This is a genomic window from Francisella philomiragia subsp. philomiragia ATCC 25015 (genome assembly GCF_000156715.1).
GTDB classification, from domain to species: domain Bacteria; phylum Pseudomonadota; class Gammaproteobacteria; order Francisellales; family Francisellaceae; genus Francisella; species Francisella philomiragia.
The window spans coordinates 230687-288357 of the sequence record NZ_DS999312.1; the positions used below are offsets into that span (position 1 = coordinate 230687).

A 57671-nucleotide genomic window follows, 5' to 3' on the forward strand; every position below is an offset into this window, starting at 1 on the left:
CTATAATACGGACAAAGTTGGTGCTGAAAACGTTCGTGATAGTATTCTTGATAAGGGTTTTCAAGCGGATATTATAAGTTTTGATATCTCTAACAATCAGCAGACAGAACAAGCTATTGGCGAGTATATCGAAAATCATGGTGCATTTTATGGAGTGATTAATAATGCCGGTCTTTGTAGAGATACTGCATTTCCAGCAATGACAAAAGATGATTGGTCAAGAGTTATAGATACTAATTTGGATGGTTTTTATAATGTTTTAAAGCCTTGTATTATGCCAATGATACAGCTTAGAAAAGGTGGTAGGATTATTACTATGGCTTCTGTATCTGGTATCGTGGGTAATAGAGGGCAGGTCAATTATAGTGCTGCAAAAGCTGGTATTATTGGAGCAACAAAAGCTTTGGCTGTAGAGTTAGCAAAAAGAAAAATTACAGTAAATTGTATAGCACCAGGTTTGATAGATACAGAAATGACGGATGATATCGAGCATTATGATGAGATTATCAAGCAAATACCAATGAAAAGGGCAGGTAGTGTAGAAGAGGTGGCAAGCTTAGCAGAGTATCTGATGTCGGATGCTGCAGCTTATATAACAAGACAGGTGATTTCTATTAATGGAGGACTTGCTTAATGCATAGAGTTGTTGTTACTGGTATGTCAGGCGTTACAGCTCTTGGTAGTGATGCTGATACTATTTTTGAATCACTATTAGCTGGAAAAGTCGCAACTAAGAGAATGCCTTGGGATGATATTCAAGGTCTTAATACTAAACTTGCTGCTCCTGTAACAGATTTTAAAATGCCAAATTATCCTCGTAAAAAAATACGTGGTATGGGTATGGTGTCAAAGTTAGCAACCGTAGCAACCTCGCAAGCATTAGCAGATGCTGATTTACTTGATAAGATAGATATATTAACTAGTGGTAGAACAGGTGTTGCTTATGGATCATGCTCTGGCAGCCCACAACCATTGTCTGATCTTTTGATGATTCTTACTGACAAAAAAATTGGCAATGTTAATGCAACAACTTATATCAAAGGTATGAGTCATACTTGTGCAGTTAATATAGCTTTATTCTTTGGGTTGACTGGTAGATTGATCCCGACATCTAGTGCATGTACCTCAAGTAGTCAAGCTATAGGATATGCTTATGAAGCTATTAAGTATGGTATGCAGGATGTGATGGTTGCTGGTGGAGCCGAAGAGCTTTGTGTAAGTCAGGTTGCAATATTTGACACATTATTCGCGACAAGTCAGATGAATGATACGCCAAGTCTTGCACCTAAACCTTTTGATAGAGATAGAGATGGTTTAGTTATAGGAGAGGGAAGTGCTACTTTGATATTAGAGTCATTAGAGCATGCTCAACAGCGTGGAGCAAAAATTTATGCGGAGGTTGTAGGTTATGGCACAAATTGTGATGCTGAGCACGTTACACAACCAACAGCCGAAAAAATGCAGATTGCTCTTAAACTTGCTTTAGAAGATGCACAGATAACACCAGATATGATAGGTTATGTTAATGCTCATGGTACATCGACAGAGGTTGGAGATATAGCTGAGAGTATTGCTACGCGTGAAGTTTTTGGTAGGGATATTAGCATCAGTTCATTAAAGGGCTATTTTGGTCATACACTAGGTGCTAGTGGCGCACTTGAAGCATGGCTAACTATAGAGATGATGAATAGAGGTGTATTTATCCCAAATGTGAATTTACAAAATGTAGATCAAAGGTGTGCTAGCTTAGACTATCTTGTAGATAAACAAAATATAGAGACTGAGTATGTGATGACTAATAACTTTGCTTTTGGCGGAGTTAATACATCTTTGATTTTTAAAAAATTTTAGAATAAAGATTATACTTTAGTCACAAAATTGATATGATATTTAACACAATTTTGTGAAAAGTTATAGGATACATAATATGAAAAAGATATTATTTTCATTGGTTGCTGCAGGCTGTTTTGTTTTGCCTTTATCTGTTTATGCTTCGGATGATATTCATGATGTGAGTATCAAGAATGCTATGGAAGTAATGCCTGAGAAAGTCAAAAATAAACTTGGCGATTTTAAGTTTTATTTTGGTAAAGATTCTAAGCCATTTGATTATTCAGCTGAAGGAACAATATATACTAGCAAAAGAACTAATGGTGCTTTTAAACATTATGAGAAATCTTGTAATTGGGTTTTTTATTCAGCATTAATTGATCTAAAAGAGCAATCACAAGCTGCAGGTGGCAAAGGGGTTGCAGATATCGAATCTAACTGGAAAAATAATCCTACATCAAGTAAAGATACTTATGTTTGTGGTGAGGGTCTCTTAATGTCTGGAGTTGCATTAAAAGGAGTTATTATCAAATAGTATTTTAACAGCATAACCTTGATAATGCTTTAATTCCTTGTCTAGGATTTCTTACAAAGGGGTTATTTTTATCCCAAGCATATCCCGCTAAGATTGATACAATTTGTTCTTTTATGTTTTTGGTGCTATTTTTATGAAATATTATATCCTGCAAGCTGCCTTCATACCAAGCGCTAACAAATTCTCTAAAAGTATTTATACCTATATATAACTCATCAACAAATTCCTTTTGCCAATCTACATCTATACCCTTTAGATGTCTATCAAGAGCATTTGCTGCTAAGGATGCTGATTTAACGGCAATGGTTATACCTGATGAAAATACAGGGTCTAAAAATTCAGCGGCATTACCAAGCAATGCAAATCTTTCGCCATAAAGTTTAGAAACATTTGATGAGTAACCTTTGATAGTTTGAACATCAGATCTAAGTATTGAGGCGGATGTTAAGTTTGCTAAATATGGCATTTGCTTTATAAAGCTATCTAGATTTTGTATATTGGTATTGTTATCAATGAAGTTCTCTGGCTTTGCAACTACTCCAATGGATGATGTTCCATCAGCAAAAGGTATTAGCCAGTACCAAATATCTCGATGTTCTGGATGAACGCTTATAAGAATTTTATTGCGATCAAAACTTTCATCGACAATATTATCATCTATATGACAGAAATATGATTGTCGCATTGGAAAGTTAGAAGGTTTCTCAAGATTAAGTAATTTTGGTAGCACTCTTCCAAAACCACTAGCATCAAGTACAAAATCAGCTTCTAATTTATATTGTTCTTGAGTTTCAAGATTTCTGATAGTCAGAGTAGTATAATCTCTTTCTTCAGCTACATGGGTAACTTCAGTATTATAGAATATTTTTGCACCTAGACCTTGAGCCTTATCAGCTAAAGCTTTGTCGAAAATCCCTCGTTTAACCTGAAAAGTATCACCATAACCTGTCGTGAATTTTTGATTAAAATTTATAGAAATAGAGTCTTTATTATTATTAAAAGTAGCGCCGTTTTTATGCTGAAATATTGCTTGTTGTTTAATTACATCAAGCATATCAGCTTCTTCAAAATACTGCATTGATTGAGGTAAGAGACTTTCACCTATTGAAAATCTTGGGAATATTTGTCTTTCAATGATAATTACATCATAGCCTTTTTTGACTAGTATTGCTGCTGCAACCGAGCCAGATGGACCAGCACCAATTATTGCAATAGTAGCCTTTAAATTATTATTGAGCATGCAAGCCTTAAACTTAGATTTACATCTGAATTTTAGCACTATTATGGATTATTAGATACTTCCATCGTTTACTTTTGCTTATAGTTTATGTATAAATGCTAAGAATAAAGTAGGTGTTTTTATTTTCTAACTTGGCAAGTTGAGCAACCAGTTAAATTTGCTACAAACTTGATTCTAGTTGAGAGATATCTCATTATAGCAATTACAATACCTAATCCAATTATGGCAATTGTACTATATATGATTGATTTGACTGGGGTATTGAATATATTACCAAGTTGATATACAACTACAGCAGAAGTGTAGGCTATAGTTGAACTCCATAATATAGATAATATTGCCCAACCTCGAGTAGATTCTCTGACTGTGGCACCAATCACCGAGATACATGGTATATATAGCAATACAAATAATAGATATGAAAATGCAGCTAGCCCAGAGCTAAATTTACTTGTCATATTACCCATAGCAGAGCTACTCATATTAGCATCTGCCTCATTACTTGTGATTGGGTTTAGATCCATGTTGAAAAGGTTATCCCAAGTTGTATAAATAGCATTTTTGAAGTTATCGGTAATGCTATAGCTATCAGGAATACCTTGACTATCATCTTGCGTATAAAGAGTATTTAAAGTACCTACGACAACTTCTTTTGCAAGTACCCCTGTCATTAAACCAACAGTAGCTTGCCAGTTATCATCACTAACTCCCATAGGTGCAAATATTGGGGTTATTTGTTTACCTGCATAGCTAAGAGCAGATTCATTCTTAGTGACATCAATACTATTTAGACTACCAATAATAATAGCTATTGGGACAATAACTTTACCAGCTTTAAGTAGGAATGATTTTAAACGATTCCAGCTATAAAGCATAATTGTACTAAAATGTGGTAAGTGATACTTTGGTATATCCAGTACAAAAGGAGTTGCTTCATTTTTTAGGAATGTAAATTTAATAACATATCCAGTTAAAATTGCAGCGATAATTCCTAGTAAATATAATAAAAATATTACAGATGCTCCGTGCTCTGGAAAAAATGCTGTTGCGAATACCGAGAAAATAGCAAGTCTAGCTCCACATGACATAAATGGCGACATCATAATAGTCATTAAACGATCTTCTCGAGTTTCTAATGTTCTAGATGCCATAATTGAAGCAACATTACACCCAAAACCAACAATCATGGGTACAAAAGCTTTGCCAGATAGTCCTATAGATTGCATAAATCTATCGATAACAAAAGCAGCTCTTGACATATATCCAGAGTCTTCAAGTAAAGATAGAAATATAAACAAGAATCCAATTTGTGGAATAAAAGCAAGAACAGTATTAATACCTGTACCTAAACCTTGAGAGAGTATCATAGTCAACTGTTCAGGTAGACCAATAGCATTTGAGTAGTATGCTACACCATCTATAAATACTGATGCTGTAAAGTCATCAAATAAGGGTTGAACAGCAGATCCAAATGTGATTGAGAAAAAGAACATTAGATACATCATCATAAGAAATATAGGTATACCTAAAAATCGATTCATACATACAGAATCTAATATTTGAGTTACATTTCTACGAGATTTTGAAGCTGTATAATTTACAGTTTTCTCAATAATATCATCAACAATACTATAACGAATTTCAGGTATCTTGTGTCCTGAGTTTGTAATTAGATTAGCATGTTCAGTAAGAAGTGAATCAGTATCAATATTTGGAGAGTCATGCTCTAACTGAATAGTTCTACCTTCATAGAGCTCTCCTGCTAACCATAAATTTGCTATATTAGATTGGCGTAGTTGTTGTAATTGATTATCTAATGCTAATATATCTTCGGAGTAGTGAGATCTTAAGTCATAGTGAGGAGTTAATTGTGGCTTTACAAGAGCATTTTTAAGCTCATTTATACCAACACCTTTTGATCCTATCACAGGAAAAACATTTATTCCTAAGAGTTTCGACAAGCCATCAAAGTTAATTACGACGCCATTTTTGTTAGCAACATCAACCATGTTGATAGCTAAAATCATAGGTACATTTAGCTCTAATAGCTGAATAGTCAGATACATGCTTCTTTCAAGATTAGATGCATCTAGCACATTTATGATAGCATCGGGCTTTTCTTGAATAACATAGTTAAAAGCTATTTGCTCATCTATAGAGCTATTATCTGATGCGGATAGACTGTATATGCCAGGAATATCAACAATCTCAACTTGTTGATTGTCAACTTTAAAATATCCTACTTTTTTATCTACTGTAACACCAGACCAGTTTCCAACTTTTTGGTTAAGTCCTGTAAGGACATTAAAAATTGTTGTCTTACCACAATTTGGATTACCTACTAAGGCATATCTCATGATTTGATCTCCTCTAGATCTAATAAATCTAGCTCTTTTATACGTATTGAAATATCAGCATTTCTCACGCTGACTTGGCATGGACCACCAAAAATAGCTTTGCGCTTAATCTCAAGAATTTTTCCAGGTAATAGTCCTAAGGATAAAAGTCTATTTCTGTATGCGACAGGACAATTATGGAGATATCCTCTAATTAAATATTGTGTTTTAGTCTTGTATTTTGACATTTACCAATTCCATAAATGATAATTATTATCAATAATTGTGTAGATTATAGTTTCTACATGCTCTTTTTTCAATAAATCTTTTCTTGGTTGTAACAATTAAATATTTTGGTAGTATTTGAGCAGTGTTTTAGCTATGAATAAGAGATATTTTTTTGTGGCACACCCAGAGGGACTCGAACCCCCGCATCCGCCTCCGGAGGGCGACGCTCTATCCAGTTAAGCTATGGGTGCTATATCTACTTATGTATAAAACCAAAGTAAATTTTATCAAAGATATAATTATACACAAAAGCATATACAAGATAAAAAATAACAAAGCCAATATCAACGATTATAGCTTCTATCAGTCCCATATCTAGCATATAAGCAACAAGTGGAATTGTTACAATCAAAAGTCCAGCTTCAAAAAGAATAGCATGTAATACTCTTATAATAACGCCTCTTTTTGAGCGACACATATCTGCTTTATGCTCGATGGCATCAAAAATATAGTTATAAATGAGATTCCATAACATAGCAATTATAGATACTATGATGGCTAGTCCTGCGATATGAAACATATCTTTATGCAAAACAAACATAGCAAATGGGGTAAATATTAATATACCAAAAAATTCAAAACCAATGGTATGAATTAATCGAGCAGTGAAGCTCATACTTTTCTTTAACAAAATAGACCAGCTTATAGAGAAATAATTTTTATGAAGCAATTCTAACAAAAAAAATACAAAAAAATCTTGAAAATGACTTTTTTGGCTCAATATGTAGTTTTGCAAGTACTTAGAATATGTAGATTTTCTAAGTTGCACAAAATTTAAAACATTTTTAAAGAAACAAAATAACAATAATTAACAAAGGAGTAAGATTGTTATGAACATTCGTCCATTACAAGACAGAGTATTAGTACGTCGTGCAGAAGAAGAAACAAAATCTGCAGGTGGAATTATCTTAACTGGTAGTGCTCAAGAAAAGCCAAGTCAAGGTGAGGTTGTAGCTGTTGGGAATGGTAAGAAATTAGACAACGGTTCCACTCAGCCAATGGATGTCAAAGTAGGCGATAAAGTACTATTTGGTAAATATTCAGGCAGTGAAGTAAAAGTAAATGATGAGACTCTTCTGATGATGAGAGAAGATGACATCATGGGTATTATCGGATAATCAAAAAATCTTACAAATTTCAAAGGAGAAATTAAATATGGCTGCAAAACAAGTTTTATTTTCAGATGAAGCTCGTGCAAAAATGCTAGATGGTGTGAATACTCTAGCTAATGCTGTAAAAGTTACTTTAGGTCCTAAAGGTCGTAATGTTGTTTTAGACAAAGCTTATGGTGCACCAACAATCACTAAAGATGGTGTATCTGTTGCTAAAGAGATCGAACTTGAAGATAAGTTTGAGAATATGGGCGCTCAAATAGTTAAAGAAGTAGCATCTAAAACTGCTGATGTAGCAGGTGATGGTACTACTACAGCTACTGTATTAGCTCAAGCGCTACTTACAGAAGGTCTAAAAGCAGTTGCTGCGGGTATGAACCCTATGGATCTAAAAAGAGGTATTGATAAGGCTGCTGCTAAATTAGTAGAAGAGCTAAAAGTACTTTCTAAGCCTTGTTCAGATACTAAATCTATCGAGCAGGTTGGTACAATCTCTGCTAACTCTGACTCTACTGTAGGTAAGCTTATCGCTGAAGCTATGGCAAAAGTTGGTAAAGAAGGTGTAATCACTGTAGAAGAAGGCAAAGGCTTTGAAGATGAGCTTGATGTGGTTGAAGGTATGCAATTTGATAGAGGTTATTTATCTCCATATTTTGCGACAAACCAAGAGAATATGACTACTGATCTAGAAAGCCCATATATATTACTAGTTGATAAGAAAATCTCTAATATCCGTGAATTACTTCCTGTATTAGAAGGTGTTTCTAAGTCTGGTAAAGCTTTACTAATAATTGCTGAAGATGTTGAGAGTGAAGCTTTAGCTACTTTAGTTGTTAACAATATGCGTGGTGTAGTGAAGGTATGTGCTGTCAAAGCTCCTGGTTTTGGTGATAGAAGAAAAGCAATGCTTGAAGATATCGCAATTTTAACAGGTGCTACAGTTATATCTGAAGATCTAGGTATGAAGCTAGAAGAAGCTAATATGGAGCATTTAGGTACAGCTAGTAGAGTACAAGTATCTAAAGATGACACTACTATTATTGATGGTGCTGGTAACAAAGATGCTATTGTTAATAGAGTTAATCAATTAAAAGCGAATGTTGCTGAAGCTACTTCTGATTATGATAAAGAGAAGCTACAAGAAAGATTAGCTAAGCTATCTGGTGGTGTTGCTGTAATTAGAGTTGGTGCTGTTACAGAAGCTGAGATGAAAGAGAAAAAAGATCGTGTAGATGATGCTCTTCATGCAACTCGTGCAGCTGTAGAAGAAGGTATCGTTGCTGGTGGTGGTGTTGCTCTTATCAGAGCTCAAAAAGCACTAGACGGCTTAACTGGTGATAATGATGACCAAAATCACGGTATCGCATTACTTAAAAAAGCAATCGAAGCACCATTAAGACAGATCGTATCAAATGCTGGCGGTGAGTCTTCTGTAGTTGTTAACGAAGTAAAAGCTAAAGAAGGTAACTATGGCTATAATGCTGCTAATGATACTTATGGTGATATGGTTGAGATGGGTATCTTAGATCCTACTAAAGTTACTCGTTCAGCTCTACAACATGCTGCATCAATCGCAGGTCTTATGATCACTACAGAAGCGATGGTTGCTGAAATCAAAGAAGATGCTCCTGCTATGCCTATGGGTGGCATGGGTGGTATGCCAGGCATGATGTAATATTTCTTCAAAATCTTTTTTAAAAATTCTATATATTTCTTTGTAATCTCATATAATAGCTTTTACAAATTATTAAAAAATAAGAGTTATTATATGAATGTTATGGAATATTTACGAAAACAAGTTATACAAGACTTGTTCGGATTAAGTTCATTTAAAAATAACTGGGATAATTCTTGGAAAGATGCGATTAATCAGAGAATAGCTGTAAATGGTGACTATATAACTTCAAATATTTTAGATTTGGGTGATGAGTTAAGAGAAGTGTTCCTTACTACCAATGCTGGAAGAAATCAGTCAGGTGTTAGTCAGGCAGGAACAACTTGGGAAGCTTTAGTTTGTTGGTATTTAAATCTTTGTCTTATTAATACGAATGTCGTTGTAATAAAACAAAAGAGAGCTAATGTTCCAACTCCGATTTCAGATGCTTTAACAGTTATGTATGGAGCCTCTCCATCAAATACTGAAGCTGATTTAATTGCAATTGTATTTCCATTTGAAGATGAGTATTCATCAGATATAAATGACTTACAAGATTATGAAATATTTGATAATAAAATATTATTTAGAAGAAATAAGTTCTTATATTTAGATGCATTAAATATATTAGTTGATAGAGATGCTAATAACATAGATGTTAATGTTATTCAATGTAAAACTAATTGGAATGATAATGCACAAATTCCAATGTTATGGGATATGGTATACAGTGCACAAGGCTTTCAAAATAACAATATAAGTGTTGGAGTTAATAATTATTCATTAGATAGTTTCAATAATTTTTCATACTCATTTGTAACTGTACCAACAACTGATCCTGAGGGTATAAATCAAGATTCTGTTTGTGTAAAGAGGGTTATTACATTATCAGGTGGAAATTACTGGGGTAAAGCAACTAGACACAATGTTGCAAGTTCATTAAAAGAGATATTTAATAGAAATATGTCCAACGGTATACAACCAAATGTGAGAACAAATTTAACAAACTCTCTTAATGAAATTAATACTACATTTTCATATTTTAATTTAACAGATTAAAGATAAGTTTTGCAATTTCTTTAGCCATTAATGGGGGTACTGCATTGCCAACCTGAGTATATTGAGGAACTTCTACTTTTCTCTTCTCTCCCCCTGTAGTTTCTTTAGACCTAAATTCAAAATAATCAGGAAAAGATTGAAATCTAGCTTGTTCTCTAACAGTCATTGCCCGAGGATATATAGGATGAATTACATCATCAGGAATAGAAACAACTGTTGGTGATGGTGCATTAAGTTTTAAAGGTCTTTGTGAATGTTTTTTAGTTGCTAATTCTAAAATTAATTCAAGTAATGTATTTTCATTGTTTGCAAGTAAATAATTATCAGGTGACTTTGCAGGATATTCACAACTTTCTAATAGTAATTTTATATCTTTTAATAATTTATCATCTTTTGTAGTGTTGTATTTAGCAGATAAATTAAATATTTTTGATGATACATTATTTCTTGAAAGATATTGATACATTCTAAATCTTAATGTGACTTTTTCTGTATGTTTTCGCTCAATTTGATTTAATATAGTATTTTCATTAAATTTTGTTTTAATGACATTCTTAAATCCACTCTTTTTATTTATTTTATTTAAATAACTAGTTTTTGCTCCATCAATTAAATCACTAAGTGCATCTTCTACATTATAATATTTATTTTGTTTAACTGTAGGGATAGGACATAACGGGCTTATTTCTTTATCTTCATAATAGTCTTCGCTTTTCCAAATATTATCGAGTGAAAATATATTTTTTGTTATGGCAATGTCTTCTCTTATGGCTAAAAGCATGACTCTTGGTCTGTGTTGTGCCACACCATAATGCATTGCATTTAATTGTAACTCTTGAACAATGTACTTAGCATCACATTCTTCTAAAAATTGTTTTATTTGTTTGAATGGGGATTTTTCATTATGTTTGTTAAAGTTCTGTCGCATACCTAAAACATTTTCCATTAAAACAGCTTTCGGTTTAAAGATATCTACATATTCTAAGTATTGCCAAGGCAATATGTTTCTATGGTCTTTTGGGTCTCTTTTTCCAGCAAGTGAAAAGCCTTGACAAGGAGGACCTCCAACTATTAAATCAAGCTCTCCTATTTTAGTTTTTAGTTTTTTAAGCAATTGAGGTTTTTCAAGTAAAGTTAATGTTTCTCCAACAAAAAGTTTTGAATCTAATTGCTCTTCAATAGATTTATTTAAATATTTACTCCATTCTATATTATCATTAATTTTTTCAATAAAATTGTGATAAAAAGTCTCTGCTGCCATGGGAGATTTTTCGACTGCAAAAAGTAAATCAAAACCTTCTGATTTAAATCCTAAAGATAATCCTCCACAGCCAGCAAATAAGTCGATATATTTCATCAAGCTCCCCTTTATATCTGTAAAATTGAATTATATAAAAACTAAATTGAAAAGTCCAGGAATTGTTATGCTAATTAGCATAAAATGAACAAATAATATTTATTCTTAATTATGATGTATATAATCATTCTATGAATTATTAACAAGTAATATATTTTATGGGTTCAATCTCAACAGATAATAAAGTTCTTGGATTAAAAGATGTCACTATAATGGCAGTCACTGCTAACTTTGGTATTCGTTGGATACCTGTTGCTGCGGGTTTAGGAGCATCAGCAATATTTTTTTGGATACTTGGTGCTTTGGTATTTTTCTTGCCATTAGTTGTTATAGCTACACAGTTGTCACGTAAGTATCCTGATGAGGGCGGTATGTATGCTTGGACTACTAGAGCTTTGGGTGAAAAATCAGGCTTTATGGTTGCATGGCTTTATTGGATTAATACGATATTTTACTATCCAGCAGTTCTAATATTCTTGGCTACAAATTTTGCTTACTTTATCAGTAAGCCTGAGTTGGTCGAGAATCATTATTATATTACTGTGGTGGTACTGATAGCTTTTTGGTTGATTACGGTAATTAGCTTTTATGGTCTAAAGGCAAATAAATATCTAGTAGATATTGGAGGTATTTTAGGCTCATTTATACCTGCTATTGTGATAATCGTCCTAGGGGTGGCAGCTTATCTAGCTGTAGGGCATAGTGCTACTGATTTTTCTGTGGCTAACATAGCTCCTCATGGTAGCTCGTGGGACAATCTTTCTACTTTGACTATTATTATGTTTGCTATGGCTGGTATTGAGATAATTCCTACTTTTGCCAACTCTGTTAGAGATGCTAAGAAAAACCTCTATTATGGCTTGATTCTATCTGCTTTTATACTACTTGGACTATATATACTAGGTACAGTAGCCTTGAATTTGGTAGCATCTCCAGATGATATTGGTAAGGCATCTGGATTGATGACTGCATTTGAGATTATAGGTCATCAATTTCATTGGGCATGGTTTCCTAAACTAATGGCATTTTTATTAACATTTGCTGAATTTGCCGCAGTTAGCATTTGGTTATTAGCACCTGTTATTATGTTTTTTAAATGTACTCCTAAAGGGATTTTGCCGGACTGGTTGCATAAGACTAACAGGCACGATTCTCCAAGAAATGCTTTGATATTTATGGGAGTGTTGGTTACCTTTATAGTTGTATTTACAAACTTGTTGCCATCAGTTGATGCGATGTATCAAATCTTGATCCTTATGGCTACTGTACTTTATTTTATCCCTTATTTATATCTTGTAATCGCTTATATCAAGCTTATGAATCATAAGATAAAATATCTGTTTGCAGTACTAGTTTTTGTATCGACATCATTAGGTATAATATTTAGCTTTCAACCACCAAGCGATATGAATGATGCTTATGAGATTGCAATATATGAATCAGAACTAATTTTAGGGCCAATGATTTTTATATTTGTAGGATGGTTTTTGTATAAGTTTAGAAAATAATGGTTAATACTTTCCTACAACCTTGTCGAAAGCTTTTGTTGTCAAAAATCTTTTGAGAGTTGTCATAATCCAAGTTGCTTTTGTTATAAAGTATCTAGGTCTTGGTTTTTTTGCTACAAGAATTTTTTCAACAACTTTAGCTACTTCAATTGCTGGTAGGTTAAAAGGGATAGGTTTGTGATTACCAAGCATTATTCTATAGTATTCTTTATTGTGAGGTGAATTTTCTACTTCAACATTATCGATAGTCTTTAGAGCATTCTCTCTAAATTTACTTGTTACAGGTCCAGTATTTAATAGGCTAATGAAAATATTAGTATCCCTAAGTTCAAGGCGCATAGTATCAGTCATACCTTCTAGTGCATATTTACTAGCCACGTATGATCCGCGAAACCTCATACCAATAAGCCCTAATATTGAACTATGCTGTATTATTTTCCCATAACCTTGTTTACGCATGATTTTTATAGCTTTGTTAGTTAGATTGTGTACCGCAAATACATTGGTTTCAAACTGCTTTTTGATAAATTGCGTATCGATATCTTCTAATGCGCCAACTTGTCCAAATCCAGCATTATTAAATACAGCATCTAATTTGCCACCAGTTTTAGCTAAAATAGCCTCTAAGGTCTGATCAACCTGCTGATAATTAGTGACATCTATCAAGTAAGTATCAAAGCCTTCAGCTTTGAGCTTATCTACATCTTCTTGCTTTCTAGCAGAAGCAAAAACTTGATATCCTTTATCTCGAAGATAGCTGGCTGTTGCGTAGCCAATGCCACCATGCGAGCAACCTGTTATTAGAATATTTTTTTTGTTATCCATATTTATAAAATCAAACTCACTTCATTGAGTTAGTTTATTTTAAGTCTACTAAATAGTCAAAATAAGAAAAAATTTAAATATTTAAGCTGCTGTAAAAATATTTAAAAAGAGTTGTTTTTATATAATGATATTGTAAACCATTTAAATAAATAATGGTTTACAATTTGTGAAATATAAAACTTAAGGACAGAAGATATGTTTAAAAAAATATTTTTAATAGGAGCTTCTTTGTATGCCTCAGCGTATGCAAACGATATTGAGCTAATTGTTAAATATAAAGATAATCAAAATAAAACTGGAGCTGTATTTAGTGCTAATTCTATAGGCACTAGTCAAGCCCAAAATTATCAAGTCCTTGAAGAGATTGATTCGAGAACAAAAATTGTAAAAGTAAACGATGGTCAGCCTTTACAGCCAACTACTACAAGTTTAAAGACTCAATCAAGTAGTGCGGCGCAAAAGGCATCAAACAGTAATGCTTATGCAGCTGCTAAAAGTTTTATGGATAGTAATCCAAATGTTGAATATGCTATCCCAAAAAATTCAAAAATGTATGCTTATGATTTAAACAACACACAAGCAGCTAATACAGTGGACTTTCAAAATGACATAATAAGTTGGGGACAACAGTGGGATATGCAGAGCCCTAAAGAAGTCACTGGTGGAATCGATGCATATGGTGCATGGGATTTGGTTTTAGATAGGTCAAAGAGAGTTGATGTTGCTGTAATTGATTCAGGATTAGCATATGCCGCTCCTGAAGATATATCAAAAAAAATAGATAGAGATTATAGTCATTATTATTTCTTTATGAAAAATAGAGAGCTAAGAGTATCTAGTAATATCTATGATAATGGTAGTTTTCATGGGACTCATGTAGCCGGAACAGTAGCTGCAAATGGTCCTAAAGTTAAAGGTGTAGCAGGGGCGATAGATGGTATTAAGATTTTGCCTATTAGAGCTCTAGGAGATGATGGTAGTGGTGATACATACGCTATATTAGAGTCTGTCAAATGGGCAGCTGGAGCACAGGTATATGCAAAAAATAGTAGTGGCCAATATCTAGAGAACAACAAAGCTCCGGTTAAAGTTATTAACTTAAGTCTTGGAATGTCTAGGATTGATCCATATACAGGACAGCCTATAGTCAGTCAAGATGAGTGGAGAGATAACTATATGGGTACACTATGCCCAGCATGGAAAGAAGCTATTCAGACTGCCCATGAAAGGGGTGTAACAGTAGTTATTGCTGCAGGTAATGATGGCAAAAACTTATTTAATGACATACCATCAGGTTGTAGAGATATAAATGCGATAGTTGTTGAATCTACAGGACCAAAAGGGTTGTTAGCACCTTACTCGACATACTATGCTCCTGATGGAATTCTAAAATGGAGAGTAAACAGTCTAGTTGTTAGAGCTCCTGGTGGAGATAGTTATAATTATGGCAAAACAGCACAGATTTACTCTACATTAAATAACTATGAGTATGGCTATATGCAAGGCACATCTATGGCTACACCTCATGTTGCTGGTATCATTGCGTTATTGTACGCGAACTTACAAGAGTCACAGTCTCCAGCTCAAGATATAAGTATAGTAAGAAAGGCTCTAGAAGATTCAAAGGATATTTATAGTCCAAATATTGTCAATGCTAAAAACTCATTGAAGAATTTAGGAAATACTAGCCAAAAACAAGCAGCTTAGATAATTATCTTAGAAGAAAAGAGTTATTTAAGATTCTTAAGAGCTTCTTTAAGCTCTAAATCTCTAATATTAGCATCAAAAATACATTCTGTTTTTTCTAGTATAAATTTTTGGATTTTCTCAGCATCATTAGCAAAATGAGTAACCAATTCTTTCACAGTTTCTTCTGATATATGATTTCTTTGCGCAAATTCTGCAATATTTTCTATAGTTTTTGACATTGTAACTCCCTTATTAAATAATTTTTTTAATTTTTCCAAATACCTTATTTAGAAACCCTTTTTTTGCTCGTAATTTATTAGCTTTTTTTATTTCATTGAGTCTTTGCATTTGTTCTACAGAATCTTGAATCGACTCTACAGTTGCTAAACTATTATCTTGCTGATGGCTTTCATCAGAAAAAGTTTCATTATCTACAGTTTCGATAGGTTGATTTTGTTCAGAATAAGTATTAGGGTCATTTAAATCAGCATATTTTAAATCAAGACTAGCAGTCTTCGGAGCTTCGGGTTTCATTGAAAATTTATTCTCGGTTATGACATACATATCATTTTCATTTTTTCTGATGAAACCTTGATCTCTAAGTACTCTACGATATTTGTATATTAGGCTTCTAGAGACTCCAAAACCATCTGCTAACTGAGCAACACTATAGCCTTGCTCAATAGCTTTTAGAATAGCTTTTTTTATAGCGAATTCTTTCTCGTTAGGTATTTTCATATTAAAATATTTGACCCGAAAAATATTTAGTTAATTATAGCTTAGCGATTAAATTTATACAACTTGTCCCGAGGCCCAACCAGAAGCCCAAGCCCACTGAAAATTATATCCACCTAGCCATCCGGTTACATCGATAACTTCACCGATAAAGTATAATCCTTTGACTTTATTGGCTTCTAAAGTCTTAGATGATAATTCATCACAGCTAACACCACCTAATGTAACTTCTGCGGTACGATAGCCTTCAGTTGTCTGAGGATATATTATCCATTGATGGAGCTGTTGGTCAATTTTATTTATCTGTTCCGCAGATAAATCACATATTTTTTTTTCAAGTAGAGAGTTCTCAAAAAATGCATTAATAAGATTTTTAGGCAGTAATTCTGATAGAGTGTTTTTTAGTGTGACTTTTGAGCCTTGCTCTTTTTTTGAAGTTAAAAAATCAGTAATATTTGCATTTGGAGAAAGGTCGATTTCAACACTCTCCCCTGAGTACCAATAAGATGATATTTGTAAAATGGCTGGACCACTTAATCCTTTATGTGTAAAAAGGATATTCTCATCAAAACTTGCTCGATTATTTGAAACTCTACAATAAGTTGATACACCACGGAGTTGTCCAAATTTTTGTTGATCTTCTGAGTTAAAAATAAAAGGTACTAGACCAGCTCTTTGAGGATTAACTTTTAAGCCAAATTTTTTGGCGATTTTATAACCAAATCCAGTTGCACCCATAGTAGGTATAGATAAACCGCCAGTAGCAATCACTAGTGATTGACATATATATTCACCAGCGCTGGTTGTTAGATAGAACATGTCTTCTTTTTTTGTAATGTTATCAATAGTTGTATGCAACTGTATCTTAGCTTGATATTTCTGGCATTCATCTAACAGCATATTAACGATATCTTTAGCTTTGTTATCACAAAAAAGTTGGCCTAGAGTCTTCTCATGATAAGGAATGTTGTACTCACTAACTAGACTGATAAAGTCCCATTGAGTATATCTTGATAGAGCAGATTTCATAAAGTGCTGATTATCAGCTAAGTATCTATCGGCTGCGATATTGTAATTTGTGAAATTACATCTTCCACCACCAGACATTAGAATCTTTTTGCCTATTTTATTAGCATGGTCTAATACTAGTACATCACGAGCTCTTTTGGCTGCTTCTATAGCACACATAAGCCCAGCCGCACCGGCACCGATTATTATTACATCATAATTTTTGATAGACATAAGATTTAAAGATCCTTTAGTTTATACCAGTATAACCCAACAATTATAAACATTAAAATCAAGTAAATACTTATAATGTTTGTAATATTATGAGCATGCACATAGCTCTGTAAAAATGATGTCAAACTAGTCATTGAGATATTCACAAAATACATAATTGCTGCTGCAGTTCCAGGGATATGGCGAAACATTGAGATACCTTTTCCCATCGATAATGGAAAGATTGATCCACATGTGAAGTAAACAGCCATGGTAGCAATAATAATCAAAGATATACTATTGTTTATTAGACTAATTATAAAGAAGATAGCAGTAAGGATTATGAATAAATGGATAACTACAAAAAATATTTTACCAACAGAGTAGTGATCTAATAATTTACGCCCAAGTATTGGTGCTGGTAGGAAAGCGCAGCCTAAAAATATAGCTAATTTACCAAAGTATGCAGCTGAATATCCCATTACATCTTGAATTAAAAAAGGGCCTAAGGTATTGAAACTAATGATAAGTGAATAGGCTATTCCCATTGCTATACAGAGAGTCATAAACTCTCTATTAGTTATCACTTCGGTTATATCTTGTTTGATTTTGGCTGTACTTAGTTTTGATTTTTTACTAAGTGTTTCTGGGATATAGATGAAAACTAATATTGTCAGCAAGGCTACTATGATACTGAAGAAGTAAAATCCAGATTTCCAACCAAAAGCATCTTGTAAGAAGCCTCCAATTATAGGTCCTGCAATAGGTCCTAATCCCCATAAAAATCCCATTGTTGGTCCAAGTTTTAGAAGCTTCTCAGGTGGCAGAATATCTGAAAAAATACCTCGAGTAACAACTCCCATGGATCCCATCAGAAATCCTTGACAAAATCGTGAGCCTAGCAATACATATTCATTTGGTATTAGAGTAGGTAGTAAGCTAACTATGACAAATAGTACACATGATGTTCTAAGTAGAACTTTACGACCTATACCATCAGTAATGATCCCTATTAGGAGATTGCCTATAGCATATCCTATCAGATATATTGATATCACCATTTTTGAAATAGAAGCAGTTGTATTAAGAGAAGTACTAATAGCAGGTAAAGATGGTGCAAATAAATCTATACTCATACCCATTAGTATTGGGAATGAAAGCAATACAAGCATTCTTATTTTATGCTGATAATTATTAGTCGTAAAATTATTTTGTTTAATCAATTTGTTTTTTAAGAAAGAACTTTGAGAGAATGATTTTAGCAGATTTTGCTAGTGATTGAATAGTCACTAGCAGTATATAAGTAATATATTCTTAGATATTAATATCTACCTTGTTGGATCATAGCATTAGCTACTTTTTCAAAACCTGCAAGGTTTGCACCAGCTACTAAGTTGTAGCCAAGACCATATTTCTCAGATGCGAATTTACAAGCATCAAAGATATTAGCCATAATTTGCTCTAACTTAGCTTCTACTTCTTCAGCAGTCCAAGCTATTCTAGCAGAGTTTTGACACATTTCTAAACCAGAAGTAGCAACACCACCGGCGTTAGCAGCTTTACCTGGAGCTAGAATTACACCTTTCTCCATTAAGAATTCGATAGCTTCATTAGTTGTAGGCATGTTAGATGCTTCAACAACATATTTAACACCAGCATCGATAAGCTTTTGAGCATCTTCAACATCGATCTCGTTTTGAGTAGCAGAAGGGATAGCGATATCTCCTTTAACTCCCCAAGGCTTTTGACCAGCATGGAAAGTAGCACCGAATTTCTCTGCATAATCTTGCATAGAAACTTTGCCTTCACGGATTTGTAATAAGAAATCAATTTTTTCTTCTGTTGTGATACCTGCTGGGTCATGTACAAAACCTTTTGAACCAGAGATAGTAACAACTTTACCACCTAATTGAGCAACTTTCTTACATACACCCCAAGATACGTTACCATAACCAGAAACTACAACAGTTTTACCTTGAAGAGTTTCGCCGTCATGTTTAAGCATATTTTGTAAGTAGAAAACTGCACCATAACCTGTAGCTTCAGGACGGATTAAGCTACCGCCTGACTCTAAAGATTTACCAGTTAATACACCGTTTTCAAAAGCACCACGGATTCTTCTGTATTGGCCATACATGTAGCCAATTTCTCTACCACCAACACCAATATCACCTGCAGGAACATCGATATCTGGACCGATATGGCGTTGTAATTCAGTCATGAAGCTTTGGCAGAAATTCATGATTTCTGCATCAGTTTTGCCTTTAGGATCGAAGTCAGAACCACCTTTACCACCACCCATAGGAAGTGTAGTTAAACTGTTTTTAAATATTTGCTCAAAACCTAAGAATTTGATGATTCCAGAATATACGCTAGGATGGAATCTAATACCACCTTTGTAAGGACCTATTGAACCATTAAATTGATATCTGTAACCTCTATTAACCTGAACATTACCATCTCTATCAATCCATGGAACTCTAAATGTAATTCCTCTTTCTGGCTCAACGATTCTTTCTAGAATATTTTCTTCGATGAACTTTGGATTTTTTTCTAATGCTGGCTTAAGAGTAGAAAAAACTTCTTTCACAGCTTGAATGAACTCTTTTTCATGTCCATCTCTTTTTTCTACTTTAGCGATTACGCTATCAATATATTTTTGAGCATCCATTTATGCATCTCCTTTGTGATTTGAAAATTTATTTAGAATATTTCTCATATACGAAGTCGACTCCCTCATGAATTTTCATGATGAATCATATAAGAGAATATCCTACATGTACAAGTTTGCATTTTACCAAATCAGTTTACAACGAACTTGGCTTAATTAACATGATTTTATAATAATATTTTATTAATAAAAATCAAATAATCTAATTTCATATATAAAAATATTTTACAAAAAATTGATTATTGTTTAGTCTAATGAGATAAATAATATTTTTCGTTAAATTAAACCAAAAGGAATAGAGCATGAGTATGTCATTTGGTTATAACTTTATGAGTCGTATTTGGAACCTCTAACAGCAGGAGAATAGTGTATGTATATTTCAAACTTTTATTTCAAAATAAATTATTCATTAATACCAAAAAACCATAAAACATACACTAAGCGAAAACCTCTTATTCTTTAAATTTATTTTATTGATTGAAGTTTAGGAGGACAAAATGGGTAGTCAAAATCTAAGTATACAAAAAATACCAAAGGCTAAGCAATTAATTGTAGTAACCACATCAAATTGGCAGAGTGTATCGGGGAAGCTTTGGTTTTTTGAAAAAGACAATCAAAATAATTGGTTGGCTAAGAAATTAGCGACTACTGTAGTAGTTGGTAAGAATGGCATAGCTTGGGCAGATAGCATATATCAAAGTCTAGCAGATGCAGACTTAAAAAAAGAAGGTGATAGTAAATCACCAGCAGGTATTTTCGATATTGGTAAAACTTTTGGATTTGCTAATATCTCGGCAGTTGAATATATACAGCTAAAAACTGGAATCGAATGTGTAGATGATAGTAATTCAAAATATTATAACCAAATAGTTAATAGTAATCTTATTGATGATAAAGATTGGCTATCAGCTGAAAATATGTCAGAGATTGCTATCTATAAATATGGTGTAGAGATTTTGTACAATACTAATCCAGCGATAGCCAAAAAAGGCTCTTGTATTTTTATGCATATCTGGAAGTCTCCGACGACAGGTACAGAAGGATGTACTGCTATGGCAGAGGATGATATTAGAGATATTCAATCTTATTTGGATATGAATAAAAATCCTATATTGGTGCAATTAACTCAAGATGTTTATAAACAAGTACAAGATGATTGGCATTTGCCGATTTTATATTAAAAAGGATAATTAAATGAGTAACTATATAGTTTTTGATAGAGCTAGACTGGCTAATTATATAAGAGAGCATAAACTCACGACACCATGTTATATATACGATAGTACACTTTTGGAAGATACATTTGCTAGTGCAAAAAAAGCATTAGATAAAAATTTCAAAAACGCTGAGATTCATTATGCAATTAAGGCAAATCATCATCCAAAGATAGTAAATATTGCTAAGAAAAATGGTATGGGGATTGATTGTGTAAGTGGAGGTGAGATTAGAAGAGCGCTTGAGCAGAATGTAGATCCTCAGCATATTGTTTTTGCAGGGGTAGGCAAAGCCGACTGGGAGATTGAGTTAGCTATTGATAATAATATTTTTGCTTTTAACAGTGAGTCTTTAGAAGAGATAGAGGTTATTAGCCAAATAGCATCCTTGAAGAATAAACAGGTAAATATTTGCTTACGTGTAAATCCAAATATAGATGCACAGACTCATCATTATATAAGTACGGGGCAGTTTGATGATAAGTTTGGTATTGCTTTTATTGATGTTCTTAAGTGGTTAAAAAATGATTTTCAAAACTTTGACAACATAAATATTATAGGATTGCATTATCATGTCGGTTCACAGATATTGAATTATCAGGTTTTTCAATCACTAGCTATAACGACAAATGAGCATATAAAACTTCTCAAGCAAAATGATATTAATATTGAGCATATTAATTTTGGTGGTGGTTTGGGGATTGATTATCAAAATCCACATCAGAATCCTATAGTAGATTTTGATAACTATTTTGCTAGATTTAGAGAGTTTTTTGAATATTGTGATGATGTTAAGCTACATTTTGAGCTTGGTAGATCATTAGTAGGGCAGTCAGGCGTGCTTGTATCACAGGTATTATTTAATAAAGTGACTCAAGATACTCATTTTGCGATTATAGATGCAGGTATGACAGAGCTTATTAGACCAGCATTGTATCAAGCGCAACACAAGATTGAGGCTTTGATTGATGAAAGTGTCGATGAAAAGCAACATTATCATATAGTTGGGCCTATCTGTGAATCTAGTGATGTATTTGCAAAATATTATCAGCTTCCTAAAATAAAGCGCGGTGACTTATTAGCTATATATTCAGCAGGAGCTTATGGTAAGGTTTTAGCTAGTGAATATAATCTAAGACCAACTGTTCAAGAGTATTTTATATAAGGTTTATTTAAATTATGCGCATATCTAACAAAAAAATTTCGACACTATCGCTAACAATGCTAAATATCTCAGCGATAATTAGTTTAAGTTCGATAGCTTATATGGCAACAATTGGTTTACAAAGTGTTTTCTTTTATCTAATTGCTGCAGTTACATTTTTGTTACCAACATCACTTATCTGTGCTGAGCTTAGTAGTATGATAACGCAAAATAATGGCGGTGTATTTAGCTGGGTCAAAGCAGGTCTTGGTGAAAAAGCCGGTGTACTTGCGATGTGGTTGGAGTGGTTTAACAATGTGGTAGGCTTCCCAAGTTCTGTGACAGCATTAATCGCTACATTCTCATATATTGGCTTTAGAGGTTTTGCTGAGAATACTCAAACAAGTGTTACTTTTTGGTTAATAATGGTTGCTGTATTTATCGCTATAAGTTTATTTAACTGCTTACCATTACGAAAAGTTGTTGTGCTAAATATTATTGGTGCAGTATTTGGTATGATAATTCCAGGAATACTATTAATTTCTGGTGCAGTATATTTCTTAGTTACTGGGCAAAGTAATTTGGAATATCATGGTTTTAGTGATCTTTTACCAGTGTTTTCTGTAGGTACTTATGCTCTTTTAGTTAAGACTTTATCTTCATACTCAGGTATTCAGTCAGTAGCTTTCCATATGACAAATATCGAGAATCCTCAGAAAAATATTCCCAAATCAATACTTATAGCTACTTTGATAATAGTATCATTAACTATTTTAACAACGGTTGGTTTAACTATTATTATTCCTGTACAAGATGTTAATGTTTTAAATGGTCTGATACAGGGTATCTCACAAGTATTAAACATAATAGGCTTAGGTAATGTTAAGCCTGTAGTTGTGATAATGATAAGTTTGGGTATGTTAGCGGCTCTTAGTACATGGGTGTTAGGGCCTGCTCGTGGTATGCAGACAGCAGCAGAACAGGAGCTTTTCCCAAAAATCATGGCAGGTAAAAATAGATTTGGTATGCCAGTAAATATGCTAGTTATTCAGATTTTGATAGTTTTGGTATTATCTTCGGTATTCTTAGTGATGCCATCAGTATATGCAGCATTCGCATTATTAATTGCTATTACATCACAGTTTACTGTAGTTATGTGGATAATGGTTTTTGCTGCAGCGATTAGACTTAGATTTACGCAGCCAGATACTCATCGAGTATTTCATGTAGGTAGGAGAAATTCTAATTGGCTACTTGTAACCATGTCTTTAGTTGCAATATTTATGTGTATGTTAGGCTTTATACTTGGGTTATTTCCACCAAGCTTCTCACATGTTAAGAATGTCTTCCAATATACAATGATTTTAGTTGTAGCGGATATTATAATTATAGCAATTCCATTGATATGGATTTGGTTACATAGAAAAAGAATTTTATAATAAAATCTTATATGTAAGAGTTGCTTCCAAGCGCTAATTACCTTCTAGATTTAACAAAAACTCTTTTTTATATAATCCACCAGTATAGCCACCAAGTTTACCGTTGGAGTTGATTACTCGATGACAAGGGATAATTATGGGCAATACATTCTTACCGTTAGCATTAGCAACGGCTCTAAAAGCAGTTGGTTTACCAATATTTGTAGCTTCTTTACGATAGCTGATAGTTTCTCCATAAGGGATCTTTATCAACTCATGCCAAACTTGTTTTTGAAAGTCAGTACCAGTTAGTCGTAAGGGGATAGAAAATGTTTTTAATTCTTTGTCAAAGTATTTATCAAGTTGATTTCTGGTTTGTTTGGTTATGTCATTTGTTTTGAATGATATTTTTGCATTATAAATTTTTAATAATTTTTCTATAGCGCAGATATTTGAATCATTAATAAAAAAGCAAGCATATAGGTAATTATCATCAGCAATAGCAATGAGATTACCAATAGGGGTTTTAATTTCTTCGGTATAAAATACTGTTTTATAATTTCCTTTGTTAATTACAGCTAAATAAATTTGATGAGTTTCTTTGAGCATAAGTATATTATGTAATTTAGATACATTAGATAATAGCGAAGTAATGGCAAATAGTAAATTTTATAAATTTTTTCCAATAGCAATACTAATCATTGGCATAATCTCTTTCTTTAGTTTTGGGGGACAGCAGTATTTATCTCTTGAAGCACTCAAAAATAACTATCAAACAATATTGGACTTTGCTAATCAGCATTTTTTAGCTTGTATGTTAGTGTTTTCGGTTGCATACATAGTTGTTGTAGCATTATCTATACCAGGGGCTACTATTATGACTTTGTTAGGTGGTTTACTATTTGGTTTGGTATTAGGTTCAATTATTGTTGTATTGGCTGCAACATTAGGAGCAAGTGTAGTTTTCATTGCTGTTAAAACAGCGTTGGGAGATTCGCTAAAAAACAAGGCTAAAGGCAGTATCGAAAAAATGCGACGAGGTTTTGAAAAAGATGTCTTTAATTATTTATTAATACTTAGATTGATACCTATATTTCCATTTTTTATTATAAATATCGCTGCTGGGATGTTTAGTGTGAAATTCAGAGACTTTTTCTGGGCAACACTATTGGGGATAATTCCTGGTAGTGTTGTTTATGTATGGGTTGGTACAAGCTTTGCTTATGTAATTCAGCAAGGAGCAGATATTAACTTAGGTATCATATTAGAGCCTCAATTTATTTTGCCATTAATAGCCTTGGCAGTACTGTCAATTGTTCCAGTAATTATTAAAAAGAGAAAGTAGCTATGATTAAAACAGATATTTGTATTATAGGTGGTGGTTCAGGTGGACTTTCTGTAGCAGCTGGTGCGGTACAAATGGGTGCAAGCGTAGTTCTTTGTGAAGGTGGTAAGATGGGAGGTGATTGTCTTAATTATGGTTGTGTGCCATCTAAGGCAATCATAGAAGCTTCAAGAGTTATTACAAAATTAAATAAGGCTAAAGACTTTGGTATAAATGTAGATAGCATAGATATTGATTACGCCAAGGTACAAGCACATATCAAAGCTACTATAGCAAAAATAGAGCCACATGACTCAGTCGAGCGTTTTGAGAAATTAGGCGTCAAAGTTATCCAAGAATATGCGGAGATAGTTGATCGATATACAGTCAAAGCTGGTGATAAAATTATCAAGGCTAAATATATTGTTATAGCTACTGGTTCAAGAGCAAGTATTCCTAATATTAAAGGTTTGGATACGATTGACTATCTAACCAATGAAACAATTTTTGAGCTTAAAGAAAAACCAGAACATTTGATGATTATCGGTGGTGGACCTATAGGTGTAGAGCTAGCACAGGCTTATGCTTTGCTTGGTAGCCAAGTTACAATTTTTGAAGCTTCAGATACTATCTTAGGTATGCTTGATAGTGAATGTCGCAAAGTTGTGATTAAGGAGTTTGATCGTCTAGGTATCAATATAATTACAAATGTAAATATCACAGAGATTGAACAGCAAAATCAACAGATAAATGTTTGGTGTGGCGATAAGTACTACGAAGGCTCGCATCTATTAGTTGCAGCTGGGAGACAGCCAAATTTAGCTAAGTTAAATCTAGATAATGTGGGTGTTAGATATACTTCTAGAGGTATAAATGTTGATAAGCGCTTGAGAACAAACTATAAAAATATCTATGCTATAGGCGATGTCACTGGAGGGTATCAGTTCACTCATGTGGCAGGCTATCATGCTGGTATAGTGATCCAAAATATCTTATTCAAGTTACCAGCAAAAGTTGATTATAGTAGCTTACCATGGTCTATATATACTAGCCCTGAAATCGCACATGTCGGTCAAGATATCTCACAGGCTCAAGATCAGGGTGCAAAAATTCTGAAATTGTCATATCAAAATAATGATAGAGCAGTCGCAAGTCTAGCAACTAATGGCTTAGTCAAAGTGGCTGTTAGCCGAAAAGGTTATATATTAGGGGTTACTATTGTTGGTGAAAGCGCTAGTGAGCTAATTGTACAATGGACTTTAGCAATTAAAAACAAATTAAAGATAAAAGATATAGCCTCTCATATTGTGGCATATCCAACTTTGAGTGAGCTAAACAAAAGAATTGCTGGAAGTTATTTCACACCGAAACTATATAGTAACAAAGTTAGACGCTTAGTTAGACTGTTAATGAAAGTATTTGGTAAAAGGTTATGATAGAACAAAAAATCAGACCAGTTTTTCAGAAAATCTTCGTTGATAATGTTGCTAAGCTTGTAGCGCCTATAATAGCTCCTAACGTGGTTACAATACTATCTTTAATCTGTGGTTTAGTTGCTGCAGTATCATTTTTTATGAATCAATACTTGTGTGTGTTTTTGTTATTGTTATCAGGATATCTAGATATTTTAGATGGCTCAGTTGCGCGTCTACAAAATAGCTCATCATCAATTGGAACTATGTTAGATATATTAAGTGATCGTTTTGTAGAGAGTTTTATTATTATCGTTATTTTTATCAATCAACTTGATATTGCATGGGTTGGTTTATTAATGATGATGTCTATTATTGTTTGTATTAGTAGTTTTTTGCTAGTAGGGATATTCAGTCAAAAAGAGTCTTCTAAAAGCTTTTACTATAGCCCAGGTTTGATTGAAAGAGCCGAAACATTTATCTTTTTTATAGTTATGATTTTATTACCGAGCACAGTATTTGTACTAGGCTTGATTTATACATTGTTAGTTTTATGGACTACGCTGTACCGTTGTTATGAATTTTACTGTTACGAAAAAATTAAGGAGCAATTATAATGAGAAATTTTTTAAACAAAACTTTTGTGGGCTTTATGGCGGGATTAATTAGTGCCTGTGTCTTATATTTTTTGTTTATTTTTATTCGTCAGCATGGAGTTGAGCTTAATGATGAATTTAAATATACGCTTTATCGCTTAATGGTGTGGGGTGGTGTTTGGGCTATATTATTTGCATTACCTATATCCAAAAATATTCTTATCAAAAGCATAGTTATTGGTTTAGCTGTTATATTGTTTAACTTTTTGGTTAAAATGCCATTAGCTGGTCAAGGTTTCTTTGCTATAAATGCTGGCACAGCAGTATTTGTTATGAATATTGTTTTTAATTCTTTATGGGCATTACTTGCTGGTGTTATTTATAGTATTGCGACAATTCAGCAATAGGGTTGGAGAAACTGTTATGAATAGTTTTAGAGATTTGTTGAGTAAAGTATTTACTGCCTATATGGCAGGATTAATCAGTGGATTGGTTATAGAGATTATTTGGATTTTGGTTACAACTCATAGTTTAAGCCTAAATGAAGATCTAAAGCTAGAGTTATACCGTATGATGATATGGGGAGGTGTATGGGCACTACTTCTTGTTTCACCATTTCCAAAGAATATTTGGATAAAAAGTGCTGCTATGGCTTTGATAGTTATACTCTTTAACTATATGATAAGAATGCCTTATTCCGGCGATGGTTTCTTCGCATCAAATACTGGAAATGATGTGTTTTACGCCAATCTTATATTTAATTGTCCATGGGCTTTGTTGGCTGGATTTATATATACACTTGCTAGTAATAAGTAATATATAAAACTTTTAATAATTTTTAGATAATTTAACCATATCACTTGTTTTTCGCTAATTAATCCCTATATCTAATAGCAGGAAATTTTATAACATTAACTATGTATCCATATTATCTATTTGTTGGATATGTTTGAAAGTATTTGGGAGTTTAAAATATGGCAGATTATTATTCTTTACTAGGAGTTAGTAGAGATGCTTCAGAAGCTGAGTTAAAAAAAGCATATAGAAGATTAGCAAAAAAATATCATCCGGATGTTAACAAAGAAAAAGGGGCTGAGGATAAATTTAAAGAAATTCAAACAGCCTATGATGTCTTGGGTGATAAAGAAAAGAGAAAACTATATGATGCGTATGGAGAAAACTGGGACAAAGTTCAGCAAGGCGGTTTTGGCGGAGCTGGAGGTGGTTTTGGTGGCTTCTCTCAAGGCGGAGGTTCTCAAAGCTTTAACTTCGAGGATTTAGGAGATATTTTTGGTGATCTTTTTGGTGGCGGAGCTGGTGCAAGAGGCTTTGGTGGAGGTCAACCAAGAGCTAGAAAGGGTGAGGATATAAATATCTCTTTACGTTTGAATGTTGAAGATGCTATCAAAGGTGGCTCTAGAACAGTTTCGTATAGCTATCAAGAAGTAGGTGCTAATGGTATGCCAACTATGCAACACAAAAGTGTAGATGTTAAAATACCACCAGCTATGGGTAATGGCAAAAAACTACGTGTCAAAGGTAAAGGTAGTGCAGGTGTTGGCACAAATGCTCCGGCTGGGGATTTGTATATCAAAGTTGAAGTAGTGGATCATAAAAACTATAAAGTTGATGGTAATGATATTTATGAGCATATTAATATAGCACCTTGGGAGGCGGCTCTTGGTACATCACTAGAAATAGATACTCCATATGGTAAGAAAAAAATGAAAGTACCAGAGGGTAGTCAGTCAGGTCGTAAAATGCGTATCAAAGGCAAAGGTCTTGGCGATGGAGATTTTTATATTGTTTATGATGTCAAATTACCACCTGCTGATACTGATGAGAAAAAAGAGTTCTATAAACAGATGCAAGAAAAAATGAATTTTGATCCAAGAGCTTAGGCTTGCCTTTTTCTATTTCCTATCTCAATTATAAAATAGCTCACAAGTATTAATGAGCCTCCAATAATCGTTGATAAATATATTTTTTCATCATTGATAAGCTTTCCAAAAATTGTCGCAAAAATAGGCTCAAAAGAGAAGATAACAGCAACTTGAGACATACTTAGGTGTTTTTGATAAGTGTTTTGTAAGTAGTAGCAAGTAATTGTTGAAATCGAGCAAAAAACTATAGCAATTACTAATATATAGTTAAAGTTAAGATACATAAACGATGATACATCTGTTATCAACGGCATAGGTATACCAAAAGCAACTTGCAGTATTATTAGTAGGCGCAAGTCTTTAAAAGCTTCGCTGCGATGATCTTTTCTGGTTTCATAGCTAAGATATACCACTGATACAGCATACATCAATGCACACAATACTGACCAAAGATAACCTATAGTAAAGTTATCAAAGCTTGCGCCAGATAGTGCATATATCCCTAATAATGAAACACCAGAAGCAACTATTCCATAAATTGTTAATCGATCTACCTTAAAAAGACTTCCTATGAAAGGAATCATAATTACACTCAAAGCTGTCAAAAATGCAGAAACACTTGATGAAACGGTGTATAGTCCTTGAGTCTGAAAATAAAAACTCATACCTTCAAGTGAGCCAAATATAGCCCCTACTTTTAGTAAGTATAGTTTATTATGAAACTTAGCTCTTAAAACTAAAGGTAAGAATAATAGGCATGATAATCCAAGTCTAAAAGCTACAAAAAGACCAGGCGATACATACTCAAGCGAGATCTTAACTAATGGGAATGTTGTTCCCCATAGGATGGTGACTATAAAAAGGGCAAATACGGCCTTTCTTTGTATACTCATGATAACTTACAATATGATGCTAAAATTTAGCAGTAAGTTTGTCTTTATCTGCTATTAAAATCAAGAAGATAATCTTGCAAAAATATTCTTATAATAAGTTATTAATTGCTGATTATTTACATTAAATTATCAATATTGGTATAATTTAATGTTTTTGAAAATAATTTTATCGAAAAAGGGTGCCTATGAAACAGGTTTCAAAAGTTAAACAATTTGGTGCTATAGCTATTATAGCTGGTACAGCGATAGGCGCTGGTATGCTTGGTATTCCATTTGCAGTTGCAGCAGTGGGCTTTAACTATGCATTAATGGCATTGTTTCTGGTTTGGATTATCATGTATGCGACAGCTCTATTAATTGTTGAGGCAAATGTTTCACAACCATTAGGTACAGATATGGATTCGATTGCTCATAATATACTAGGTAAGTCTGGTAGAGTGATGAATTTATTATTTTATTTACTATTATTATACTCACTCCTTACAGCTTATATCTTTATGGGTGGTCAGCTCTTTGAAACTTATGTTACTAGCTGGTTTAACTTTGGTAATGATAGCTTTGCAAAGTTTTTATTTACATTTGTCTTTGGCTTTTTTATCTACAAAGGAATTAGAGTTGTATTTAGAGTTAATGAGCTGTTTTTAAGTCTAAAAGTTTTAGCTTTTGTGTTGTTTATATCTTTTGTAGCTCCACAAATACGACCAGCTGTACTAGAGAGTAGAGCTCTAGGTGTTGAGTATGTTTGGTTCTCTATTCCAATACTTGTAACATCTTTTGGATTTCATATTGTGATTCCTGCGATTAGGAACTATTTTGAAAATGATATCGTATTTAAAAGAACAGTAGCTGCAGGGGCATTAGCACCACTAATTGTTTATTTAGTTTGGGTTATGGCAACTTTGGGTACTATAAATCTACATGGTGGTAATGGCTTTATTGATCTTAGTCATTCTGGTAAAACACTAGCAGAAGCTTATGTAAGTTTAGGACAGAGAGCACCATTGATATTTATTAGGCTTTTTGAAAACTTTGCAATTATTACATCTTTTCTTGGAGTTGCATTGGCGTTATTTTCATTTAATCAGGATTTATACGCTCTGAATTCTAGAAAGAAATTAATTACTTTAATTATAACCCTATTGCCGCCACTGTTTTTTGCAATATATTTTGTTAATAGTTTTATAGCTGCTTTGGGTTATGCGAGTATCTTTGTATCTGTACTTTTAATTGTACAACCAGCACTGATGGTTTGGGCTGTAAGAACTAAACAAGGTAATAATAGCATTCTCAGTAAGCTATATTTATCTTTGATATTATTCTGTGGTATGGGTATTATTGCATTGCAATTATTAGTAGCGTTTGGTAGATTACCACATATATGATTTCATTAACTTCTAAATCTTTTACATTTCTATGAAAAAACCTAGTTTTGATTTTAAAAAAAGACCACATGATAGTGGTAGTTATCAATTTGAAAATAACAATAATAACTCTAATATTGAGGAGTTTAATCTTGATAAACTTAAGCAGTTTCCAGATGAGTTGGTCGAGATATTTAATCTAATACAAGCTGTTCGTTATGATAGAATAATGCTACAAGAAGAATATAATAAGTGTAGACTAAAATTAAATAACGATAGAATGGATCTTGAGTTTGAAATTATAAAAATAAAAAAGCAGTATAATGCTAAGATATCTGCTTTGCAGGAAGAGTATAATTCGGTAAAATCTAATTATAATATTGAACTAGCAAAGATGAGAGAAAGCTAATAATACAAAGTTAGTCGGACAGTCGCACTTTTTATAAGTGAGGAAAGTCCGGGCTTTATAGAGCAAGATGCCAGATAACGTCTGGGAGGCGTGAGCCTACGGAAAGTGCAACAGAAAATAAACCGCCTTTTTTTTTACAAAAAGGTAAGGGTGAAAAGGTGTGGTAAGAGCACACCGCATTGGTGGTAACACTCAATGGCATTGTAAACCCCATCTAAAGCAAGACCAAATAGCGCTACGAAAATGTTGCTCGCATTGTAGCAGGGTAGGTCGCTTGAGCTTGTTGGTGACAACAGGCCTAGATAAATGACTGTCTATTACAGAACCCGGCTTATAGACTAACTTTGTATTTTTTTATAAAAAAAGTGGGAAATTATGCAAGTTATTGACTCTAAACTTTTGGATAGTGATGGTCAGATAAAAGATGACCTTTTGATATCCGAGCTTAAAAGTTTTTATACTAGCGATAAGTTTGAGATTATAGCAGCAGCGTTAGAACTTCTAAAAAGTAAGAGTGCTGAATCAGTACGTCATCCAACAGGAATAAGCTCGTTTTTATATGCTATCGAGATGGCATATGTTCTTTTTAAGATCAAAGCAGATGAAGAATCAGTATCTGCAGGTATTTTATATGAGCTATATAATTTTGGTGATATATCAGATGAAGATGTAGAGAAAGCAACCAATCAGACAGTGGTTAAGATTTTGCAAGGTACACGCAAAATGTCAGCTATTAGAATGTACCGTTCTGATAATATCTCACTTGAGCAGATTGATACTTTTAGAAAAATGCTTTTGACGATTATAGAAGATGTCAGAATCGTTTTAATTAAAATAGTTGATAAGCTATGTACTATCCGTCATTTAAAGTCTCTAAATACTAACACCCAAAGAGTAATAGCTAGAGAAACACTAGATATCTATGCACCATTGGCAAATAGACTTGGTTTGGGAGCTATTAAATGGGAGCTTGAAGATAGAGCCTTTTTTTTCTTAGAACAGGAAGAATATAAAAAAATAGCCAAAAGTTTAGGTTTTACACGTAAAGAAAGAGAAGAATTTCTTAATCAAGTTATTGAAGAGTTAAAACAAATACTTAGAAAGTATAATTTAGATGCTGGTGTTCAAGGTAGAGTTAAACACATCTATAGTATATACAAAAAGTTTAAAAACAAAGGTTATCAAGATATCAATGATCTGTATGATATTACAGCTGTTAGAGTTATAACAAATAATATAGATGAATGTTATAAAGTATTAGCTGAAGTCAATAACCTATATTCACCGATTCCAGAGGAGTTTAGTGATTATATAGCTAATCCAAAGCCGAACGGTTATAAGTCTATACATACTGTGGTTAGGGTTGGTGAACAAAATCTCGAGGTTCAAATTAGAACGCATAAAATGCATGAGGAATCAGAACTTGGTTTTGCCGCGCATTGGCGTTATAAAGAAGGTGTGAAGTTTGATGCGTCATATGAAGCAAGAGTGGCATGGTTGAGATCTCTTCTTGAATGGGAAAAAGAAATCAACGACGATGATAGCCAAATTACTAAAGAGCTAAATAGGAGACTTTATGTATTCACTCCTGCTAATGAATTAATAGACTTAGCTGAGGACTCTACAGTCCTAGATTTTGCATATTCTGTACATACTATGGTTGGTCACCGTACAAAAGGTGTAAAACTAAATGGTAAGATAGTACCTCTAACAACTAAACTAAAAACAGGAGATAAGGTCGAGGTTCTAACTGGGAAAGAGCCAAATCCAAGCAAAGACTGGGCTTCTGAGAGTTTGGGATATTTAACCTCTGCTAGAAATAGATCTAGGGTAACTAAGTGGTTTAATGAGCAAAATAAAGAAGATAATATTGTTTTAGGAAAAGATAGACTCCTCAAGGAATTAAGAGGCTATGATCTTAAAGAGGTCGACTTTGTAGAAGTTGCCAATAAGTTTAATATGAAAAGTAGTGATAGCTTATTTGTTGCTGTTGAGAACGGTACCGTTCGAATTAATAGCATTGTTAATCATATACTTGATACATATTCAGCTGAAGAAAAGCTTGTCAAAAAGCAGAATCGAGTAACTACAGCCAAAACTAAGACTCCTAAGGTTTTAGTATCTGGATTTAATGGTATGAAGTATGAGATGGCTAAATGTTGTCAGCCTGTTTATCCTGACGAAATTCAAGGATATATGAGTGTTACAAAGGGCGTTGTTATACATACTTCTAGTTGTCCTAATTTAGGTCATTTAAAAGAAAAGAGTCCTGAGAAATTTATAGAAGTTAATTGGGATGAGTAGAGTAGAAGCAAACTTAACTACTTTCCGGCATAGTTTCCTGTATTTTTAGCTTGTTGTAACCAACCATTTTTGATGTAAAAAGTTACCTCATTTGTCGACTTGATTTGATTGCCAGCAGCAGTTTGTCCTGCGATAGTTAACTTATTCTCTCCAGGTGTTGGTCTAGCAATTTTCCATTGATCATCTTCAAATGTTGCGGGCATAACTGTACCATTAACTATAAAAGTTGGCTTGTCATCAGCAGATATGGCAGGATTCGTTGATATAGCTAATTTATCTTCTTTGGTGAAAATATTAGCATCATTTGCTGGAGATGTTATTTGTACACTTAGATCTCCAGTTGTTCCTTGATTTTCATCTAACACTTCTTTGTTTTTTTCAGCTAGACTAGAGTTGTTCAGCTTAGAAATATCGCTTTGCTTAATTTTAACAGGTTGATTTGAGATCATATCTTGGCTAGCTTTAGTATCTACAACTGTAGGTTGACCAACTTCGATAATTTTATAATCAGTATCATCAGAAGGTTTTTCTTCTGAAAATACAACATTACCATTTTCTGATCGCCATGAGTAAATAGTTGGATTAGCTGCTTGGGCAAGAGATATAAAGGTAGAACATGATATAACGTAAAGTAATATGATTTTATGAAAATTGGACATTATTTAAATTCTCAAACTTTTAGCTATCTTCAAGTATATATAAAATTAATAATAATCAAAAGCCTAGATATATTAATTTATCTACCAAGAACCTGACGTCTATAGAATTCTGAGTCACTTGAGGTAATAATTTTATGATCCTTAGTACTACCTCTAACAGAAATTGTTACCGGTCCTGGATTTGGTCTATTTACTTTCCATACCCCATTTTCGAAGTGAGCAGGGTATGGTATGCCATTTATTATAAATATCGGATGATCTTCTGCTGTCAAAGATGGCTCCAAAATAATTGGTAATTTCTCATTATGGACAAAACGATTTTCACCATTAGCTGGTGAGATTATTTTTACTTTGACTACTTCTGAATTTCTACCATTTTGTTGTTGATTATCCTGTTGTGTATTATGAGTACTTAAATATAGATTATTTTGTTTTAGTGAAGCAAGTTGTTGTTCCACAGGAGATTTTTGTTGTATTTGATTTTTATGAACTACACCAACTTTCTCATATTCTTGATTAAACATTGGAGCTGTCTGTGAGAATACTACATTGCCTCTAGAGTCTCTCCATGTATATACATTGTCATCTTGGTTGGCGTATAAAACATTAGTGACAATACTCAGTAATAATATTTTGTATATATACTTCAAATAAATCATAAAACAGATATCTTAAAACTTTATATTTACAATTATATATGTTTATACTACATCAATTAAGGATAAATTTAGGTTTCTATTATGATTACATTGGATTATGTGATTTATGATTGTATAGCTAATGCGTGTTTACTTGGGTTTGCAGTTTTACTTTATAAGAAAAATAAGTATGCATGGATGTTTGTGTTAGCTAGTCTGATTATAAAAGTTTTTATTTATGGTAAATATGGGATTACAACATCATCTGTTTATCTGTCAGCACAGATAGTAACAACTGTAGTAGCTGGGTATATTTGGCTCAAACAATCTAACTATACCAAACCAACTCAAAAAGTAAGATTGCTGGCAATAGTTGCTAGTTTGATTGTCTTGTTATTATGGGTCGGTGTGATGTATAAATATGTCAATCCATATATACTTGATTACGAGTTATTATTTGGCTTTGATTATCTATGCTATATGCTAGTTGTAATAGGGGCTATATTTGTGGCATTTAGATTAGCTATAGGGCTATTATTTTTTTCTGTAGTATTTATTAGCTATGCTGTTAATTATGCAAACTCTGCGATGGTTATTAGCAATGCACCTCAGAATATAAGAGATTTTATTCCATATTACTGGATATCAGCAGTACTTTTGTTCATAGCTGGAATCATCATAGTAGCAGCGTATACAAATGCTAAAAGAAATATTTAGTATAGTTATAAACTATATACATCAAATCTATTTGTTTTACCTTTAAGTTGAGATGTTGGTTTTTTACCAAAAAGAAAATCAGCATTAATAGGTCTCTTTACAACAGCTTTTTTAGTTTTTTTAGATATGATGATATTTTTGAGTAAATTTGAGTTAGATTCATCGTTATTAAAAGCAATATCATGTAAGACTTGCATTCCTTGTTTGACTTTAGCGCTTTTGTTACGTGGTGGAAACATTGGGTCTAGATATACACAGTCAAAAGAAATACTAGCAGTATTTATATATTCATTAGCATCTATATTAATTAGTTCTATTTGATTGGCAATATATTTTAAGTTAGGAGTTTGTCTTGCTCTATTGAGTGCATCTGCGAGTAATACGAAAATATAACAATCTTTCTCTAGAGAAGTTAATTTATGTCCTCTAGCTGCCAGTGTAAATGTATCTCTGCCTAGACCAGCTGTTGTATCTAAAATATTTAGTTTATCTTTTGAGCGACCTTCAACTGCTTGTACAACACTACATTTTTTAGTATTAGGGTTTATCCTATTTAGAATCTCGCTACTATTAAAATCTATAAATAGTTCTTTATCTATGTAATGTAGTTTTAGAATATTATCGTCAACATACAAGTATTTATCATCTTGGCTTGATAAAATATATTCAAACTCAATATCTGTAATATTTTCAATATGAGATATTACTGCTAAGTCGTAGACATTCATGATTTTTTTTTCGCTCGAGGATGTGCTTTATCAAAAACACTTGCAAGTTGTTGGAAATTTAAATGAGTATAAATTTGCGTGCTAGAAATATCAGCATGGCCAAGCAAATCTTTTACAGCAAGCAAATCTTTAGATGAGTCTAAAACATGAGTAGCAAAAGAGTGACGCAACATATGTGGATGTATGTGTTTGGTTGCATATTTTTTAGCAAAGATTTCAATCCGTTTTTGGATAGATCTATTTGTTAAATGCTCACCATTTTGTGAGATGAAGAGATAGTTACATTTCGGGCTATAAGTATCTCGAATATTTAGCCACCTATTTAGATTTATTAGTGTTTTACTACCAAAATATACAACTCTTTCTTTGTTGCCTTTACCTATGACACGTATACTCTTTTGATTTATATTTATGTCTTTTAGTTCTATTGAAGATAATTCGCTAAGTCTTATTCCACAGCTATACAAAAGATCAAAGCATGCTATATCACGAGTTTCGATATTATTACTTGGTTTGATATCTAATAAATAGGCTAGCTCATCTGTATTTACAGCTTTAGGTAGTTTTTTACTACTCTTAGGTGCCTTGATACCAGTTGTGGGATTATTTTTTATTAACTCGCTATTTATCAAAAAATTAAAAAAACTTCTTAAAGAACTAAGTTTGCGTTGTAATGTTTTTGAGGAGTTTCCTTGGGCATGAAGCTTTTTGACCCACATTAAAATATCATTGTTTTCAAGTTTTGTTATATCTTTATCAACTATTGAGCTATTTAACTGGAGTAAATCTCTGCGATAATTATTTATAGTTTCTTGAGAGTAATTTTTTAGGTAGAGTAAATTATCAAGGAAATTATCAATATGTTCTATATTTGTCATTATCTAAATTACAGAACTACGCACAATATTACTATTACACCAGAAACTAGAGAAATTAGCCATAAGCTTTTGTAGGTTGATATCTTATAGTTAAAGCTCTCACCAAGACTATTTATCTTAAATGCCATAAGAGCTGGCATAATCATCAATAAGACAGCAATTGATAGCCCAACGCATGTCATAGCATAAATAAATATGTCAGGATCCATTTGGTTTATTATTAGTGGAATGGCAAAAGTCAGAATTGTTGCTATTGAGTATCCAATAACCTTTTTTGTTTTATATAACTTATATGTATCTAAGTTAAAGTGAAATAAAGATAAGTTAACACTTAAAAATGAGGTCATAATAGCCACATAAGTGAAGATATGTAGTACCGCATCTGTTGTCGGAGTCCTTACTTTGCTTCCTAAGGTTTTTAGAATATCACCGATATTAGCTTTATCAACTGGGATGTGATTAAATATCGAATCCATGAAACTTACAGGACCGTGTAGTGGTAGTACACCTAAGATAGTAAATACCCATATAATATATAGTATAAGCGGTATGATACTGCCGATAATAACTATGCGCTTCATATCTTTAGCATTTTTGCCAAGATAGTCAGACAAGGCAGGGACTATAATATGAGATGTAAAAGATGTTGTAAAAACAGGAATCGCGATAATCAATGAAACTCCCAAATCAACTGGAGTTACAAAAAGATTTGGAACTTCAATATAACTATTAAATACAACACATAAAATTACTAATACGAGAATTTTTAGGATTATAAAAAACCTATTAGCATAATCGACAAATCTTGTTCCTAAAACTACGATACTTCCAAAAATGACTACAAAGATCAACGATGATGCTTTTTCATCAAGATTAGGGAAGGATGAGGATAATGATGAAGCAGCTGCTGAGATATAAGCTGTACTAATAAAATACATGAGTATTAAAAAAGCTATACTTGCTACTATTCCTCCGCCTTTACCAAGATATCTCTCTGCTATAGTTTTAAAACTACTACCATAAGGCATTGAGCAAGAAATATCTGAGATAACGACAGCAGTGTAGGTCATTATACTCCAGACTAAGAATATGAGAATAGAGCCTATCACAAAACCAAGTTTAGCGGTTATGATAGGGAGTGCTAGTATACCGCCACCTATCATAGTACCTACTATGATCATTATTGATCCTAAAATTTTGATGAAGCTATTCTGTCGATTATTCATATTTATTCTTAACTTAATGTGCTGGCTGTTGAGATTGGTTTGCTTTTTTTTGCATATATATAGCATCAAAGTTAATTGGTGCTAAATTAAGAGGTAAAAAGCCTCCTTTAATTATCGAAGAATCAATAACTCTTTTTGCGTAAGGGAAAAGAGTATTAGCACAGTAAGTATTAAGTACAGATTCTACTTGTTCTTCACTCATGCCAGTAATTGTAAATATACCTGACTGAGTAACCTCAGCTATGTACGCATTTGCTTGTTTGTTTTTAGTAGTTATTGTGATTGTCAAATCAAGCTCAAAATTTTCATCATTAATTTTTTTTGTATTAATATCAATATTAAAATCTGAGCTAGGATCCCACTGATCTTTAAAACAAGCAGGAGAGTTTACAGTTTCGAAAGAAACATCTTTGGTATATACTTTTTGGATTAAAAAAGAAGGTTGATTTTCGTTATTTTGCATTGCTTTTCCTAAGACTTTACAAATTCATATCTAAAAAATTATAGCAAATTGAAAAAGTTTATATAACTAAATTAGAGTTTTTTTAGCTCAAAGAGTATATTTAGAGCCTCGATAGGTGTTATTGAGTTGATATCTATTGTTTCAAGTCGCTCTTTAATATGATTCTTTTGTGGAGTTTGATCAAGTTGGAGATTTTGTTGGGGCTGATCAATAGTATCTAATTTATCTTGTCCTTTTTCTAAATTAGCTAGATTTTTCTTTGCTGATTCTAAGACATCTTTTGAAATACCAGCTAATTTAGCTACTTGAATACCATAAGATTTTTTAGCGGCACCAGCAACTGCTTTATGCATGAAATAGATATTGTCTTTATATTCTTTAGCTTCAAAATGAATATTCTTTGTATTTGGATATTGATTAACTAACTCTGTAAGCTCAAAGTAATGCGTGGCAAAAAGGGTCAATGCACCAATTTTTGCAAATTTTTCTGCACAAGCTTTCGCAAGTGATAAGCCATCAAAAGTACTTGTCCCTCTACCAATTTCATCCATAATTACTAGAGACTTTTTAGTTGCATTATTCAGGATATAAGCTGTTTCAGTCATTTCAACCATGAATGTTGATCTACCACTAGATATGTCATCTGAGGCACCAATTCGAGTGTATATGGTATCTATATCGCCAATATCTGCATAGCTAGCTGGTACAAATGAGCCTATGTATGCTAGAAAGATAAGTTGAGCAACTTGACGCATATAAGTGGACTTACCCCCCATGTTAGGTCCAGTGATTATTTCTAATGTATAAGTGTCTGTACTTAATAGGGTGTCGTTAGGTATAAAGGGCTCATCAATATTTTGCTCGATTGCTAGATGACGAGCTTCTTTTATATCCAATTTACCAGTTTTATTAAATTTAGGTTGATTTAGGTTTAGTTTGATAGCTCTTTCTGCAAAGTTTGCTAAGACATCTATTTTTGCGATACTTGCTGCAGTCTGTTGGATTTGAGAGTAGTATTCTAGAACTTTATTCAATAGAGTATCGTAAATAAGCTTTTCTCTAGCTAAAGCTTTTTCTTTCGCTGAGAGAATCTTATCCTCAAAAGCTTTTAGCTCATCAGTAATATAGCGCTCACTAGCTTTTAATGTTTGGCGTCTGATATACTCTGTTGGGACTTTATCAGCATATTGTTTCGAAAGTTCAATGTAATAACCATGTACACGGTTATAACCAACTTTTAGTGTATTAATCCCTGTTTTTTGCTTTTGCAGAGTTTCAAATTTTAATAAAAAATCGTAAGAGTTGTCTTTTAGCCCTCTTAACTCATCAAGTTCCTGGTCGAAACCATGTTTTATGACGCCACCATCGCGAATGGTCATTGGAGGATTATCTACAATAGCTTTGTTTAGTAGTTTTGTCAGCTCATCAATTTGATGAATGTGATTATTTATATTTATAATCTCAGAGGTGTTTATTTCTTCAAGTAGACTCTTGAGTTTAGGTAGTTGCTCGAGAGAGCTATTAAGAGAGACTAGATCTTTAGGTTTTACTGTTCCTAGAGCAACGCGAGAAATTATCCTTTCAATATCATTTATATAAGACAGAATATCCTGAATTTTTAAGAAATAATGGTGTTGCTTGAAGGATTTTATAACGTTATGACGCAAAGAAATTTTGTTTAGATCCCGAGTAGGATTTTTGAAGTATCTTCTTAGAAGCCTGCTACCTAAACTAGTTTTGCATTTATCCATTATGTTTAGAAGGCTGCTTTTTGAATTATTATCTAGCTCTAAATTATTTCTACTATTAATATCTATATTTAGTATGTTTTGATCTTCATCTAGGAGGATATCTGAGATGTGCTTAGGCGTACTTTTTAGTGTATTTGTTAAATAAGCAAGTATTGATCCGATAACAGTTAGTTGTTCTTTTTTATATAAATTTAGAATGTTATTTGCAAAACTGTTATCAAAAGAATTTAGTATATGCTTTTTTGCCTCAAAATTACTAAAGTACCATTCTTCCAAAACTTTTACTGGTTTGTTGAAAATATTCTTTTCTATAAGACTATTAGAGTTGGTAATTATCTCTTGAGGTGATAGTTTTAATATCTGATTTTTTAGATCAGATGAATTTGTTACCGTATTTATAAGATGAATTTTGCCTTGAGTATAGCTAGTATATGCGATGTGATATTTATTGTTTTTTTCATAGATACTTACGAGAATGCTATCTTGATTACTATCTAAAAAAGCCTCTTCAGAAACTGTAGCTGGAGTTATTATACGTGTAACTTGTCGTTCAACTGGACCTTTTGAGGTGCTTGGATCTCCTATTTGCTCGCATATTGCAACAGATAATCCTTTTTTGACAATTTTAGCGATATAGCCTTCTGCAGCGTGATATGGCACGCCAGCCATTGGTATTGAATCGCCATTTGATTTTCCTCGAGCAGTGAGGGTTATATCTAGTAGTTCTGCAGCATTTTTTGCATCATCAAAAAAAAGCTCGTAAAAGTCACCCATTCGATAAAACAGTAATATATCTGGATATTGAGATTTAATTTTCAAATATTGCTGTATCATTGGTGTGTGATTTGAAACTTCTTGCATAGTGATTAATATTCTAGATTTTAAAAATTTATGTTTGAGATTATATTATAAATGGATACTATAACAAACCTTCAAAATCATTGGTTGTAGCTTTTTTATTTTGCTAAAATACTTTAGAATATAAAGTAGCTATTTTTATGAATTGATTTGAATTTGAAAGGAGAAAGTAAATGAACTATTTAGACTTTGAGTCAAAGATAAAGGAAATTGAAGACAAGATTACCTCATTATCTCATGTGTATGAGGATGAAAAAACTGAATCTGAAATCAAAAAGCTTGGTAAGAAAAGGCTTGAGCTTATGGAGTCTACTTACTCTAAACTTACAGATTGGCAAGTAGTTCAACTATCTCGCCATCCGGATAGACCTTATTTTAAAGACTTATTATCATTAGTCTTTACGGATTTTCAAGAGCTACATGGTGATAGAGCATTTGGTGATGATTTAGCTGTTATTGGTGGATTGGCTAAACTGAACAACAAACCTGTTATGGTTATAGGACAAGAAAAAGGTCGTGATACTAAGAGTAAAATTAAGCATAATTTTGGTATGATGCACCCTGAAGGTTACCGTAAGGCTCTAAGATTGATGAAATTGGCTGAGAAATTCAATATGCCGATCGTTACTTTTATTGATACTCCTGGCGCGTACCCAGGTATCAAAGCTGAAGAGCGTGGTCAAAGTGAAGCAATAGCAAGAAACTTATTAGAAATGAGTGCGCTTAAAGTTCCTGTGGTTTGTATTGTGATTGGTGAAGGTTGTTCTGGTGGCGCATTAGGTATAGGTGTTGGAGATAGATTACTTATGCTTCAGTATAGTTACTTTGCTACTATTTCTCCAGAAGGGTGTGCTTCAATTCTACACAAGACAGCTGAAAAAGCGTCTGAAGTTACACAAATGATGAATATAACATCTGGACGCCTTAAAGAGTTAGAGATAGTTGATGCAGTTATACCAGAGCCTTTGGGTGGAGCACACAGAGACTATGATACAACAGCTGCTAATATCAGAAAGGCTATCGCTGCAGAGTTGAAAGTATTATCAGAGATGACAGTTGAGGAGAGAAATGCTAAGAGATATGATAAGTTAATGTCTTTTGGAAGATTCAAAGAAGCGTAATTCTCTCAGTTTCATTCTAAATTTAATTCGATGTTTCTAAAAAAAACAAAATCACAGTCAGGATTTGGTATCGTAGAATCAATGATTGCTGCTTTGATTTTGTTATTTGTACTATCATCCGGTTTTATATTATTAAATAGTATTCTCGTAAGTATAACTCTTGAAAATAGAAAAGATGAAATAGCTACTGTTCTTGATGAGAGAGTTAGTGTATATCGTCTAACTGGAGTATTAGATGATTCTAAAACCGATGATGGTATAGAGTTTATCAAAACCGTTGTGCTTGAAAAAGAAAACGATACGAAGCCTCAAGAAAAAGAACAGCCTGTGAATAGATTTAAATCATTAAGTGCTGCTGATATCAAAAAAATGGCAGAGAAAGCCGATAAAAAAGCGAAAAAAGATGCTGCTAATAATGTTGATATTGTATATAGGGTTGTAAATATAGCTGCTATTGATAATCAAATGCAAGTAGCTGATAGGGTTAAAGTTATTGAGAGAGATGTAAAAGTTAATGATAGCGAAGAGAGTTAAAAATTCATTAGGTTTTACATTGCCAGAGCTAATGGTAGCAATGGTTGTGGCAGCTATAGTCATGGGTATGGCAATCGGTATATATATCGATATGAAAAAACAATATATAAGACTCAGCGATAGGCATAGAATAAACTCTGATCAATTATTAATTAAGCAGATTTTCTATAATGCGATTGGACAAGCAGGATTTACAACTAAGTATGGAGATATGTATCAACAGCTTGTGGATAACTCAGGGGATAACTTTGGAGATATCTTTGGGAAAATGGGTGTGATTACAATTGGTAAGGCACCAGCGCAAAACTTTGAGAGCTTACCTAAAGGACTAAGTATGTCTACCGAGTTATGCAACGAGCGAATGTCAAATGATGAAGCTTTGAGAAATATGAATATTAATGAAAATATTCATTGTGTGCAACCTAAAACCGATTTTTTAATGATTCAAAGAAGTAGTTTGGATTCTACTCTAAAGTCAAATTCATCAAATAATATTTTTAAAGTAAATGAATTTCAAAAGAATACTTTGCCTGAGAAAGATCTTTCTATGAATGATTATCTAGTGCTGTGTAATTCGTATGAATGTGATTTAGTTAAAGTTGGTGCTGTTACATACGATTTTGTTTCTACAACTATGCGAGTAGAAAATAAATTTAAGACCGGTGATTATGTTGGAAAATATATCTTAGAAGTATTCTTCGTCGCAGCTACTAATAAAAAAGATAAACATGGCAATGAAGTATATTCACTTTATGAATATGTAAAGCAGAACGCAGATGATTCACAAATATACGAGTTAATAAGTGATGTAACAGATCTAAAAATTGAGTATGTTATGAATTCAGATATTCAACAAGGAAATGCGAAGATAAATTGGCGATCGCTAGAAAAAGAGCTTGTAAATATAAAAAGTGATTCTACAGCAGCACTTAAAATTTCTTTTAAAGTTGCTGGTCAAGCAACAAGCAAGATTTATCTATTGGGTCAGGATTAGGTATGTACATGAGTGAGAAGTTAAACACAAAAATAACTGGCTCAGCATTATTGATGGCCTTGATATTCTCATTCGTAATTATGGTAATGCTCGGAGGTCTTTTATATACATTTAAGATGGGTATGTTGACTACTAAGAGTATTATCAAAAATAGTAATGATAAAGTATTAGGAGAGTCGTACCTTTCTAAAGCAAAAGATGATATTAATTTTACGAAATCTAGTGAGTTTGAGATTGGCAAAAGTAAGTTTGAAATAACTGTAAATGAAGATGATATATCATCATTTTTTCCAACTATGACAAATGCAGAACTGTTTCAATCACAGGAATATAAAAGTTATGATGTTATATATAAAGCTTTCAATCAAGGTACAAAAGTAGATTTAACAGAGAGAATCATTTACAACGCATTAGCAGCTAATACATATCAAAACTTTGATGGTGATTATACGCCTATAAATGTTCCAATGATAAACCCAGAAGCAATGACTAATTATCAAGAGAGGATTTATCGTTTAAAGAGTGATGGTACTATCGAAGATGCACCAAAAGGTTTTATTGGGTTTGTAGAGAAGCAAAATAAGCAATTAAATATATTCACAGATAAGGCAAAGATAGGAGTAGCAATTCCTGACGGCATGGGAACTGATTATAAGGTTAAGATAGGTTGGAATCTCGAAAAAGGAAAATGGACTCTATACTTGTTATTATATGACACTGATAAACTATTTACTTCTAGCATAGCCTTAGATGATCTACTTAGTGAAGATGTTAAAGGTTTAGCCAAAGATAATAAAAAAATAGGCGATGAAATTGGAAAGTGGCATGCAGTTATGGCAGGCAATGGTAAGGGCCGCTCATCATCAGGAGCTCAATTTGTCAAAGATAATATTCTTGGCGTAGTTTGGTATTTTGATAATAGTGATGGCGCACCAGAAATTATGCTAGTAAGAAAAGATAGTCAGAAAAAGGGTAATAGACAGATCTTGGAAGTTTATTATTCAGAATATTCTACGACAAATCAGAGCTATGTTCTTAAATTAGCAGAAAAGATTAATTTTAAAGGTGATTTGGATGAAGATAATGTAAAACTTTTGGTACCAGATATGGCAAATAATTTAGAAGCTAATATGGTTTTAATATTTCATCCAAATAACGAAAGTAAAACTATTATGGGGATTAGTGATTTTAATTTTAATGGAGATCACAGGGTTGGCAAGAGTCTAGATACATATATAGATGGTGAGAGTTTTGGTAAGCCTGTTATAGTTTCTAAATCTGATGAATCAATGTATATCATAACGTATGAACCAAATAAACTTCATAGATATGAATATAAGAAAGGCTTTGGTAGTTTTGTTAGCTTAGATTTTGGTTCTAATGGTTTAGAAAAAGAGTTTAATTTTGAAGATAATGATAATCCAAATGTTGTAGTAGGACTTCCTAAGAAAAATAAAAACAAACCTAAAAGACTTGGTGGAGATAAAAGTAAGAGTAAGAGTAAGGATACAGAAGAAGATGATAATGGTATTCAACTGGTAATACCTAAGTTTGGTTATCTATTTGTATTTACTCCAGATAAAGCTATGCAACTTAATTATGATTTTGATGTACTTCAAGAGGTTGACTTAGGACCTCAATCTCCTCAGATTCTTGCTGATTTTGATGCTATCAAAAATACAGTTAATAAAATATATATTCAATCGGAAGCATTAGATTTTAAAGCTCAAGAAATAAAAGATGAGTTAGGTGATGAAGCAGAACCTGAAGATAAGTCTGAAGTTAATGATAAGTCAAATAAATCTAGAAATAAATCAAAATCAATAGCTGAAAGAAAGAAAGAGCAAGCAAAGAAAAATAAGAAAGCTGAGGAGGAAGAAATAGAACCTGCCGCTCCAGTTTATTTAGAAAGTAAATATCTCTACCCATTAGGAATTGTTAAGGAAGTTAAAATATGAGTATGTTAAAAAATATAAATACAGAGAAAAGAAATCCAAGAAGCTTTAACCTTGATTCGATGTCAGTCCAAGAATCTGTGAATCTAATGATAGATGAAGAGTATGGTGTGATTGAAGCATTAAAAGAGCAAAGTTTAAGTATTGCTAAGATAGTTGAGGTTACATCACAGGCCTTGAAAAAAGGTGGCAGAATCATATATGTAGGTGCGGGAACAAGTGGTCGATTAGGAATACTCGACGCTGTTGAGTGTCCACCAACATTTAGTGTTGATTATAATACTATTATTGGATTAATCGCAGGTGGCGAAAAAGCTTTTATTCAAGCTCAAGAGGGTGCAGAGGATAATCCTAATTTTGGTAAAGAAGATTTGTTAAAAATAAATTTGACAGCTAAAGATGTTGTAATAGGTATCGCAGCCAGCGGAAGAACACCTTATGTTATAGGGGCTCTTGAATATGCAAACTCTATCGATGCTACTACTATTGCGATTAGCTGTACTAAGCAAGCTAAGATATCTAGTTATGCTGACTATAATATCGAGGCAGTACCTGGTCCTGAAGTTTTGACTGGGTCAACTAGGCTTAAGGCGGGAACAACACAAAAACTTATTTTAAACATAATATCAACCTTATCTATGGTATCGGTTGGTAAGGTTTATCAAAACTTAATGGTTGATGTTAAGCCAACTAATGAAAAATTAGTTGAGCGCTCTAAAAATATCATCTGTGAGGCAACAGGGGTTGATTATGTGACAGCCCAAGATTTTTATATGAAAGCTAATAAGTCTGTAAAAGTCGCGATTGTAATGATATTAAATGATTGTGATTATGAGCAAGCTTTGGCAATATTAAAGAAGAATAATAATTTTATAAAGAGTTAGGATGAGATTATTTATATTGCTTACTATTACATTAATTAGTCTAAATGGGTATTGTGCTGTTTATGAATCGTATAGTAACGGAGTGCCAGAGTTTACTAATACTCCGTCAAAAGGAGCAACTAAGTTGAACTTGGCAGATGACTCTATCACTGTAATAAATGCCGATAATATTCCAAAACAAATTGTATGGGGTGGTAACAGACAGCAACAAGAAGGTTATGCAGATTATTCACAGCCATATCAAGATACTCTACAAGCAGCTTTCCCAGAAGAGTTTACAGATAATTACTTTGATTTTTATGGTAGAAACTATCAATATCATAGTTTGATGTCATCAACTATGGGGCAAAGTATGTATGCTGAAAATGGCGCTAATAATAGACGTTTACAAAGTAATTATTAGTTAGTTGAAATAGTGAGAAAGATTTTTTTATTGGTTGTTTTTATATTTTCTTGTATAAACGTTTCCTATTCACAAGATACTATTCAGTCTGCCTTTGAAGATGATGGTAGTATTACTATCAAAGAGTTTCACCATATAGCAAAACAGCAGCGTAAAGAGCTAGTTAACGGTTTGCATCAGCAACATCACAGAATTCGAGAAGATAGCTAATAATTTATTTTAGCTCGGTAGATGTGTTTGCTGCTTGTTTGGTTGGATTATGAGGATATATCATATTTAGAACTATTTTTAGTGTTGAGCCTTGCGCTAATATTGATAATATCACGACAGTATAAGTTATACTGACTATAACGTGACCCTCATCAGGTAGTGATAGTGCTAACGCCAAAGATATTCCCCCTCGAACCCCAGACCATGCTACAAGAAGGTTGTCTCTAGCGGATGCTCTAGATAGTTTTTTATCTATAACTGTTATAGGGATTGAGATACTGATTAATCTAGCAAATGTTACAATAAATATACCGGCAGCACCAACCCAGAAAGCACCATGATCGAAAGGTATGCTAGTTAGTTCTAGACCTATCAATATGAATAAAAATGAGTTCAACATATTATCAATAATCATCCAAAATTTATCAATCTTTTCAACCTGATTTGGATGAGTTTTTTTACGATCAGAAAGACTATTGCCTATAACTAGACCTGCAACAACCATGGCAATTGGTCCTGATACGTGTAGACTGTGAGCAATTACATAACCCATACTAGCTATAGCCAATGTTACAAAAATTGATGTCTCAGAATCATCATTTGTTTTTAGGAAGATTAAAGCTACTTTTGCAAATATATACCCAAGCAATATTCCACCACCAGCTTCAATACCAATCTGCTTAGTAATAATCCAAACATAGTTGACACCAGAGCTAGTTATTCCTTGACCGAAGTCTCCTCCACTACCAAAAAACACAATATTTGAAAGTATTACAAATAATACAATACCAGTAGCATCATTAAATAATGATTCACCAACAACACGTGTTTTGAGATGTTTAGGTATTGATTTATTACCAGCAAGGGTACTAATGACAGCTATTGGGTCTGTAGGTGAAATAAGCGCACCAAATACCAAACAGTATCCAAAGCTTATATCAAAACCAACCAATAAGCAGAATCCGTAGATTAGAGTTGCTGTTGTTAGTGCTGATAAAATTAAGCCAATACTAGCAAGTCCAAATATGGCTTTAAGCTCTTTTTTTAGATCGATCATATTGAAGTGTAGAGCATTTGCGAACAATAGGAAAGACAGCATCCCATCCAAAACTGTTTTTTTGAAATCAAAACTAGATAGAGCAACTACTAAAAAGTTTGATGGACTAAGAAAAGAAGCACATAATGCTGAAAAGGTTATTGATAATATAGTTAGTCCTATTGCCTTCGGTAGTTTCAGAAATTTTGTATTGATGTAACTCATTAATGCAGCTACAACAGTAAGCAAACTAAATAAAAAAAACTCACTCATATTATTCCCCTACAGCCCACAGCTATATTCCCAACTGCAGGCTTTTGATAATTCTTCTAAAATATTGCCATGAATAAAAGCATGGCTATCTAATTTGTTGAAAGGTGTATTATTAAACATAAAGCTATTTGTTTCATTTTCTAGTACTGAAACTTTTTTTATATCTGCTTTTGCTATCTTTTCAAACTCTTGTTGTGTTAAGTGTATACAAGGTTGACATTCAAGACTATGGTAAAACGCTTTAAAAGGTAGATTTTTAGTTAATTCTAAAATATCATCATGATTTAGATCCAATAAAGGGTACTCTAGTGATCTATAGTCATATTTTTCCTCTTCTTCTAGGTCTTTCAAAAGTTGTGAAACTCTTGATAAATCTTTACGGTGACTCAGAAGTATAGTAGCTTCAGCATCAGGATCAATTTCATCAATCTTGTTTAATAATGTGATACCTTTTAAGAAGCCAGCACACCAGCTAAATTTCTGAGAGGGAAATTGCTTACGTGCTTTGACTAACTCTTGAAAAGCATTTTCTGCTTTTAGGTGATAAAACTCTATAGCTTCACTTTTTAACCACGCGAATACATTACCTAAATAGCTATTCCAATTCTCAGCAGCAAAACCAGTATCTACAGATAATACACAAAAGTTATTATGCAAATTTTTCTTTGCCCAGCATATAAGAGCCAAAGAATGAATGCTATAGTTAGCTATAATTATATTATCTAACTTCTGCATCATTTTACATTCCTATTAAATCTTTAATTTCGCTAAGTTTATTCATAGCTAGAGGGCGCATTTTCTCTGCACCTTGATTAAGAATATCATCTACAACTTTGGGATTATTAATGTAGTAATCATATTTCTCTCGTGCATCTGTCAAATATTCATTTATTTTTTCAAAAAGTATTTGCTTGGCATCTCCCCAACCTAATCCACCAGCTAAATATTTTTCTTCTAGAGAAGAAACTTCAGCCTTGGTAGCAATACTTTTATATATTGCAAATACAGTACAGTTCTTTGGATCTTTTTTTTCTTCAGGCGTTTGAGAGTTTGTGATGATTTTCATAACTTGTTTTCTAAGCTTTTTCTCTGTAGAAAATATAGGTATAGTATTGTCATAACTCTTTGACATTTTACGACCATCTAAACCAAGTATTGTTTGGCTGTCTTCACTAGTTAGGGCTTGAGGCGCTTTTAGTATTTGATTTTTATATATATGATTAAATCTATTTGCAATATCACGGGCTATTTCTATATGTTGGATTTGATCTTTCCCCACAGGAACTAAATCTGCATCAAACATCATAATATCTGCAGCCATAAGTACAGGGTAGTTAAACAGTCCCATAGTTATACCCTTATCGGGATCGGTATTTTCCTCTTGGATATTCTGATCCACTAGAGCTTTGTATGCGTGAGCACGGTTTAGTAAACCTTTAGCAGTGGTTGTACTGATAATCCACGTTAGCTCCATAATTTCAGGTATATCTGATTGACGATAAAAGGAAGCTTTTGTAGGATCAAGTCCTAATGCTAACCATGAAGAAGCTATTTCATGTATATATTGCTGGCGTAGTTTTTTATCCCAAAGCTTTATTAATGAGTGTTGATCAGCTATGAAGTACATACAACTGTATTCATTACTTTGAGACATTTCTATTGCAGGCTTAATAGCGCCTATATAATTTCCTAGATGTGGTGTGCCAGAAGGAGTTATGCCTGTAAGAACTATTTTTTTAGACATTTTAAAATCAATACTTAGAATAATAATCTCATAATTTTACCATATAAGATGCTTGTTTGGACTGGCACATGCAAAATAAAATTGACTAAATCAAGGATCACAAGGATGGTATAGTTAGGTCTAAAATTTTAATATAAGAATGAGTCTTGATAACTTTAATTTGATAGAAATGATTGATGTAGCTAGAGAAAGCGTTAGGATATTTTAGAAATTAAAATCAGAGAAAATTTAGTTATGGAATTCACAAACTATATTCAAAGTTCCTGTAGTTGCATTTTGAGTAACATTTATTTCAACAACTTTATCTTTCGTAGTATCCATTTTAGTAGGACATTTTAGAGGTTTAGTATACCATCCAATTATAGGTGATACAGTTACACTTGTTTCAATTGGTGCTGTAGCATTATTATTGTATGTTTTTGTGCCAATCCATCCACTAGTGGTTTCTGACTTGCCATTAGCATCAGTAAAAGTTATTCCGTCGAAACCGTAAGCTGTACTGTTATTATTTATCAAAACATCGGCTACTTGGTCAATTGGTCGTTCTTCTCTAATGGTGCTACATTTGTCACTATCTAGCGCACAAGGAGACATATAATAACCAAAGTCACCTTTACCATGATCTGGATACTTATCAACACCACTATTATACATGCTTGGGACATAATCAACATTTAAAGACCAGCCCATAAAACCAGCAAATTTAGTATCTTCAGGAATATTTCCTAGATTATCATATACTGATTTCATAGCATCATAAGTTTGTAAAGCTGAAGAGTTTGGAGGAGTTTTGCTACCATCAAACTGAGGGAAGTATACTGTAGCAGCTCCACCACCTTGAGCAGCAGTAGGATAGCCTATAACTATTTTAGCTGTTTTCGCTCCAATATAATCTTTAGTAAGTGTGTATGCATCTTGAATAAAATCAGGATTTTGTTCAGGTGCAGTGTTGTAGTTCTGGACGTATATATAATCAACCAAGTTTAAAACTTTATTGGTGGCATTAAATAATGGAGCATAAAATTCATCATTACCGGTTGAGACTAGTTTATCATTATTAATTTGAGGGGCTATTACTATTAGTTTTGAGCTATCAATATCTTTTATATTTGCAATTACATCTTTCAGATATATGCCATTGTTTGTTGTTGTTTGTTCTATTTCGATATCAAAATCGATTCCATCTAAACCATATTTATTTAGGAAATTGACTATATTTTGAGCAAGTCCTTTAGCATCAGTGCCATTAGGATTATAAGTGTTAACGTTCTTTTGTCCGCCAACTGAAACTATTACTTTTAATCCAGCATTTTTTGCTTCTTGGATTTTTTTAGCTGCAAGAGCTTCATAGTCATTTTTAAACGATATATTGTTATTTGCATCTATAGTTGCAAATGCTATAACAGCCTCGTTGTAGCCATCTTTAGCAACTTGAGATAAATCTACGCTATCAGCAGAGCCCATAGCGGTAATATCTAAATATCCTGCCATTACTCTATCACTAGAGTTTGCTGAACTAGTATTTGATGGGACAGAGCTGTTCGCGAAAGCTATAGCTGATGATGCTATAAATAGGCTTGTTATAATTGTTTTCTTTATCATGAAGGTGCTTCCTTTTTATTATTCGATGTTAAAAAAATGATTTTGTATTGGAATTATAATCATGAGGGGAGTGTGTTTTATATATACAATATTGCATAGCTACTATGCGTATTTGCAAAAGAAAGACTCTTATTATTAGATATTCTTAACTAGTTGAAATAATGTAATGGAAGTAATCAAATACTATATAAAATTTAGATACGTTTTTATCAAATCTGTAGAAATTTAAAAAAACAAAAAATGAAAAAAATTTGGAGCGGGAAACGAGGCTCGAACTCGCGACCCCAACCTTGGCAAGGTTGTGCTCTACCACTGAGCTATTCCCGCATGAAACTATGGCACACCCAAAGGGATTCGAACCCCTAACCGCTCGGTTCGTAGCCGAGTACTCTATCCAGTTGAGCTATGGGTGCAAAAGTTGAAGCATATTATATGCAAAAATTATTAGTTAGTCAAGTTTGTAATATTATTAATTGTTGCTATTAATTCGTCTTCTAATTCTTTATCGCTTAGATTTGTATTGTCTATAATAAAATCAGCAATTTTTTCTCTTTCATTATCGGATATTTGTAGATTAATAAATGCAACGGCTTGTTGTCTATTTTTACCATCGCGTTCCATTAGTCTTCTAATTCTAGTCTCAAGATCTGCTTTGATAACTATTACTTTTCTAAGATAGTCGTAGTGTCTGAAATTATATGGTCCTAATAATGGAATGTCGACAATAGTCATTACAGTGTCTGATTCTTTTACTTGTTTTTTTATCTCTCTATTGATAACTGGATGTAAATAATCTTCAAGCCACTTTTTAGCCTCTTTAGATTCAGTAATGATTGCCCTGAGCATTGCTCTATTTATTTGCTTATTCATCACTACATCATTGCCAAATTTTTCGGCTATTTTTTTGATTACGGAAGGTTTTTTGGTAATTTCTCTACTTATAGTATCTGCACATACAACATTTAAATTCATTTTTTCTTTTAGAATTTTTGTTGCTGTTGATTTGCCACTAGCTATACCACCAGTTATACCAATTGGATAAGTTTGTATCACGCTCATCTACGCCTTCATCGTAAAAAATTATTTGAGCACTGATTTTAATATTTTTTTCTTAGAAAGTCATATATTTTTTGATTAAAATCCATTTTAAACTTAAAATAATTATATTTTTACTAAAAACACCTATTATTTTGTGTCTATTGAAAATGTAATTCTAGAAAAGATAAAAACTACTAATAAACCTATGTTATTTAGGGATTTTATGCAGATGGCTTTATATTATCCTAAATTTGGTTATTACTCTGGGTCTAAAGAAAAAATATCTTCGAATGGAGATTTTATTACGGCAACTTCTCAAACATCACTATTTGCACGTACTTTTGCAAGGCAGTTTGCACTAGTGATTTCAGAGTTGGGTAGAGATTCTAATGTTATAGAATTTGGAGCTGGTAGTGGTAAGTTTGCTATTGACTGTATGCATGAGCTTAATAGCTTAGGTAGTTTACCTGACAAATATATAATAGTTGAATTAAGTAATGATCTAAAATCTAGGCAACAAGAAAATGTAAGGAAAAATATTCCTGAGCATTATGATAGGTTTGAGTGGGTGACAGAGCTTCCAAGGTTTAAACTCAAAGCAGTAGTTTTTGCAAATGAAGTCTTAGATGCAATGCCAGTAGATATTTTTAGAGCTCAAAATAATCAACTTATTCAGCAAGGTGTAGGCTTTGTTAATAATAAGTGGAAGCTTGTTGATATGATCGAAAATGATAAGCTTTTTGAGTATGAAGCTAATAGGATATTGCTAGATAATATCAATTTTGAAGATGAGTACGCTAGTGAAATAAATACTTGGATCCGTCCATGGATTAAGTCTTTGTATGATATTTTAGAGAGCGGTATGATATTTTTGTGCGACTATGGTTATCATAGGAGTTTATACTACTCAAAAGAAAGGAGTATGGGAACTTTAGCTTGCTACCATCAGCATAAGACTAATTATGATCCGTTTATCAATATTGGTGAGCAAGATATTACGGCGCATGTTGATTTTACAACTGTTGCAGAGGCTGCAACTGAAGCTGGATTTCAATTAGATGGTTATATGACACAAGCAAATTTTCTCAAAAAAGCTGGTATTGCCGATGTTTTTGATGATGTGTCTAAGAATCTTAAATCTAAAGATCAACTGAGATATACTAATGATATCAAAGAACTTCTACTTAACGACAAGCTTGCTGAAGTGTTTAAGGTGATTGGCTTTTCTGTTGATTTTGACTACATATTAGACTCATTTGATAATGAGGATAATATTGATTATTTACTATAGAAGATAGTCTATTAAAGTTTGTTAAATAAATTTTACGTTAGTTTGTGTTAAAATAATTTTAGATTAATAAAAAAAATACTTTATGAAAAAAGTTGCGATAATTGGCTATAGTTTTGTGCTACCTGAAGGTATAAGTAGTGATCGTGATCTGTGGCAAGCTTTGGAGCAGTCAAGAGATCTTGTTTCTGAAATACCAAATTCACGAATCGATAAAAAAAGATTTTTGCATTTTTCAAAGAAAAAAGCTGGCAAGTCATATAGTTTTTCGGCAGGAGTAATTCCAGGTATTGAAGAATTTGACTCAACTCTCTTCAATATAAGCTCAAGAGAGGCTAGTAAAATTGATCCCCAGCAACGGATGCTACTTAATCATACTTACTTCGCTCTACAAAAAGCTGGATATATACCTGAAAAGCTTTCGGGAGAAAACTATGGGGTGTATGTTGGGGCTTCAAACACAGACTATAGTTATTTCTCTGTTGAGAACGGGGAAGAAATTAATTCATATACCATGACAGGGGCTGCTAAAAGCATTATAGCTAATCGCGTTTCCTACAGTTTTAATTTCAAAGGGCCAAGTATGGTTGTTGATACAGCTTGTTCTTCTTCTTTAGTAGCTTTAGATATAGCTGTAAAAGCGATTCAAGCGAATCAAATAGATACCGCCATAGTCGGTGGAGTGAATTGTTTATTGCATCATACACCATTTATTGGTTTTTCTAAGGCTCATATGATGTCACCTACTGGAAGATGTCGGAGCTTTTCAGCAGAAGCTGATGGATATGTAAGATCAGAAGGGTGTGTAGTAGTTGTTGTTAAAGACTTTCAAAAAGCTTTGGCTGATGGAGATACGATTTATGCCTTAGTTAACAAAACCGCTGTAAATAGCGATGGTAAAACATCTGGATTGCCTTTGCCTAGCTATGAGGCTCAACGGGATTTATTAGAAGATATTTATGATGAAGTTGATTTAGATGATTTACTTTATATTGAGGCACATGGGACAGGTACTCCTGTAGGTGATCCTCTAGAGATCCAGGCTATTGCAGAATCAATAGCATCAAAGAAGAAATCTAGTCTTATAACAGGATCTATAAAATCAAATATTGGTCATCTAGAGCCTGCTTCTGGTCTTGCGGGTGTAATAAAAGCATTACTAATATTGCAAAATAAGAGAATCCCAGCAAATATACACTTTGATAAACCAAATCCTAAATTACAATTACAGCGTAACAATATTGAAATACCTAGTGAAATTGTAGATATTGATGTTAATAAAGAAAGTTTAATTGGAATTAACTCTTTTGGTTTTGGTGGAACTAATGCGCATGTATTGTTGCAAGCATATCTAGAAAAATCTCCAACAAAGAGATATGAAACAGCAGAGTACTTCTCTGATAAGTTAATTTTAAAGACACACAGTGCTAAGCTTTTAGCTGATCAAAAAAAACTGACTAAGGAAATTATAAATAATCAGTCGAGTTACTATAGTCATTCAATAGCCTCTCAATGCTATAGAAGCACTAGAGGGTTTTTTGCTTTGTATGATAGTTTTGAGGATTTTTCTGATAATAAATCCAGAGATTATGATATAGATTTCAACTCTAAAAATGTTGCTTTACTGTTTGCTGGAAATGGCTGTCAATATTCTGGCATGTTGAGATTGTTGCATGAGTCTAGTGAGCTGACGAGCTATCTGGGCGATACTATTTCTGAACTTCAAGAAATTACTGAGATGAGCTTAAAAGACTGGTTGGCTATTGATAGTGGGTCTTATAGTGATACTAGGATTGCACAGCCAGCATTATTCATATTCCAAGTATCTATAGTGAAGTATTTATTAAATAGTGGTATTAATGTACAAGCTGTTTTAGGACATAGTGTTGGTGAAATAGCTGCAGCATATACTAGTGGAATATTGTCTCTATCAGAGGCATACAGATTGGTAGTGGCGCGTAGTAATGCTCAAGCTATAACACATGGCAAAGGTACTATGTTGGCAGTTAATATTACGAGAGAGAAGTATAGGTCATTAATTGTTGATTTAGAGCTTAGTAATTTAGATATTGCTGCTATTAATGCTCAAGACTCTCTGACAATAGCGGGTGATGCTAAAGAGCTGAGAGTCTTAGCCGGATTTTGTGAAACGCAGGGTGTATTTAATCGCTTTTTAGATGTTGAGTATCCTTTTCATTCAAGATATATGGATAGAGATGTTAAATCTGAATTTGATGTTAGATTCCCTAGATTAGACAGTAATGTTTCTGATACTTCTAGTGACTTTATTTCAACTGTATTTGCTAAAAAGTTGTCGGCTGAGGAATTGCGTAGCTCTGAGTATTGGTGGAAAAATATTGTAGAGCCAGTTGATTTTGCTTCTGCGATAATAAATTTGCTAAATTCATCTATTGACACATTTGTAGAGGTTACGCCTAGAGTTGTATTGAGGAACTATCTTAATAAGATTAGTGATGGTTTTAAGATTAATTACTTTTCGACTGTTGAGAAATCTAGATTAGTTAGTCGGGATATTATCGATAAACTATATCTATCTGGCGCATCATGGCAGACAAAAGCTTTCCATAGTGAAAATACCGAGATTATTAGATCTCAGTTAGACTTGAAATATCATTGGTATGCAAAAAATAAT

At 33.0% G+C, this 57671-nt stretch carries 55 protein-coding genes, 3 tRNA genes and 1 other RNA gene (2 of these 59 running past the window's edge); 31 read left to right on the forward strand and 28 right to left on the reverse strand.

The annotated features are described in order from the left end of the window. The 3 genes from fabG to FTPG_RS03820 all read left to right on the forward strand — a co-directional run. A protein-coding gene (gene fabG, locus FTPG_RS03810; protein ID WP_004287106.1) for a 3-oxoacyl-ACP reductase FabG crosses the window boundary here: on the forward strand, window positions 1-634 show its 3' portion. Its footprint begins 92 nt before the window's first position; 634 of the gene's 726 nt are visible here — the last part of the coding sequence; the start codon falls outside the window, past its left edge; it ends in the stop codon at window positions 632-634. Then, complete coding sequence (locus tag FTPG_RS03815; protein ID WP_004287107.1) at window positions 634-1851, forward strand: beta-ketoacyl-ACP synthase; 1218 nt, start codon at window positions 634-636, stop codon at window positions 1849-1851. The genes fabG and FTPG_RS03815 overlap by 1 nt, the downstream gene beginning before the upstream one ends. Before the next feature lie 76 nt (window positions 1852-1927). Then, a complete protein-coding gene (locus tag FTPG_RS03820) occupies window positions 1928-2365 on the forward strand; it encodes a hypothetical protein (protein ID WP_004287108.1) in 438 nt (145 codons plus the stop codon). A 4-nt stretch (window positions 2366-2369) separates the two neighbouring features. Here FTPG_RS03820 and FTPG_RS03825 read toward each other — a convergent pair whose 3' ends face one another. The 5 genes from FTPG_RS03825 to FTPG_RS03845 all read right to left on the reverse strand — a co-directional run bounded on the left by FTPG_RS03825 (window position 2370) and on the right by FTPG_RS03845 (window position 6845). After that, window positions 2370-3605, reverse strand: a complete 1236-nt coding sequence (locus FTPG_RS03825) for an NAD(P)/FAD-dependent oxidoreductase (RefSeq protein WP_035722279.1) — start codon at window positions 3603-3605, stop codon at window positions 2370-2372. A gap of 119 nt (window positions 3606-3724) precedes the next feature. Next, the gene (feoB, locus tag FTPG_RS03830) at window positions 3725-5962 is read right to left on the reverse strand and encodes a Fe(2+) transporter permease subunit FeoB (protein ID WP_004287110.1); all 2238 of its coding nucleotides are present in this window, start codon (window positions 5960-5962) and stop codon (window positions 3725-3727) included. After that, window positions 5959-6189, reverse strand: a complete 231-nt coding sequence (locus FTPG_RS03835; RefSeq protein WP_004287111.1) for a FeoA domain-containing protein — start codon at window positions 6187-6189, stop codon at window positions 5959-5961. The genes feoB and FTPG_RS03835 overlap by 4 nt, the downstream gene beginning before the upstream one ends. A gap of 155 nt (window positions 6190-6344) precedes the next feature. Next, a tRNA-Arg gene (locus tag FTPG_RS03840) sits at window positions 6345-6420 on the reverse strand. 5 nt (window positions 6421-6425) lie between these two features. Further along, a complete protein-coding gene (locus FTPG_RS03845) occupies window positions 6426-6845 on the reverse strand; it encodes a PACE efflux transporter (protein WP_035722286.1) in 420 nt (139 codons plus the stop codon). Between the two features lie 214 nt (window positions 6846-7059). Between FTPG_RS03845 and FTPG_RS03850 the strand changes: the two genes are divergently transcribed. The 3 genes from FTPG_RS03850 (at window position 7060) to FTPG_RS09535 (ending at window position 10054) form a co-directional block, all read left to right on the forward strand. Next, the gene (locus tag FTPG_RS03850) at window positions 7060-7347 is read left to right on the forward strand and encodes a co-chaperone GroES (protein ID WP_004287113.1); all 288 of its coding nucleotides are present in this window, start codon (window positions 7060-7062) and stop codon (window positions 7345-7347) included. A gap of 37 nt (window positions 7348-7384) precedes the next feature. Beyond that, entirely contained in the window at window positions 7385-9016 is a 1632-nt protein-coding gene (gene groL, locus FTPG_RS03855) for a chaperonin GroEL (RefSeq protein ID WP_004287114.1), read from the forward strand. Between the two features lie 93 nt (window positions 9017-9109). Then, window positions 9110-10054 (forward strand): hypothetical protein, encoded by a 945-nt coding sequence (locus tag FTPG_RS09535; RefSeq protein ID WP_004287115.1) that lies wholly within the window; start codon window positions 9110-9112, stop codon window positions 10052-10054. Here the strand turns inward: FTPG_RS09535 and FTPG_RS03865 are convergent. Then, window positions 10038-11411, reverse strand: a complete 1374-nt coding sequence (locus FTPG_RS03865; RefSeq protein ID WP_035722295.1) for a DNA cytosine methyltransferase — start codon at window positions 11409-11411, stop codon at window positions 10038-10040. The genes FTPG_RS09535 and FTPG_RS03865 overlap by 17 nt on opposite strands. 158 nt (window positions 11412-11569) lie before the next feature. On the opposite strand from FTPG_RS03865, the gene FTPG_RS03870 reads away from it, so the two are divergent. Beyond that, complete coding sequence (locus FTPG_RS03870) at window positions 11570-12919, forward strand: APC family permease (RefSeq protein ID WP_004287117.1); 1350 nt, start codon at window positions 11570-11572, stop codon at window positions 12917-12919. A gap of 3 nt (window positions 12920-12922) precedes the next feature. Here the strand turns inward: FTPG_RS03870 and FTPG_RS03875 are convergent, their stop codons facing one another. Continuing rightward, complete coding sequence (locus tag FTPG_RS03875; protein WP_004287118.1) at window positions 12923-13744, reverse strand: SDR family NAD(P)-dependent oxidoreductase; 822 nt, start codon at window positions 13742-13744, stop codon at window positions 12923-12925. 195 nt (window positions 13745-13939) lie between these two features. Here FTPG_RS03875 and FTPG_RS03880 point away from each other — a divergent pair, with 195 nt between their 5' ends. Beyond that, the gene (locus FTPG_RS03880) at window positions 13940-15451 is read left to right on the forward strand and encodes a S8 family serine peptidase (RefSeq protein ID WP_004287119.1); all 1512 of its coding nucleotides are present in this window, start codon (window positions 13940-13942) and stop codon (window positions 15449-15451) included. Window positions 15452-15474: 23 nt separating this feature from the next. On the opposite strand, the gene FTPG_RS03885 is transcribed toward FTPG_RS03880, so the two are convergent. From FTPG_RS03885 to gdhA, 5 genes are all read right to left on the reverse strand, one after another. Then, window positions 15475-15672 (reverse strand): hypothetical protein, encoded by a 198-nt coding sequence (locus tag FTPG_RS03885; RefSeq protein ID WP_004287120.1) that lies wholly within the window; start codon window positions 15670-15672, stop codon window positions 15475-15477. 13 nt (window positions 15673-15685) lie between these two features. Further along, on the reverse strand, window positions 15686-16171 hold the full coding sequence (locus tag FTPG_RS03890) for an FTL_1293 family small RNA FtrC-regulated protein (RefSeq protein WP_004287121.1): 486 nt from the start codon (window positions 16169-16171) through the stop codon (window positions 15686-15688). Window positions 16172-16225: 54 nt separating this feature from the next. After that, complete coding sequence (locus FTPG_RS03895; protein ID WP_004287122.1) at window positions 16226-17410, reverse strand: BaiN/RdsA family NAD(P)/FAD-dependent oxidoreductase; 1185 nt, start codon at window positions 17408-17410, stop codon at window positions 16226-16228. 5 nt (window positions 17411-17415) lie between these two features. Next, window positions 17416-18612, reverse strand: a complete 1197-nt coding sequence (locus FTPG_RS03900) for an MFS transporter (protein ID WP_234367213.1) — start codon at window positions 18610-18612, stop codon at window positions 17416-17418. A gap of 98 nt (window positions 18613-18710) precedes the next feature. After that, complete coding sequence (gene gdhA, locus FTPG_RS03905) at window positions 18711-20060, reverse strand: NADP-specific glutamate dehydrogenase (protein WP_004287124.1); 1350 nt, start codon at window positions 20058-20060, stop codon at window positions 18711-18713. Between the two features lie 497 nt (window positions 20061-20557). Between gdhA and FTPG_RS03910 the strand changes: the two genes are divergently transcribed. From FTPG_RS03910 to FTPG_RS03920, 3 genes are read left to right on the forward strand one after another with little or no spacing between them, the layout of a single operon-like run. Next, complete coding sequence (locus tag FTPG_RS03910; protein ID WP_004287125.1) at window positions 20558-21241, forward strand: L,D-transpeptidase family protein; 684 nt, start codon at window positions 20558-20560, stop codon at window positions 21239-21241. A 13-nt stretch (window positions 21242-21254) separates the two neighbouring features. Then, window positions 21255-22439, forward strand: coding sequence for a diaminopimelate decarboxylase (gene lysA, locus FTPG_RS03915; RefSeq protein WP_004287126.1), 1185 nt, complete (start codon window positions 21255-21257; stop codon window positions 22437-22439). 14 nt (window positions 22440-22453) lie between these two features. Then, a complete protein-coding gene (locus FTPG_RS03920) occupies window positions 22454-23857 on the forward strand; it encodes an APC family permease (RefSeq protein ID WP_004287127.1) in 1404 nt (467 codons plus the stop codon). 33 nt (window positions 23858-23890) lie between these two features. On the opposite strand, the gene FTPG_RS03925 is transcribed toward FTPG_RS03920, so the two are convergent. Continuing rightward, window positions 23891-24445: a methylated-DNA--[protein]-cysteine S-methyltransferase gene (locus tag FTPG_RS03925; protein WP_004287128.1), complete on the reverse strand. Its 555-nt coding sequence runs from the start codon at window positions 24443-24445 to the stop codon at window positions 23891-23893. Between the two features lie 43 nt (window positions 24446-24488). On the opposite strand from FTPG_RS03925, the gene FTPG_RS03930 reads away from it, so the two are divergent. The 6 genes from FTPG_RS03930 to FTPG_RS03955 all read left to right on the forward strand — a co-directional run bounded on the left by FTPG_RS03930 (window position 24489) and on the right by FTPG_RS03955 (window position 29069). Beyond that, window positions 24489-25181 carry a TVP38/TMEM64 family protein gene (locus FTPG_RS03930; protein WP_004287129.1) on the forward strand — a complete coding sequence of 231 codons (693 nt, stop codon included), beginning with the start codon at window positions 24489-24491 and terminating at the stop codon, window positions 25179-25181. A gap of 2 nt (window positions 25182-25183) precedes the next feature. After that, window positions 25184-26596, forward strand: a complete 1413-nt coding sequence (locus FTPG_RS03935) for a dihydrolipoyl dehydrogenase family protein (protein WP_004287130.1) — start codon at window positions 25184-25186, stop codon at window positions 26594-26596. Next, complete coding sequence (locus FTPG_RS03940; RefSeq protein ID WP_004287131.1) at window positions 26593-27189, forward strand: CDP-alcohol phosphatidyltransferase family protein; 597 nt, start codon at window positions 26593-26595, stop codon at window positions 27187-27189. Before FTPG_RS03935 ends, FTPG_RS03940 begins: the two co-directional genes overlap by 4 nt. Then, window positions 27189-27575 (forward strand): hypothetical protein, encoded by a 387-nt coding sequence (locus tag FTPG_RS03945; protein ID WP_004287132.1) that lies wholly within the window; start codon window positions 27189-27191, stop codon window positions 27573-27575. Before FTPG_RS03940 ends, FTPG_RS03945 begins: the two co-directional genes overlap by 1 nt. A gap of 16 nt (window positions 27576-27591) precedes the next feature. Next, a complete protein-coding gene (locus tag FTPG_RS03950; protein ID WP_035722300.1) occupies window positions 27592-27984 on the forward strand; it encodes a hypothetical protein in 393 nt (130 codons plus the stop codon). Window positions 27985-28142: 158 nt separating this feature from the next. Next, a complete protein-coding gene (locus tag FTPG_RS03955; RefSeq protein WP_004287134.1) occupies window positions 28143-29069 on the forward strand; it encodes a DnaJ C-terminal domain-containing protein in 927 nt (308 codons plus the stop codon). Here the strand turns inward: FTPG_RS03955 and FTPG_RS03960 are convergent. After that, complete coding sequence (locus FTPG_RS03960) at window positions 29066-29944, reverse strand: DMT family transporter (RefSeq protein WP_004287135.1); 879 nt, start codon at window positions 29942-29944, stop codon at window positions 29066-29068. The genes FTPG_RS03955 and FTPG_RS03960 overlap by 4 nt on opposite strands. Window positions 29945-30129: 185 nt before the next feature. Here FTPG_RS03960 and FTPG_RS03965 point away from each other — a divergent pair, with 185 nt between their 5' ends. The 4 genes from FTPG_RS03965 to FTPG_RS03975 all read left to right on the forward strand — a co-directional run bounded on the left by FTPG_RS03965 (window position 30130) and on the right by FTPG_RS03975 (window position 34018). Further along, on the forward strand, window positions 30130-31326 hold the full coding sequence (locus FTPG_RS03965; protein ID WP_004287136.1) for an amino acid permease: 1197 nt from the start codon (window positions 30130-30132) through the stop codon (window positions 31324-31326). A gap of 31 nt (window positions 31327-31357) precedes the next feature. Further along, a complete protein-coding gene (locus FTPG_RS03970; RefSeq protein ID WP_004287137.1) occupies window positions 31358-31714 on the forward strand; it encodes a hypothetical protein in 357 nt (118 codons plus the stop codon). 6 nt (window positions 31715-31720) lie between these two features. Next, an RNA gene (gene rnpB, locus FTPG_RS09550) (RNase P RNA component class A) lies at window positions 31721-32064 on the forward strand. A 25-nt stretch (window positions 32065-32089) separates the two neighbouring features. Continuing rightward, window positions 32090-34018, forward strand: coding sequence for a RelA/SpoT family protein (locus FTPG_RS03975; RefSeq protein WP_004287138.1), 1929 nt, complete (start codon window positions 32090-32092; stop codon window positions 34016-34018). 17 nt (window positions 34019-34035) lie between these two features. Here FTPG_RS03975 and FTPG_RS03980 read toward each other — a convergent pair whose 3' ends face one another. Continuing rightward, the gene (locus tag FTPG_RS03980) at window positions 34036-34677 is read right to left on the reverse strand and encodes a DUF4124 domain-containing protein (protein ID WP_004287139.1); all 642 of its coding nucleotides are present in this window, start codon (window positions 34675-34677) and stop codon (window positions 34036-34038) included. Window positions 34678-34754: 77 nt separating this feature from the next. Further along, the gene (locus FTPG_RS03985; RefSeq protein WP_004287140.1) at window positions 34755-35336 is read right to left on the reverse strand and encodes a DUF4124 domain-containing protein; all 582 of its coding nucleotides are present in this window, start codon (window positions 35334-35336) and stop codon (window positions 34755-34757) included. Between the two features lie 81 nt (window positions 35337-35417). Here FTPG_RS03985 and FTPG_RS03990 point away from each other — a divergent pair, with 81 nt between their 5' ends. Then, the gene (locus tag FTPG_RS03990; RefSeq protein ID WP_004287141.1) at window positions 35418-36032 is read left to right on the forward strand and encodes a hypothetical protein; all 615 of its coding nucleotides are present in this window, start codon (window positions 35418-35420) and stop codon (window positions 36030-36032) included. A 5-nt stretch (window positions 36033-36037) separates the two neighbouring features. Here FTPG_RS03990 and FTPG_RS03995 read toward each other — a convergent pair whose 3' ends face one another. The 5 genes from FTPG_RS03995 to mutS form a co-directional block, all read right to left on the reverse strand. Further along, window positions 36038-36760, reverse strand: a complete 723-nt coding sequence (locus FTPG_RS03995; RefSeq protein ID WP_004287142.1) for a class I SAM-dependent methyltransferase — start codon at window positions 36758-36760, stop codon at window positions 36038-36040. Beyond that, window positions 36757-37638 (reverse strand): site-specific tyrosine recombinase/integron integrase, encoded by an 882-nt coding sequence (xerA, locus tag FTPG_RS04000; protein ID WP_004287143.1) that lies wholly within the window; start codon window positions 37636-37638, stop codon window positions 36757-36759. Before xerA ends, FTPG_RS03995 begins: the two co-directional genes overlap by 4 nt. Window positions 37639-37646: 8 nt before the next feature. Further along, window positions 37647-38864: an amino acid permease gene (locus tag FTPG_RS04005; RefSeq protein WP_004287144.1), complete on the reverse strand. Its 1218-nt coding sequence runs from the start codon at window positions 38862-38864 to the stop codon at window positions 37647-37649. 13 nt (window positions 38865-38877) lie between these two features. Beyond that, window positions 38878-39327 (reverse strand): protein-export chaperone SecB, encoded by a 450-nt coding sequence (gene secB, locus FTPG_RS04010; RefSeq protein ID WP_004287145.1) that lies wholly within the window; start codon window positions 39325-39327, stop codon window positions 38878-38880. 71 nt (window positions 39328-39398) lie between these two features. After that, window positions 39399-41939, reverse strand: a complete 2541-nt coding sequence (mutS, locus tag FTPG_RS04015) for a DNA mismatch repair protein MutS (RefSeq protein ID WP_004287146.1) — start codon at window positions 41937-41939, stop codon at window positions 39399-39401. A gap of 170 nt (window positions 41940-42109) precedes the next feature. Here mutS and FTPG_RS04020 point away from each other — a divergent pair, with 170 nt between their 5' ends. Genes FTPG_RS04020 through FTPG_RS04050 form a run of 7 tightly spaced genes read left to right on the forward strand, consistent with a single transcriptional unit; the run spans window position 42110 to window position 48037 of the window. After that, window positions 42110-43057: an acetyl-CoA carboxylase carboxyltransferase subunit alpha gene (locus tag FTPG_RS04020; protein WP_004287147.1), complete on the forward strand. Its 948-nt coding sequence runs from the start codon at window positions 42110-42112 to the stop codon at window positions 43055-43057. 30 nt (window positions 43058-43087) lie between these two features. Continuing rightward, window positions 43088-43591: a hypothetical protein gene (locus FTPG_RS04025; protein WP_004287148.1), complete on the forward strand. Its 504-nt coding sequence runs from the start codon at window positions 43088-43090 to the stop codon at window positions 43589-43591. Next, window positions 43572-44585: a PilW family protein gene (locus tag FTPG_RS04030; protein ID WP_004287149.1), complete on the forward strand. Its 1014-nt coding sequence runs from the start codon at window positions 43572-43574 to the stop codon at window positions 44583-44585. The genes FTPG_RS04025 and FTPG_RS04030 overlap by 20 nt, the downstream gene beginning before the upstream one ends. An 8-nt stretch (window positions 44586-44593) precedes the next feature. Beyond that, window positions 44594-46543: a hypothetical protein gene (locus FTPG_RS04035; RefSeq protein WP_035722374.1), complete on the forward strand. Its 1950-nt coding sequence runs from the start codon at window positions 44594-44596 to the stop codon at window positions 46541-46543. Continuing rightward, window positions 46540-47424: an N-acetylmuramic acid 6-phosphate etherase gene (gene murQ / locus FTPG_RS04040; RefSeq protein ID WP_004287151.1), complete on the forward strand. Its 885-nt coding sequence runs from the start codon at window positions 46540-46542 to the stop codon at window positions 47422-47424. Before FTPG_RS04035 ends, murQ begins: the two co-directional genes overlap by 4 nt. Window position 47425: 1 nt before the next feature. Then, window positions 47426-47827 (forward strand): hypothetical protein, encoded by a 402-nt coding sequence (locus tag FTPG_RS04045; protein ID WP_004287152.1) that lies wholly within the window; start codon window positions 47426-47428, stop codon window positions 47825-47827. Window positions 47828-47839: 12 nt separating this feature from the next. Next, the gene (locus tag FTPG_RS04050; RefSeq protein WP_004287153.1) at window positions 47840-48037 is read left to right on the forward strand and encodes a hypothetical protein; all 198 of its coding nucleotides are present in this window, start codon (window positions 47840-47842) and stop codon (window positions 48035-48037) included. Window positions 48038-48041: 4 nt separating this feature from the next. On the opposite strand, the gene FTPG_RS04055 is transcribed toward FTPG_RS04050, so the two are convergent. From FTPG_RS04055 to coaE, 7 genes are all read right to left on the reverse strand, one after another. Beyond that, complete coding sequence (locus FTPG_RS04055; protein ID WP_004287154.1) at window positions 48042-49346, reverse strand: cation:proton antiporter; 1305 nt, start codon at window positions 49344-49346, stop codon at window positions 48042-48044. A gap of 9 nt (window positions 49347-49355) precedes the next feature. Next, the gene (locus FTPG_RS04060; protein WP_004287155.1) at window positions 49356-50081 is read right to left on the reverse strand and encodes a hypothetical protein; all 726 of its coding nucleotides are present in this window, start codon (window positions 50079-50081) and stop codon (window positions 49356-49358) included. A 4-nt stretch (window positions 50082-50085) separates the two neighbouring features. Continuing rightward, on the reverse strand, window positions 50086-51090 hold the full coding sequence (trpS, locus tag FTPG_RS04065) for a tryptophan--tRNA ligase (protein WP_004287156.1): 1005 nt from the start codon (window positions 51088-51090) through the stop codon (window positions 50086-50088). A 228-nt stretch (window positions 51091-51318) separates the two neighbouring features. Continuing rightward, on the reverse strand, window positions 51319-52692 hold the full coding sequence (locus tag FTPG_RS04070) for a glycoside hydrolase family 18 protein (protein WP_004287157.1): 1374 nt from the start codon (window positions 52690-52692) through the stop codon (window positions 51319-51321). 252 nt (window positions 52693-52944) lie between these two features. After that, window positions 52945-53019: transfer RNA gene (locus tag FTPG_RS04075), tRNA-Gly, on the reverse strand. A gap of 9 nt (window positions 53020-53028) precedes the next feature. Further along, window positions 53029-53105: transfer RNA gene (locus tag FTPG_RS04080), tRNA-Arg, on the reverse strand. 31 nt (window positions 53106-53136) lie between these two features. Continuing rightward, window positions 53137-53751 carry a dephospho-CoA kinase gene (gene coaE / locus FTPG_RS04085; protein WP_004287158.1) on the reverse strand — a complete coding sequence of 205 codons (615 nt, stop codon included), beginning with the start codon at window positions 53749-53751 and terminating at the stop codon, window positions 53137-53139. Between the two features lie 133 nt (window positions 53752-53884). On the opposite strand from coaE, the gene FTPG_RS04090 reads away from it, so the two are divergent. Further along, the gene (locus FTPG_RS04090) at window positions 53885-55021 is read left to right on the forward strand and encodes a class I SAM-dependent methyltransferase (protein WP_004287159.1); all 1137 of its coding nucleotides are present in this window, start codon (window positions 53885-53887) and stop codon (window positions 55019-55021) included. Between the two features lie 82 nt (window positions 55022-55103). After that, window positions 55104-57671: the beginning of a type I polyketide synthase gene (locus FTPG_RS04095; protein ID WP_004287160.1), read on the forward strand. 4326 nt of this gene lie beyond the right edge of the window; the window shows 2568 of its 6894 coding nt (coding positions 1-2568); its start codon is at window positions 55104-55106; the stop codon falls past the right edge of the window.

Excerpts from the sequence above, each read along its gene's own strand:
- FTPG_RS03815 (WP_004287107.1), top strand. The coding sequence starts at position 634 with ATGCATAGAGTTGTTGTTACTGGTATGTCAGGCGTTACAGCTCTTGGT.
- FTPG_RS03820 (WP_004287108.1), top strand. The coding sequence starts at position 1,928 with ATGAAAAAGATATTATTTTCATTGGTTGCTGCAGGCTGTTTTGTTTTG.
- FTPG_RS03825 (WP_035722279.1), bottom strand. The coding sequence starts at position 3,605 with ATGCTCAATAATAATTTAAAGGCTACTATTGCAATAATTGGTGCTGGT.
- feoB (WP_004287110.1), bottom strand. The coding sequence starts at position 5,962 with ATGAGATATGCCTTAGTAGGTAATCCAAATTGTGGTAAGACAACAATT.
- FTPG_RS03835 (WP_004287111.1), bottom strand. The coding sequence starts at position 6,189 with ATGTCAAAATACAAGACTAAAACACAATATTTAATTAGAGGATATCTC.
- FTPG_RS03845 (WP_035722286.1), bottom strand. The coding sequence starts at position 6,845 with ATGAGCTTCACTGCTCGATTAATTCATACCATTGGTTTTGAATTTTTT.
- FTPG_RS03850 (WP_004287113.1), top strand. The coding sequence starts at position 7,060 with ATGAACATTCGTCCATTACAAGACAGAGTATTAGTACGTCGTGCAGAA.
- groL (WP_004287114.1), top strand. The coding sequence starts at position 7,385 with ATGGCTGCAAAACAAGTTTTATTTTCAGATGAAGCTCGTGCAAAAATG.
- FTPG_RS09535 (WP_004287115.1), top strand. The coding sequence starts at position 9,110 with ATGAATGTTATGGAATATTTACGAAAACAAGTTATACAAGACTTGTTC.
- FTPG_RS03865 (WP_035722295.1), bottom strand. The coding sequence starts at position 11,411 with ATGAAATATATCGACTTATTTGCTGGCTGTGGAGGATTATCTTTAGGA.
- FTPG_RS03870 (WP_004287117.1), top strand. The coding sequence starts at position 11,570 with ATGGGTTCAATCTCAACAGATAATAAAGTTCTTGGATTAAAAGATGTC.
- FTPG_RS03875 (WP_004287118.1), bottom strand. The coding sequence starts at position 13,744 with ATGGATAACAAAAAAAATATTCTAATAACAGGTTGCTCGCATGGTGGC.
- FTPG_RS03880 (WP_004287119.1), top strand. The coding sequence starts at position 13,940 with ATGTTTAAAAAAATATTTTTAATAGGAGCTTCTTTGTATGCCTCAGCG.
- FTPG_RS03885 (WP_004287120.1), bottom strand. The coding sequence starts at position 15,672 with ATGTCAAAAACTATAGAAAATATTGCAGAATTTGCGCAAAGAAATCAT.
- FTPG_RS03890 (WP_004287121.1), bottom strand. The coding sequence starts at position 16,171 with ATGAAAATACCTAACGAGAAAGAATTCGCTATAAAAAAAGCTATTCTA.
- FTPG_RS03895 (WP_004287122.1), bottom strand. The coding sequence starts at position 17,410 with ATGTCTATCAAAAATTATGATGTAATAATAATCGGTGCCGGTGCGGCT.
- gdhA (WP_004287124.1), bottom strand. The coding sequence starts at position 20,060 with ATGGATGCTCAAAAATATATTGATAGCGTAATCGCTAAAGTAGAAAAA.
- FTPG_RS03910 (WP_004287125.1), top strand. The coding sequence starts at position 20,558 with ATGGGTAGTCAAAATCTAAGTATACAAAAAATACCAAAGGCTAAGCAA.
- lysA (WP_004287126.1), top strand. The coding sequence starts at position 21,255 with ATGAGTAACTATATAGTTTTTGATAGAGCTAGACTGGCTAATTATATA.
- FTPG_RS03920 (WP_004287127.1), top strand. The coding sequence starts at position 22,454 with ATGCGCATATCTAACAAAAAAATTTCGACACTATCGCTAACAATGCTA.
- FTPG_RS03925 (WP_004287128.1), bottom strand. The coding sequence starts at position 24,445 with ATGCTCAAAGAAACTCATCAAATTTATTTAGCTGTAATTAACAAAGGA.
- FTPG_RS03930 (WP_004287129.1), top strand. The coding sequence starts at position 24,489 with ATGGCAAATAGTAAATTTTATAAATTTTTTCCAATAGCAATACTAATC.
- FTPG_RS03935 (WP_004287130.1), top strand. The coding sequence starts at position 25,184 with ATGATTAAAACAGATATTTGTATTATAGGTGGTGGTTCAGGTGGACTT.
- FTPG_RS03940 (WP_004287131.1), top strand. The coding sequence starts at position 26,593 with ATGATAGAACAAAAAATCAGACCAGTTTTTCAGAAAATCTTCGTTGAT.
- FTPG_RS03945 (WP_004287132.1), top strand. The coding sequence starts at position 27,189 with ATGAGAAATTTTTTAAACAAAACTTTTGTGGGCTTTATGGCGGGATTA.
- FTPG_RS03950 (WP_035722300.1), top strand. The coding sequence starts at position 27,592 with ATGAATAGTTTTAGAGATTTGTTGAGTAAAGTATTTACTGCCTATATG.
- FTPG_RS03955 (WP_004287134.1), top strand. The coding sequence starts at position 28,143 with ATGGCAGATTATTATTCTTTACTAGGAGTTAGTAGAGATGCTTCAGAA.
- FTPG_RS03960 (WP_004287135.1), bottom strand. The coding sequence starts at position 29,944 with ATGAGTATACAAAGAAAGGCCGTATTTGCCCTTTTTATAGTCACCATC.
- FTPG_RS03965 (WP_004287136.1), top strand. The coding sequence starts at position 30,130 with ATGAAACAGGTTTCAAAAGTTAAACAATTTGGTGCTATAGCTATTATA.
- FTPG_RS03970 (WP_004287137.1), top strand. The coding sequence starts at position 31,358 with ATGAAAAAACCTAGTTTTGATTTTAAAAAAAGACCACATGATAGTGGT.
- FTPG_RS03975 (WP_004287138.1), top strand. The coding sequence starts at position 32,090 with ATGCAAGTTATTGACTCTAAACTTTTGGATAGTGATGGTCAGATAAAA.
- FTPG_RS03980 (WP_004287139.1), bottom strand. The coding sequence starts at position 34,677 with ATGTCCAATTTTCATAAAATCATATTACTTTACGTTATATCATGTTCT.
- FTPG_RS03985 (WP_004287140.1), bottom strand. The coding sequence starts at position 35,336 with ATGATTTATTTGAAGTATATATACAAAATATTATTACTGAGTATTGTC.
- FTPG_RS03990 (WP_004287141.1), top strand. The coding sequence starts at position 35,418 with ATGATTACATTGGATTATGTGATTTATGATTGTATAGCTAATGCGTGT.
- FTPG_RS03995 (WP_004287142.1), bottom strand. The coding sequence starts at position 36,760 with ATGAATGTCTACGACTTAGCAGTAATATCTCATATTGAAAATATTACA.
- xerA (WP_004287143.1), bottom strand. The coding sequence starts at position 37,638 with ATGACAAATATAGAACATATTGATAATTTCCTTGATAATTTACTCTAC.
- FTPG_RS04005 (WP_004287144.1), bottom strand. The coding sequence starts at position 38,864 with ATGAATAATCGACAGAATAGCTTCATCAAAATTTTAGGATCAATAATG.
- secB (WP_004287145.1), bottom strand. The coding sequence starts at position 39,327 with ATGCAAAATAACGAAAATCAACCTTCTTTTTTAATCCAAAAAGTATAT.
- mutS (WP_004287146.1), bottom strand. The coding sequence starts at position 41,939 with ATGCAAGAAGTTTCAAATCACACACCAATGATACAGCAATATTTGAAA.
- FTPG_RS04020 (WP_004287147.1), top strand. The coding sequence starts at position 42,110 with ATGAACTATTTAGACTTTGAGTCAAAGATAAAGGAAATTGAAGACAAG.
- FTPG_RS04025 (WP_004287148.1), top strand. The coding sequence starts at position 43,088 with ATGTTTCTAAAAAAAACAAAATCACAGTCAGGATTTGGTATCGTAGAA.
- FTPG_RS04030 (WP_004287149.1), top strand. The coding sequence starts at position 43,572 with ATGATAGCGAAGAGAGTTAAAAATTCATTAGGTTTTACATTGCCAGAG.
- FTPG_RS04035 (WP_035722374.1), top strand. The coding sequence starts at position 44,594 with ATGAGTGAGAAGTTAAACACAAAAATAACTGGCTCAGCATTATTGATG.
- murQ (WP_004287151.1), top strand. The coding sequence starts at position 46,540 with ATGAGTATGTTAAAAAATATAAATACAGAGAAAAGAAATCCAAGAAGC.
- FTPG_RS04045 (WP_004287152.1), top strand. The coding sequence starts at position 47,426 with ATGAGATTATTTATATTGCTTACTATTACATTAATTAGTCTAAATGGG.
- FTPG_RS04055 (WP_004287154.1), bottom strand. The coding sequence starts at position 49,346 with ATGAGTGAGTTTTTTTTATTTAGTTTGCTTACTGTTGTAGCTGCATTA.
- FTPG_RS04060 (WP_004287155.1), bottom strand. The coding sequence starts at position 50,081 with ATGCAGAAGTTAGATAATATAATTATAGCTAACTATAGCATTCATTCT.
- trpS (WP_004287156.1), bottom strand. The coding sequence starts at position 51,090 with ATGTCTAAAAAAATAGTTCTTACAGGCATAACTCCTTCTGGCACACCA.
- FTPG_RS04070 (WP_004287157.1), bottom strand. The coding sequence starts at position 52,692 with ATGATAAAGAAAACAATTATAACAAGCCTATTTATAGCATCATCAGCT.
- coaE (WP_004287158.1), bottom strand. The coding sequence starts at position 53,751 with ATGAGCGTGATACAAACTTATCCAATTGGTATAACTGGTGGTATAGCT.